The sequence below is a fragment of the Shewanella sp. 10B genome (genome assembly GCF_023475885.1).
Lineage (GTDB): Bacteria > Pseudomonadota > Gammaproteobacteria > Enterobacterales > Shewanellaceae > Shewanella > Shewanella mangrovisoli.
On the sequence record NZ_JAMDJO010000002.1, the window covers coordinates 576,714 to 634,384 of the forward strand.

Below are 57,671 nucleotides of genomic sequence, written 5' to 3' on the forward strand. Positions count from 1 at the left end.
TGGATAGACAAATGCTTGAAGAGCGCGTGTACCGGGTGATTGAACTCACGGCCGCGAATTTCTCGTCGATGCACCAAGATGTAGCACACCATAGGCCAACCGAGATTGAACAAATTAATGGTTATATTTGTGACCGCGCCAGCGCGCACGGTTTAAGTGCAGCCACCAATGCCCAAATGTGCCAAGCCATTAAACAGTTGTCGGCAATAACACCACAAGCTTAATCAATATACTCAATTGATTTTAAATGGATTTAACCCTAATCAATCGTGCTAAATCAAACTCGGTGATATTCCAGCATCTTTAAATGCACTCGAATTGGCATTTTGATGCTAAATGCACCATCAAAGCGCACCAAATCAGGGCGTAATCATCTGTTTTTGCACTCTTTTGCAGCAAAAACTCGGTCTATTTGAGTGCGTCACATTGTTAAGATAATGATAATAAAAACATTATTGTTATGGCCTGATTCCTGCTTTGTTCATCCCACTTACGCCTGAAGTTCGTTGGAGAATAAAGTTGAAACTCATCACCGCTATTATTAAACCCTTCAAAATTGATGATGTACGTGAAGCGCTGACGCAACTTGGCATCCACGGTATGACAGTGACCGAAGTGCGTGGCTTTGGTCGCCAGAAGGGACATACAGAGCTGTATCGCGGTGCCGAATATGCGGTCGACTTTCTCCCCAAAATGAAGCTCGAAATCGCCATCCATTCCGAGCAGGAAGATGCGGTCATCGAAGCCATTGTTGCCGCCGCCCACACGGGTAAAGTTGGCGACGGCAAGATATTCGTCACCCCACTCGAACAAGTGATCCGTGTACGCACCTCGGAAGAAGGGAGTGATGCGATATGAGCCAACAGACAGCCGCACTTAACGCTAAGTTCGCTCTGCCAAACACCCGTTATTCAACATTGGGTTATCAGGCATTATTGGCTCTGCTCGCCAGCGGCTTTGCGGGCTCGGCTTTGGCCGATGAGGCGCAGCTCAGCGGCGCCAATACAGCATGGATTTTAAGCTCATCAGCTCTCGTCTTATTGATGACACTTCCAGGACTGGCACTGTTTTACGGCGGTCTGGTGCGCAGTAAAAACGTACTCTCGATTTTAATGCAGTGTTTTTCTATAGCTGCTATCGCCTCTGTACTGTGGTTTGTGGTGGGTTACTCCATCGCCTTCGATACCGGCAACGGTTTTATCGGTGGGCTGGGCAAAGCTTTTCTAGCCAGCATTGGTCGCGACAGTGTCAGCGGGGATATTCCTGAACCTCTATTTATGCTATTCCAAATGACCTTCGCCATTATCACGCCAGCGCTGATCATCGGTGGCTTTGCCGAGCGGATGAAGTTCTCCGCCGTACTGATGTTTTCAAGCGCTTGGTTACTGTTAGTCTATGCACCCATCACTCACTGGGTGTGGGGCGGCGGCTGGTTGGCCGAGCTTGGATTGTATGACTTTGCTGGCGGTACAGTAGTACACATTACCGCTGGGGTGGCGGCACTGGTGGCAGCAAAAGTGTTAGGGCCGCGTAAGGGATTCTTAAACTCGGCCATTATGCCCCATAACTTGACCATGACAGTGACAGGCGCGGGCATGCTGTGGGTGGGCTGGTTTGGCTTTAATGGCGGCAGCGCCTTAGGCGCCAATGGCACTGCGGCAATGGCGATACTCGCGACCCATTTAGCCGCGTCGATGGGCGCCATTACTTGGGCGGGTATCGAGTGGTATAAATTTGGTAAGGCCAGTGCACTCGGTATCGTCACCGGTATGGTGGCAGGCCTTGGCACTATCACGCCGGCATCAGGCTATGTTGGCCCTGCTGGCGCGTTAGTGATCGGTTTTCTTGGCGGTGTGGTTTGCTTCTTTTCAACTGTCTACATTAAACAAAAACTCAAGATTGACGACTCGCTCGATGTGTTCCCAGTACACGGTGTCGGCGGTATTCTCGGTACTTTGCTGGCAGGAGTGTTTAGTTCGACTCAGCTTGGGATCTTCAGCGGTTATGGTTTTGCCAGTGTTAACCCCACTATGCTCGACCAACTCGGGGCGCAGGCCATTGGGGTTATTGCCACCTTGAGTTACACCGCTGTGGTGTCTTGGTTGTTGTTTGTGGTCATTGGTAAAATCCTCGGCGGACTTCGTGTCAGCACAGAGCAGGAAGTGAATGGCCTCGATCTTTCCGAACATGAAGAAACAGGCTATAGCCTCTAATACTCGCCTAGCAAAACTGACCCGTCAGTGGCATGTCTGCCCTGACGGTTATTAACTAGTTATGCTCCTTAAGCCACAGTTCCAGTTCATTTAATTTCATCGGCTTAGCGTATAAATAGCCCTGCAAAAAATGCACATCACGACTGATTAAATAGTCCGCCTGCTCTTGGGTCTCCACCCCTTCTGCCACAGCCACATAATTCATCTTATGGCAGAGTTCGATGATGGTATCCAGCACATGGGAGGTCACCGAATCTTGGCCTATGGTATCGATAAAGCATTTATCGATTTTCAGGTAATCCAGCGTAAAGGTTTGCAGCAGCGACAAGGTTGTCTGCCCAGTGCCGAAATCATCAATCGCCACCAGAATGCCCAGCTCACGCAGCGCCGCGATTCGCTCACACATATCCACCGTTAATAGTTGCCGCTCGGTGATTTCGATCAGCGGCTGCACGCCGATTTCAGCAAACGCATCCCTAAGGTAACGAAACTTAGCCTCGATATCGCTTTGGATAAAATGCTCGGGCGCCACGTTAAAGCCAATCCTAAAATCTGTGGTTAACTGCAATTGGCTAAAATCCGCCAAGGCGCGCTCAAAAATATAATTGGTCAAAGGAACTATTAATTGGCTTTCTTCGGCGATGGGAATAAACAAATCGGGACGAACTAAGCCCATTTGCGGATGCTGCCAGCGCACCAATGCCTCGACACCTTTGGCCTTACCGTCTTCACTGCTTACAACAGGTTGGTATACCAAGAAAAACTCTTGGTTCTCGATACCACTTTTTATGTCATCGGCTAGCGAGTGACGCCCATTACGCTTCCACAACAGTAGGCTAGATAAAACGAACAAGGTGAAAATCAGTGGCAATAACAGGCCAAAGGCAATCCAATAAAAGTGCCAAAACAGCGCCTTAGAGATCTCCAGCAGGATGACGAAATCTTGGTGGACCTCAAATTTATCCCCTGCAAACACAGTAATCACTTCATTACCGCTAAACTGTGGCGCCGCGGGCAAGGTCGCACCATGCAAACCTAAGACAACGGTTTTTACCGCGCGGGGAAATACATCGGGTTGAATAAAGCTATCAATCAGATATTGACCTTCGAATATCACAACCGCGCCGTATTGCGTTTGTTCATTCTTAAAGGTGGTGATAATGGCTGGCACGCCCGGTCGCGCTGGCGTTTCCGGCACTATATGTTGCGAACCATCTTTGAGTCTATCGACGGGCAATAGAGTATTCAGGGGTAAATTGAGGTTCCCGGTTGTCGAGGAACAGTAAAATGACTTGTCATTGAAGAGTAACACGCCCCGAAAATAAGGCCGAAAACGCATGTATTCAGTTAACTTGCCACAATCCTCTTCGGTTAGGTTCATGGCATATTCACCTATCTGATCCGACAGCTTTAAGATGGCCTCTAAACGCTCTAGGTTGAACTCGCCAATCTCAGTCGCCTTGTTATGTGCCAGATAAGCCGCGATAAAATAGCTAAAAACAAAAGCGAATACGACGGGTAACAGCAGTAAGAACAACCACTTTTTTAAAAGTAATTCGAAGAGAGAGGCAAAGTTACGCATCGACGCTTGGATAAGATTTGAACGGTTTGGCATAGTAACAAATCCCTTTCGAGTAAATTGTTAATTTTTGCATCAAGAATATTTAGCATAGATAAGGAGAGTGAGATATAAACTATAGGGCATTTCTGTGAGCTATGTTTTTGATAATTAAAAACATAAGCCTTTATGACTAATCTCATTGATAGCAAACACGGTCAATAATGAGCCTTACTCCCACATCACGAGTATTGCCGCGAGCGCGATCAAGACGAGGCCAAGCAGCTCTTTTATTTTTACTTTTTCCTTAAGCCAGAATGCCGAAATCAACATCATAAAGAAGATTTCCACTTGGCCTAGGGTTTTAACATAGGGCACGCCCTGCAAAGACATAGCACTAAACCAACCAATAGAGCCAAAGCAACTGGCGCTGCTCGTCAGCAAGGTTAACTTAGGACGTTGAATTAAAGCGCTGAGAGTGGCTTTATCCTTCAAGACTAAATAACCGACTAACACTAAGGTTTGTAGACATATCACCAAAAGCAATACCCAAGCGGCGCTATGTGGAAAACCGACATTTAATCTTAGGCTTGCTTCCCTCACCCATAAAGAGGTCAGTGCAAAGGCGCTGCCGCTAGCTATGCCGAGGAGCACAGTGCTTAAGGACAGCTGCCTAAGCCCTTGCTTGGCGCTCAGTAAAAACACGGCAACGCCACCTACAATCACCCCAATCCAACCGAGTAACGATAAATGGGTGCCAAAAAAGAAGGTGCCTAATATCGCGGCGACGATGGCCTCACTCTTGGCAAGCCCGGCACCGATGGCAAAATTTTGTTGTTGAAACAATTTAACCATCAAGCCAGTCGCGAGGATCTGCATCATGGAGGCACCGACAATAAAGCCGATAAACTCCGCCGTAAAATGCGGCCAGCCCACATTGTCCCAAAGATATAACAACCCAAGATACAAAGCCGCAATCGGGCCTGCCCAAAGAAACCGCGCTAAGGTGACGCCCGCCACCTTAACCTCTTTACTCAATTGGCTCTGAAAGGCATTACGCCACGCCTGCATAAACGCGGCTAATAAGGTAAAGAAAATCCACATCCGAGCCATCCTGTCACTGCCAGACTGCACTCTGACATGGGTTATGCGCTAATTAGAGCCAACATCATAAACACAAGGTATTGATATCGCTATGGAGAAAATTTCACCCAATAAAAAGCCCCGAGCAATTCGGGGCTTTTTAGTTGATAAGGTAAAACCAAGCTTACTTGCTGGTATCAATCGGGTCGAAGGATTTCACTAAATCATCAATAGCCTTCATCTGCTTCAGATAGTTTTCTAACTGATGCAGTGGCAGCGCACATGGGCCATCACACTTAGCGTTATCTGGATCTGGGTGAGCCTCAATAAACAGACCCGCTAAGCCTAACGCCATGCCACTACGGGCTAATTCAGTCGCTTGAGCACGACGGCCGCCCGCCGAATCGGCACGACCACCAGGACGTTGTAATGCGTGGGTAGCGTCGAAAATCACCGGATAACCGGATTGCTTCATCTCGTCCATACCCAGCATATCGACTACTAGGTTGTTGTAACCGAAGCACGAACCACGTTCACACAGGATAATCTCGTCGTTACCGGCTTCGTTAAACTTAGTGATGATATGGCGCATTTCGTGTGGTGCTAAAAACTGCGGCTTTTTCACGTTGATAATAGCGCCCGTTTTCGCCATGGCGACTACGAGGTCTGTTTGGCGCGCTAAGAAAGCAGGCAACTGAATAATATCAACCACTTCAGCGACAGGCGCACATTGGTAAGTCTCATGCACATCGGTGATTAATGGCAGATTGAAAGTCTTTTTGATTTCTTCAAAAATCTTTAAGCCTTCTTCCATGCCAGGACCACGGTAAGAGTTAACAGAAGAGCGGTTAGCCTTGTCGAACGACGCCTTGAAAACATAGGGAATACCCAGTTTTTGCGTCACTTCGGCATAGGTTTCAGCAATCGACATAGCGAGATCGCGAGACTCAAGCACGTTCATGCCACCAAACAACACGAAAGGTTTATCGTTAGCGATCTCGATTGAACCTAGGTTTATGATTTTATTACTCATCGCAACTTCTCTCTAAAATGCTGGAACCTTACCAGCGCTGAACAGGAGCTAAGGCAACTATACCGCGACGGCTTGCAGTAACTGACCGCAGAGCCACGCCATATAAGTGCCTAGCGCATAACCAAATACGGCTAACAATACCCCTACAGGGGCTAAAGCGGGGTGGAACGCCGCTGCCACAACTGGCGCCGATGCAGCCCCACCTACGTTTGCCTGACTGCCCACGGCCATATAAAACAATGGAGCCTTAATTAATTTAGCAATCAATAACATAAAGCCAGCGTGCACTATCATCCAAATAATGCCCACTAAAAAATATAGTGGTGTATCAAGGACCTTGCTTATATCCATATGTAAACCAATGGTCGCCACCAAAATATACAAGAACGCCGACGCTACCTTAGAAGCCCCCGCCGCCTCTAAATGGCGCATAGGGCTAAAGGACATGGCTAAACCTATGGTGGTCACAATCACCACTAACCAGAAGAACTTAGAGGTTAAGCTGTAATCCTCAGTCCAAGGATAGTTGGCCTCAAAATAAGGACCGAGGAAATCGGCGGCAATATGGGCCACGCCCGTGATCCCAAATCCGACAGCCACAATCAGCATCAGATCACGCAGGCTTGGAATACGCGCATTTTCAGCGTGATACTGCTCAACCTTGTTCTTTAAGGTCTCAATCGCCGAGGTGTCAGCACCTGTCTTGGCATCGATTTCCTTGGCTTTTGACGCCATAAACAACAATACCGCCATCCAAATATTGGCCACAATCACATCGACTGTCACCATCACGGAGAAGATATTGCCACCCACTTCATAAATTTCTTTCATCGCGGCTTGGTTCGCACCGCCGCCAATCCAACTGCCTGCGAGGGTCGTCATGCCGCGCCACACCGCATCAGGGCTATCGACACCAATTAATGAGGGCTCGATAAAGGACACCACGAGCAGTGCAATCGGCCCGCCAATCACAATACCGACTGTCCCAGTTAAAAACATGATCACTGCCTTAGGCCCAAGTCCTAAGATGGCTTTTAAATCCACACTTAAAATCAATAACACCAAACAGGCGGGCAATAGGTAGCGCGAGGCAACATAGTAAAGCTGTGATGTACCACCATCGATCACCCCAAAGGTATTCAACAACGATGGCAAGAAATAGCAGAGTAATAACGCTGGGATAAAACGGTAAAACTTTTGCCAAAATGGATGACTACTACTGCTGGTATAAAACACAAATCCCAGAATAGTTGCCAATATTCCCAGCGCCACCGCGTCATTGGTGACTAATGCCGTGCTTGCCATGTGTATTCTCCCTGTTTGGTACAGTTGTTATTGTATTTATGCTAAAAACTGCCGTTTGCAGTTAGTGGGCAAACTTCCCATTCGCCCCATTTATTGTTGTTTTTTAGAAAAACAAGGAGAGCCTGTTAGGCTCTCCTTTAAGATTTAGTGATAGATTTCAGCGTGTTCGCTGAGCTCTTTGAGCTGCATTTTGACGATTTCGATAACAGGATCATGCGGGCTGTTATCGACAAAGTGTTGCAGATCGGCCGCCGCGACATTGATACAACCCAGTTGCTGGGCGATAAAAGCGCGCTCCCGATTTAAGTGCACATCATCTGGGTGCCACTGTAGCAGCAAGTTGCAACATTCCATCGCCGCCTCAAATTGATGCGACACGATACACCCCGCCTTAAGCTCATGCAGCATGCGCGAAATCAGCTTCTTCACCGACGCCGCCTTTAAGTAGCTTGGCTTAAGCTCGGCCGCGTTACCCAGTTCACCGCGCACTAACACATGGAGCTGGTGTTTCGTCAGCTCTTTGCCCGTCAGCGGATCGTGATAACGCACAACACCAGCAACGTTACTGCGAAGCACGGTATTACCCGGTAAGAGTAAGGCTTCGAGCTCTAAATCGAGCTGTTTGGCCAGTAGCATCAATACCGTCGCCAGTGTGGTGCTATTACCCTGTTTAGTGATAAGGCAAGTGCCTAAGTCCGCCGCTTCGGTACTGAAGTAATTGTCGCGGACACAAAAACCCAAGTCCTGATAAAACCAATGCAGCAACGCATTTAAGCGTTGCTGTTGATCCACTAGGTAATGACTTAATACGGCTCCCGCCAATTCAAACCAAGCCCATTTCGCCGCTTCGAGGTTTGAAAATCCAAGGTGAGCACCTACATCCAATGCCGACTCGGGCAAAGAAATGCCATCTTGCAGATTGTATTTTCCCATTAACCCAATAATACCGCTTGTTTAAAATGCGCCAATTTGGCCGCGTAAACTAACCAACCTAATGCACCTAAAAAGGCAAAAACTTTGAACAATTTGTTTCTGTTCGCTTTTATCGCAATCACACCCAAGGCAATATACGCGAGCACGGCGCCAATTTTTTCGGTCAACCAAGGGTCCACAAAGGGATATTGCTTGATCATAAAGCACAGGGTTAAGCCCGACAGCAGTAAAAAAGTGTCGATAACATGGGGCGCGATTTTGAATACTTTCTTGCCCATCAGTGCTGACTGACGTAAGTGCAACACAAAACGAACGACAAAAAACAGCACACTCACGGCAATTAAGGTTAAATGCAGGTGCTTAACAGCAGGATAAAGACTGTAAAAAGTTTCCATTGTGATACTTATGGCCAGTGACAAAGGCGCTAGTTTACCCTAATCATAACGCCAGACCAATGCCTAACGCGCGAGATTCGCAGACGAAACCCCGTCCCTCAGTTTGTAGGAAACCACAATGAATTTAATGATAATTGACGATGAGTCCGCCGAATTTGCCGATGCGGTAAAGCAAAAAATCGTCGAATTTAATCAGCTGCACTGGCAAACGCTAAAGCGTCAAAACCTAGGATTAAAATTACAGGATGAGGACGGCAACTTACTCGCGGGCTTAAGCGGTAAAACCTTTGGCAATTGGCTATTGATTGACTACCTTTGGGTCGATGCCGCATTGCGCCAGCAAAACATCGGCTCACGCTTATTACTCGAGGCCGAAAGCAAGGCCAAACAACGTGGCTGCCAATTTGTCCTACTCGATACCTTAGATTTTCAAGCCAAGCCTTTCTATGAGCGCCACGGATACCGCGTGCAGTGGGTACAACAAGCCTATCCCGAAACCGGCAGTAAATTCTTTATGGTCAAAGTGCTATAGCTTGAGCCTAAGCTTAAAGCTGATTTTAAAGATATTGAGTCGGATACTTGTCAAAGCTAACCATTTCAACCAATACACAAATAAAAACGCCATTGATAAATAACCAATGGCGTTGTTAAGTACTTAGCGGGATTGGATTAAATATTAAATTCCAATCAATCCCATCCACTTACCCATGGTGCATCTGTCGTTGCTACCAAAATCCCGCACGGTTGCGACATTTTGATAACCTAGCTCGGTCAGTTTTTCTCTGAGCTTTACCGCCTGCTCAAAACCATGTTCGAGCAGAATATAACCGTTGGGCTTCAAATAATCCCGAGCGGTTTTTGCGATGTAGTAAAGATCAGCAAAGCCCTCATCGGCGGCGGTGAGCGCACTTTGCGGCTCGAAGCGCACATCCCCTTGATGTAAATGCTCATCGGCCTCATCGATGTAAGGCGGATTTGAGACAATTAAATCAAAGTCATGAGCCTTGATCGCGCTAAACCAGTCACTTTGGAGGATCTCCACCTGCTCTAACTTAAGGTTAGTCCGGTTCGCTTTGGCCAATGCCACCGCATCTTCCACCTTATCGACGGCAGTAATTTGCCAAGTAGCCCGCTCAGAAGCCAGCGCCAGCGCAATCGCACCTGTCCCAGTCCCTAAATCCAGCACCTTAGCATCACTCTCAAGCGGCAAGTTTAAGGCGGTTTCGACTAGGATTTCGGTATCTGGGCGAGGGATTAACGTGGTGTCATTCACGATAAAAGGCAGCGACCAAAACTCACGCTCACCCACAATATGTGCCACGGGTACGCCCTGCTGGCGACGTTGCACCATTTGCTGGAAACGTTTCCACTGCTCCACCGTCAAGGCTTTTTCGGGCCAAGTGTAGAGAAATGCACGGTTTTTATTGAGGCAATACAGCAGGAAAACCTCTGCATCCAAATGAGCGGATTCAGAGGTAGGCGCTAACTGAACATAGGCCCATTGCAGGGCCTCGGCGATACTCGATTGATCAGCCAAAATTACCCCTGCTCATCAGCCAGAGCGGCTAATAGGTCGGCCTGATGCTCTTGCATCAGCGGTCCTAAAATCGCATCTAAGTCGCCTTCCATCACTTCGTTTAAGCGATACAAGGTTAAGTTGATACGGTGTTCACTCACGCGGCCTTGTGGGAAGTTATAGGTACGCACACGCTCGGAGCGGTCACCACTGGCCACCAGACTACGGCGAGTCGACTCTTCGGCGCTGCGGCGCTTTTCGTCTTCAACGGCTTGGATACGCGCCGCTAACACGCTCATCGCTTGCGCGCGGTTTTTATGCTGTGAACGTTGGTCCTGACATTCCACCACAATCCCGGTTGGAATGTGGGTAATACGAATGGCAGAATCGGTTTTGTTAACGTGCTGACCACCAGCGCCCGATGAACGGAAGGTATCAACCTTCAGATCCGCAGGGTTGATTGAAATCGCTTCCGCTTCAGGCACTTCGTGCATGACTACTACAGTTACAGCAGAGGTGTGTACACGGCCTTGGGATTCAGTTTCAGGCACACGTTGAACACGGTGACCACCGGATTCAAACTTGAGTTTACCGTAGGCGCCTTCACCACTGACTTTAACGATGATTTCTTTAAAGCCACCGTGCTCACCTTCGTTCGAGCTCATGATTTCGAGCTGCCAACGGTTGGCTTCGGCATAACGACTATACATACGGAACAGATCACCCGCGAAGATTGCGGCTTCGTCGCCACCCGCACCGGCACGAATTTCGATAAAGGCGTTGGTGTCGTCGTTAGGATCTTTTGGTAATAATAGAATTTGCAGCTCGGCTTCGAGACGCTCGAGTTCGGCTTTAGCTGCCTTGATTTCTTCCTGCGCCATTTCGCGCATTTCAGTATCATCTTCTTCCAGCATTTCCTTGGCAGACTCGAGATCCGCCTGTGCTTGCTGGTAAGCTTTAAAGCCTGCAACCACTTCTTCTAACTGAGAATATTCTTTGGATAACGCGCGAAAACGCTCCTGATCGGCGATAACGGATGCATCACCAAGCAAGGCTAAGACTTCTTCATTGCGCTCGAGCAAGCCTTCCAGCTTGCGGATAACGGATTCCTTCATTTAACTCGCTAACCTTAGTTTTTATCTAATCCGAGCGCTGTTCTTAACTGACCTAAGGTATTCAAATCACCCTGACGACTCGCCACTGTGAGGGCTTGGGTTGGTGCGTGAATGAGTCTATTCGTCAGGCGATTGGCTAGTTCAATCAATACCTGCTCAGTGTCGCCCCCCTGCGCTAATTTATTCAGGGCGCGTTCCACTAACTCATCCTTTATCGCCATGCTTTGGCTGCGATACTCGCGAATACTGTCGACCGACTCTAAAGAACGCACCCAATCCATAAAGAGGTAGGATTGTTCTTCAGTAATTAATTCAGCTTGCTCGGCGGCCTCCTTACGGGAAGCCTTATTCTGTTCAATAATGCTATGCAGGTCGTCCACTGTATACAGAAACGCATCGTCCAAATCGGCGACTTCCGGCTCAATATCCCGGGGAACTGCTATATCAACCAATAACATAGGTTGATGGCGACGCTGCTTTAGCGCTTTTTCTACCATGCCTTTACCAAGGATTGGTAGCGGGCTGGCGGTAGAGGATATCACGATATCGGCTTTAGGGAGAAAATCTGGTATCTGTGCCAACGTAATTGCCGTGGCATTAAACTCTTCACACATACTTTGGGCACGTTCGAGAGTACGGTTTGCCACCACCATAGAAGCAACGCCGTTATCCTTAAGATGTTTAGCCACCAGCTCAATGGTTTCACCGGCGCCAATTAACAGCACCTTAGTGGTCGATAGCGAAGAGAAGATATGTTTTGCCATGCTCACGGCGGCAAAGGCCACCGAGACAGCCGCGGCACCGATTTCGGTTTCGGTACGCACTTTTTTCGCCACGGAGAAGGTATTTTGGAACAAGCGGTCGATGGTCAGCGCAACGGTACCCGCTTCTTTAGCTTTGACAAAAGCCTGCTTAACTTGCCCCAGAATTTGCGGCTCACCCAAAATCAGCGAGTCGAGACCGGAGGCCACGCGCATTAAATGCCTTACCGCCGCTTGACCGTGGTAATTGTAGAGGCACGGCGCTACATCTTGATGATCTAGGCCGTGATATTCTTCAAGCCATTCAATGATGTCGGCCTCATCGCCATTGTTACAATACAATTCAGTGCGATTACAGGTCGAGACGATAACGGCTTCACCCGAGCGTGTACGACTGGCCAGACTCTTCATGGCATCATGAATTTTGTCCGGAGAGAAGGCAACTTTCTCACGCAGGTCTACCGTGGCTGTTTTATGGTTAATACCGATTGCTACAAGGCTCATCTGACTCTTTTCTAGATTCTTGGCGTCTCTCTTAATAAGGGCATTCTACTGAATTGGCCCAACTAAAAACAGAATACGCTTAACAAAACCGAATAAAGGTCTAACTTCTTACCTAAATTTTCTATCAATGATAGACAAATGCAGATTATCGCGACCGAAGTTATCCCAAGTGACCGCCAATGGAAATTTTACGATTGGCATTGGTATTCTTTACAAGCCCTCGTATCATAAGGACTTTGGTATATCAGTTATAGATGAATAATTTGAAGCGCTTCACAAAATCCATTTTCTCTTGTATCGCCTTGAGCGGCCTATTGTTTTTAGGCGGCTGCGAGACCCTGCCGCCAACGACAGATCTCAGCCCTATAACGGTCGATAATGCCGCGCAAGCCAAGGCGTGGGAATTACAGGGGAAACTCGCTATCCGCACGCCGCAGGATAAGCTCAGTGCCAATCTCTATTGGCGCCACAGTGAGGAGCGAGACGAGCTCACCCTCACCACTATGCTCGGCACCACAGTGTTGACTTTGGATGCTACGCCTAACTCGGCTCATCTGCATGTCGATGGCAAAGATTTTCGCGATAGCAACGCCCAAGCACTACTCGAGCGAGTCAGCGGCTGGTCCATCCCGATTAACGACTTACCCCTTTGGATCACAGGCCAAGTCGGCGCTTTAGACCGTGTGCTTGCCGTTGATAGCAATGGTAAAACCAAACAAATTCAAAACTCGCAAACCTTGCCGCCTTGGGTAGTCACATTTTTGAGTTGGCAGTCCCAAAGCGGTGCCGAGGTACCCTATCAGTTAAAGCTTGAACGCGGTGATTTACAGCTCAAGCTGCAACTCAATCAATGGCAAGCCTTAGGTAAACCCTCAATAATGCTCGGAGAAAAACCTTAGCATGTCGAATGAGATTTCGCGCAATTGGCCCGCGCCCGCCAAATTAAATCTGTTCCTGCATATCAACGGACGCCGCGCCGACGGTTACCATGAGTTGCAAACCCTGTTTCAATTTATTGATTGCTGCGATCTGCTCGACTTTAGGGTGACGCAGACGCCAGAGCTGAAATTGCACTCGGACATGTCGGCCGTTGTCGCCGATAGCGATAACTTAATTCTGCGAGCCGCAAAATCATTACAGCAAGCGACAGGTTATCCTGGCGGCGCCGAAATCTGGCTCGAAAAACGTTTACCCATGGGCGGCGGTTTAGGTGGAGGTTCATCCGATGCGGCCACCACACTCGTGGCCTTAAATCAGTTGTGGAACACCCAATTATCTAACGATGAATTAGCGGCGATTGGTTTAAAACTCGGTGCCGATATCCCTGTTTTTATTCGCGGTTTCGCGGCATTTGCCGAAGGCGTTGGCGAACGTTTACAGGCGGTGACGCCCACTGAGTTTTGGTATTTAGTCATCGCGCCCGATGCCCATGTTTCCACCGCTGCGGTGTTCCAAGATCCTTTGCTACCCCGCAATACACCTAAGCTTGGCATCGACACCTTAATGAGCCAACCTTGGGCAAATGATTGCCAAGATCTGGTCGTTTCCAAATACCCTCAAGTTGCCAAGGCCTTAGGCTGGCTGCTAGAATATGCGCCGTCGAGAATGACCGGAACGGGCGCATGCGTGTTTGGGGAGTTTTCTTCGCAGCAGCAAGCTCTCGCAGCCTTGGCGAAATTACCGTCTGATATGCAAGGATTTGTTGCAAAAGGGATGAATATTTCGCCGCTCATAGTGCGACTCACTCATCCATAAACTACTTTCTTCTAGAGCAACTTTTTACGATAGCCCACGGGTTCCGCTCCCGTCCCCGCATCGTCGTTGCTCTAGCCACTAAAATATAAAGCAAACGCCTGAGGTTCATACAGTGCCCGACATCAAGCTCTTTGCTGGGAACGCCACCCCCAGTCTCGCTAAGAAGATAGCCGATCGTCTATTTTGTAAACTCGGAGACGCAGTGGTTGGTCGTTTCAGCGATGGTGAAATCAGTGTCCAAATTAACGAAAATGTACGTGGTGCCGATGTGTTTATCATCCAATCCACCTGCGCCCCAACTAACGATAACCTAATGGAACTTATCGTTATGGTTGACGCGCTACGCCGTGCATCTGCCGGTCGTATCACTGCCGTTATTCCTTACTTTGGTTATGCTCGTCAAGACCGTCGCGTACGTAGCGCACGTGTACCTATTACTGCGAAAGTCGTTGCTGACTTCCTGTCAAGCGTCGGTGTTGACCGCGTTTTGACCTGTGATTTACACGCAGAGCAAATTCAAGGCTTCTTCGACGTACCAGTAGACAACGTGTTCGGTAGCCCAGTGCTGCTCGAAGATATGCTGGCGAAGAAATTAGATAACCCAGTGGTTGTTTCTCCAGATATCGGTGGTGTTGTCCGCGCTCGTGCAGTGGCAAAACTATTAGATGATTCTGATCTGGCCATTATCGACAAGCGTCGTCCACAGGCAAACGTAGCGCAAGTGATGCACATTATTGGTGACGTTCAAGGCCGTGACTGCATTATCGTTGACGATATGATCGACACAGGCGGCACTCTGTGTAAAGCGGCTGAAGCCTTAAAAGAACACGGTGCAAACCGCGTATTTGCTTACGCGACTCACCCAGTATTCTCTGGCAAAGCGGCTGAAAATATCGAAAACTCAGTGATCGATGAAGTTATCGTGACCGATACTGTACCTTTAAGCCCTGAAATGCTTAAAGTGGCTAAAGTGACTCAACTGACTATGTCGGCCGTATTGGCAGAAGCCATTCGCCGCGTCAGCAACGAAGAGTCTATCTCTGCAATGTTCAGCCACTAATCGCGGCGCTTTGCATAAAAAACGCACCTTAGGGTGCGTTTTTTTGTTGGTGGTTTTTATTGCGTTACTACTTTCTAGCTTTTCGCATTAATAGCTCGTGCGCCATCATATTCAAATAAACCCCAACAGCGCTTCGCCATAAAAAACGCACCCTAAGGTGCGTTTCTGACAGACAAAAGTGCGACTAGATCTTAAAGTGGCTCACGGCACTGACTAGATATTCGGCGCGGGATTTAAGTTCATCCGAAGCCGACGCATTGGCATCGGCAGCCCGGGAAGAATCCTCAGCAATATCACGGATAACGACCACGTTCTTATTCACTTCAGCGGCAACCATGCTCTGCTCTTCAATCGCTGCAGCAATCTGTGTGCTCATATCCATAATATTATGCACATCGGTATTGATAAGCTTCAGCAACTCTCCCGCCGCCGCGGCCTGCTCGGCACTCTCGGCGCCTTGCTTTTGGCTCGCATCCATTAATTGCACTATGGCACGGGTTCGACTTTGCAGGGTTTGAATAATATTGGCAATTTCCTGAGTCGATGTCTGAGTTCGCATCGCCAGACTACGTACTTCGTCGGCAACCACGGCAAAACCACGGCCTTGTTCACCCGCACGGGCCGCTTCAATCGCCGCATTGAGTGCCAGTAAATTGGTTTGTTCCGCAATGCCACGGATCACATCGAGCACGCTACCAATGGTTTCACTATCACGCTCGAGCTCATCCACCACTGAGGCGCTGCTGTTGATCTGTTCAGACAATTGTCTGATCTTAAGGATGGTTTGCTCCACCTCAGTTTGCCCTAATTGAGCGTTATCATGGGTTTTACCCGCTTTGAGAGCCGCAAGCTCGGTCGTTTTAGCAATTTCATCGATAGTTGCACCCATTTCGGTAATCGCTGTCGCCACCATATCGGTTTCATTAAGCTGCTGAGCAACGCCTTCGGAGGCGAGCATTGCGTTCTCTGACACACTCTTACAGGACGTATTAATAGTGGCGACTGAGTCAATAACCTGCTCGATAAGCTGCTGGAAGCTCCCCACCATGCTATTGAAATGCTGCGCAATTTCACCTAGCTCATCCTGAGTCGAGGCATCGCATCTGAGGGTTAAGTCTTTGCTGACTTCGATACGTGAAATCACCTGCGTAATACGTTCCACCGGGGTGATAATGCTGCGGATAATAAGGTAGGTAATCACAGCAAGGATCAGGGCGATAATCACGAAGACCAAAATCCCGATATTCACACTGCTGCTTTCGGTATCATCAATCGCCTTTAACGCAAGATTATGCAGCTCGTCGGCACTGGCCTCGGTTAACTTATTCGCGGCGATCAATTTCGCCATAGTACCATCTTTTTCACTGAGCCCCAGTTGCTGCTCTTTATTGACTAAGCTCTTAAAATCCTTTTGGTATTGCTCAATTAGGGCCGCAATTTTATTTTGAGTATCCGTGTCTAAACTCGATACTCTTAGGCTAGCGTTGAACTTGGCAATGTTAGCGTCGAAGGTCTCGACATAGCTCATCTCGCGGCGCAGCATAAAGTCTTTCTCGTTGCGTCTTAGCTGCAACATCGCGACTTCGAGGGATAACTGGTCGTATTCCTTCAGCATGGACTCGACATTATGCACCGCCGTTCTTAAGGTGCCGTAGAGACCCGTTTTAGGCGTTAAACCAATTTCTTGCTGAAGTTGTACCACTTCATTGAAGGCGACTTGGTACTGATTAAGGTTACGGTCAAAACTTTCGAGTGGCGCAGTGGAAACCTTGTATTTTTTAAAAATACTCTCAAGATTCGGGACTAACTCATCAATCTTGGCATGTACCTCACCATGCAGTTGAACATACTGCATATCTTTACGACCAAAAAAATCCTTTTCATTTTTACGCAGTAAAAGTACATCTCGCTCCAATTCGAGAACGCTTTGTGCTGCGTGGGAGAGTTCCGACTCAACCGAATTTGAATGAAGCTGCAATCCAAACATGGCAATCAAGGCCGTAACGGATACAGCGGCACTGAGTAACAACTTTGAGCGGATTAACATAAAAAGCCCCTAATAAATAACTTCTCTTAAAAAGATAGCTGGGAGTTAGGCCTTTAACAGCAAAATATCCCTGATATACAAAGTTTATCTTCTATTTATTTTGCATCGGTCGTTCAATGCTCCTGTTTTGATACTCACCTCTGGCAGTCGCCCCACGGTCATGCTTAATGTCAGTGATAATCCATAATATGATTTTAGCTTTCTACTCAGCATACCATTTGGTATAAAATTAATAACTTCATGAAGTTAGCGCTAAAAAACACAACTAATTTTACTACAACAACGCAAAGAGTTACGCAATATCTAAAAATAAACCGAATATTTTTTTATTCGATACAAACCTTTTGCGCTTTTCAAAGCGTCCTATTAGTAACCATTCACCTTGATGACAGGAAAATACAGTGACGGCAGGGAGACTCCCACTCAACAATGCGATGTCAGAATTTGACCTCGTCACCTTGGCTAGCCAAGGAAATAGAGCCGCATTTAAGCAACTGTATTTACACCATCATCCAAGGGTATATGCCCTATCACTGCGCTTATCAGGCCAAGCCTCGCAGGCGGAAGAAATCACCCAAGAGTGCTTTATTCTGGTCTGGCAGAAATTGCCGCAGTTTAGGGGGGAGAGCCAATTTTCCACTTGGTTACACAGCATTTGTGTGAATCAGGCACTGAGCTTTATCCGTAAGCAAAAGTCGTTTTGGGCGCGTTTTATCCCGATGGAGAGCGACGATGAACATTCAAGCGCAGATGAGCATTATCAAGGGTTAGACAAATTGATCCTCAGACTGCCAGAGCGGGCGCGTATCGTGTTTGTGCTCTGCGCCATTGAAGGTTATCAACATGAAGAAATTGCACAATTACTTGGTATTGCCGTGGGAACCAGTAAGACCCAGTACCACAGAGCCAAGCAATTACTACAGGAGATGCTGTAATGTCCTTATCTAACGATCCCCGTGAGGCCAAACTCCAGCAATTGATTGATAATGCCCCCAAAGCATTAACTCCCGAACGGGATCTTTGGCAAGGCATCGAAAAACGTATGGATAAGCCATTGGCGTCGCAAACAGCTGTTCGCCAAGCGCCGCGACGACAAGGCGCGCAATGGGCGATTGCCGCAGCTGTGGTGCTGGCGGTGTTCTTCGGGTTCTACACTCAAGCGCCAGTAAAAACGTCACTCCCTGAACAGATCGCTAGCCAACCGGCGGATGATGAGCAAGCGCTGCACACACTGCTTAACCAAATTGCCCAGACACATCAAGCCCAAGTAACGAGCCTCGAACAAACCCCAACGGTTGTCGCTTGGCAAACCAGTCGCTTTAGCGCGCCGCTAGAGCAAGGCTTAGCGGAATTACGCCGCGCCGGCGAACAGATTTATCAAGCATTACAGGCTAATCCAACCGACAAACAACTTTGGCAACTCTGGCTTTGGGTGCAACAACGTGAACTCGATTTGCTACAGCAAGGCCAAAAACTTCCGATTCAAAACTCAACACAAGGAAATAGCATATGAGCCATTTTACCCTCACGAAAACCAGTCTACTCGTATCAACGCTTTATCTTGGCCTTATGGGCAGTGTGTGCGCCGCTGAAAGTGTGGATAAACAGTTACCGATAAGTAGCGATACCCTGCTGCAAATCAAAGTCCAACGGGGCGAAGTACAAATTCAAAGCTGGGATAAAAATGAAGTCAGCGTGACGGGCACTCTCGATGAGCTGAGCGAAGGCTTTGTCTTTGAACAGAAAGGTAACAACCTGAATATCGAAGATAAAATGCCACGCCACTATAACGGCAGCGACAACAACGGCTCAAAACTCACCATTAAGGTACCTAAATCCGTCAAGCTGAGCGCCGATACGATTTCAGCCAATCTGCAAATCAGCCAGACTCAAGGCGAGCTCGAACTCAATACCGTTAGCGGTAATATCACCGCCGAGGCACTGGATGGCACACCGACATTGCACACTGTGTCTGGTGATATCACCACTAAGGGATTAGCGGGCAAAGTGATGTTAGATACCGTCTCAGGTGAGATTAAAGACACCCAAAGCAAAGGCGAAATCAAATATCGTTTAGTGAGCGGCGATCTCAACAGCCAAACCTTAGCCGATAAAGTGAAAGTCGAGCAGGTTTCTGGGGAAATTAAAGCCGACTTTAACAGCGCCAAAGAAGTTAATGTCCGCACCGTGAGCGGCGACACTCAAGTCTCACTGGCGAAAAGCTTCGATAAAGCCAATCTAGAGAGCGTTAGTGGCGATATTATTGTGACATTTACCGATACGCCCGATGCTAATTTCGAGCTCAATGGCGGCCCAGGTGGCAAAATCAAAAATGGCTTGAGCCAAGATGTGCCACAAAGACAAAAATACGTGCCGAATGAATCCTTAAGCTTCCAAACAGGTTCTGGTAGCGCCAGTGTCAAGATGGATACCATTAGCGGTAATCTGATCCTGAAAAAACAATAGTTTTATCAGGAAGCACTAATTAGCAATAAAAATGCCGCTCATCAGGAGCGGCATTTTTTTAGCCAAACGGGGTTAAATCGATGCGATTTCTTCGCTCGTCAGATAACGCCATTCGCCGAGGGCAAGTTCTGCGTCTAATTCAATTTTGCCAATGCTTTCACGGTGTAAGCCAACCACATGATTACCTACGGCGGCAAACATCCGCTTCACTTGGTGATACTTGCCTTCGGTAATGGTTAAACGCACCAACTGCGGCTCGATGATTTCAAGCACTGCGGGTTTTGTCAGGCCGTCCTCGTTTCTCAGCTCCACTCCCGCGGCAAAGATGCCAATCAAACTCTCATCCACAGGCTCGGCTAACGTCACTAAGTAACGCTTGCCACAGTCTTTTTTGGGTGAAGTGATCCGATGCGACCATTGACCATCGCTCGTGATCAACACTAGGCCGGTAGTATCGGCATCTAAACGACCAGCAATATGTAAGGTTTCGGGCTTTTCAATATCCAACAGGGTCAATACCGAAGGGTAAACTTCATCTATGGTCGAGCAAATCGTATCCACGGGCTTATTGAGCATCAGGTAACGCTCACCAACGAGGGAGATAGGCTCACCTTCGAGGCATACTTGCATCCCCTCGAGCACTTTAAAGCCAGCATCTTTAATCACAGCCCCATCACAGGTAATGTCACCACGGTGCAGGGCTTTTTTCGCTAAAGAACGGGTAAGCGAGGTACTTTCACAGATAAATTTGTCTAAACGCACGGGACGACTCAACTTCAATAAATGAAAACCGCCGTATTATGAGGCCCAACGAACGAAAGGGCAAAGCCTAGCCAATCAAATTGCCTAAATCCGCCCTTAGTTACGCCAGACAAACCTAAGTGCTTACTAACTTGTCAGAGCTTGCGTACGGTATGTTTAGCGGTTTTTAGGCCAATTTCAATCATGGTAATTTTTAGTTACAACTGACGGATAAGAAATCTGACTGAAAAAGTGTAATCACCTTGTTTAGATTCCCACTAAAGCATTAACATACGTTGCGTTGCGCCTGAAGCAATCCCATTTTGCACCAAACAGCCCCAGAGATGGGCACAATAACAAACTCGAAGGAAACGACATGAGAAAAGTACTCATTGGGGGACTGTGTGCCTCACTCATCGCGGGCCTCACTGCCTGTAATGACAAGCCCGCTGAAGTTAAAGCGCCAGAAACTGCTAAAACCGCCACTGCTGCCGCTGTCACTAAAGCATTGGGCTCAGGTATCGAATTTGAAAACTTCGATAAATCAGTGCGTCCACAGGACGACTTCTATGAATATGTTAACGGCGCTTGGCTGAAGAAAGCCGAGATCCCAGCCGATCGCACTAGCATTGGTGCCTTCTACGATCTGCGTGAAAAATCCCGTGATGACGTTAAAGCCATTATCGAAGAAGTAGCCGCCACGCCAAATCTGGCAGAAGGCACTGACGAGCAAAAAGTGGCTGACCTTTACCGTTCATTTATGGACACTGCAACGCTAAACAAGCTGGGCGTGACGCCACTGAAAGGCGAGTTTGATGCCATCAACGCCTTAAAAGATAAAAACGAGCTGGTAAAATACTTCGCCCACAGCCAAATCATGGGTGCGGGTACGCCAATGGCTTTCTACATCGATATCGATGCAAAGAACTCTAGCCGTTACGCGACTCACCTGTATCAATACGGCCTAAGCCTGCCGGAAAAAGATTACTACTTTAACGAGTCAGAGCGTTTCGTTAATATTCGTAAGGCTTACCTTGCTCATATCGAAAAAATGTTCACTCTAGCCGGCCTTGCCAATCCAAAAGCCAGCGCAGAATCTATCCTCGCACTCGAAACTGCGATTGCCGCTAAACATTGGGATGTGGTTGAAACCCGCGACAGCACTAAATCCTATAACCTGTATCAAGTTAAAGATCTGCCAAGCTTAGCGCCAGATATCGACTGGACAGGCTACTTAACGACATTAGGTGCTGACAAGCAAACCGACATTATCGTTAACCAACCAAGCTATATCCAAGGCCTGAACGAAGTCCTCAAAACGACCGATCTAGCGACTTGGAAAACCTATATGCAATGGCAAGTGCTGACCCACGCGGCAAGCAACTTGAGCGAAGAGTTAGACAACGAGAACTTTGCCTTCTTCTCTAAAACCCTGAACGGACAAGAAGAACAAGAGCCACGTTGGAAGCGCGGTGTTGCGGCAGTCAACGGCGTATTAGGTGAAGTGGTGGGTAAAGTGTACGTGAAGCGTCACTTCGCACCAGAAGCCAAAGAGCGCATGCAAGCATTGGTTGAAAACCTGCGCGGCGCCTACGGCGACAGCATCAAAGATCTGACTTGGATGAGCGATACAACTAAGCAAGCTGCTGCCGAAAAATTAGCGAAATTCAACCCGAAAATTGGTTATCCAAACAAGTGGGAAGATTACAGCAAGCTGACCATTAAAGCCGATGATTTGATTGGTAACGCGGTTCGCGCAAGCGAAGTTGAGCACGCTAAGTCACTGGCTAAGTTAGGCGCGCCAATCGATAAAGACGAGTGGCACATGACCCCACAAACGGTTAACGCTTACTACAACCCAACCATGAACGAAATCGTGTTCCCTGCTGCCATTCTGCAACCACCTTTCTTCAACATGGAAGCGGATGATGCCGTCAACTACGGCGGTATCGGTGCGGTTATCGGTCACGAAATGGGCCATGGTTTCGACGACCAAGGCGCTAAGTTCGACGGCGAAGGCAATATGCGTGACTGGTGGACAGAGAAAGACTTAGAAGAATTCTCTGCCCGTGGTAAGGCGCTGATCGCACAATACGATGGTTACTATGTGTTTGACGATCTGCACGTGAACGGCAGCCTGACCTTAGGCGAAAACATCGGTGACTTATCGGGCGTGACTATCGCTTACCGTGCGTACAAAAAGTCACTCAATGGTAAAGAAGCACCGGTTATCGACGGTCTGACTGGCGACCAACGTTTCTTCATCGGCTTCACGCAAATTTGGCGTGCAAAAGCCAAAGAAGAAGCCCTGCGTAACCGCGTAGCGACAGACCCACACTCACCAGCGGAATTCCGTGCACTGGGTGCGCTATCTAACATGCCTGAGTTCTACACCACCTATGATGTGAAACCAGGTGATGCAATGTATATCGCGCCAGAGAAACGCGTGAAAATTTGGTAATCCCAAATTAATTCAAGATAGTAATCAACAAACCCAATGGCGCCGCTCACAATAGCGGCGCCATTTTTTTAGGCAGGAAAAATGTGAACCTAAGCCAAACATGAACAAGTCTTCATCATTGATTCAGCTTTAATTAAGCCACTCCAGCCTATGGTATTCCCGTGATGTGTATCACTCCCATAAGGAAGTAGGCCGTTATGAATAAGTTATTTCGTACCTTTTTTATCTTTCTACTCTTATTATCGACCCGCACAGGCGTAGCCAATCCTTTAGATATCAATGACAGCAGAGCCGAACGCGGTAATTACAGTGCAAGACAGGCTCAAAGCCATGATCTGCATGGTCTTTATGCGCTCAACACTCAAACTTTCGACACTCCGCGTCAAGCGTCGGCCAGTTTAGACAACTTATATACCAACGCCCACGCGGCCCAGAATGAACTCGCAAGCCTGTTGCAAACAGTGACGGCCAGTTCACAGGCGCAGGTGATTTTGCCTGACGTGAAAAGCTATCAACGCGCCGCCGAGAAGGTCGCCACCAAATTTAATGGGGATGCTAGCCAAATCACCGACCTTGCCCGCGCTAGCATCGTCAGTAACAGTATCTCCGAGCTGATGCAAAGCTATTACGCCTTAAGCGAGCAAGCTCAGGTCGTGAAACAGAAAAACCGTTTCGCCGAGCCTAAAGCCTCAGGTTATCGCGACCTTAACTTACTGGTACGTTTGCCCGAAAGCGGCATGATTGCCGAGGTCCAATTACACCTTAAAGATATTGCCGACATTAAAAGTGGCCCAGAGCACAAGGTTTACGAACAGGTTCAACAGATTGAGGCGAATGCAATAAAACAACAACGTGCATTAAGTGAGTTTGAAACCGCACAGATCGCTAAGCTGCGCCAAGAGTCCCATAAGCTGTATCACAAGGCTTGGCTTAACTATAAACGCGTCGATGAAGGACTGCTGCTGACTAACTCAGTTGCTTAATCACCCGTTTGTTTATTTTTTAATTGTTTAATCGCTTAACCGTTTATCGCTGTACCACTTCCACTGTTGCGCTGGCTATTTGTGAAAACAGATGCCAGCGCTTTTTTATGGCGTAACACCAGACTTAGCCTAAAGCGTCATCTCACTAACAATCGATCTATGCCCACTATCGCTCACAGCCCTTCCCTCGCATCCAACCTTGTTTCCCTATATAATCCCGCGCCATAAGGCGACCCTTAAGGAAATTCCATGCACGACATTATTGAGCAACTCCAAGAACGCAGCGAAACAGTGCCTGTGCCACTCGAGTTACCCACATTCGAGCAGTTAGTGGAGGTTGAGGAACAGATTTTGATCCCACTGCCACGGGAATTAAAGGAATACCTACTCCATGCCAGTGATGTGATTTATGGCGCGATTGAGCCTGTGACTGCAGCCGACCCCTATTCGCACACCTATTTACCCGAAGTCACCTGCTATGCTTGGTCAATCGGCTTGCCGAGGGACTTGATTGCCATCTGCCAATTGGGCGATGACTTTTACTGTATCGATCAGGATGGCCAAGTTCACTTCTGGCAAAACGGTGACTTTACAGATACTTATTGGGAATCCTTCTGGGAATGGGTCGAAGATATTTGGCTTAAAAACAAATACTGATTTTACCGAGATTTTATTTTTATCAACTTGAGAACCGCATTATGTCTAAAAATATTGGCTTGAACGCCATCGAAATGAGCTACTTACGCCAATCACTCAGCCTCAGTGCGGCTCAAGTAGGACAGCTGACCAACCACAGCGAAGCCGATGTATTAGCCTGGGAAAATGCTGAAACACAGGCCCCTGAACTAGCACAGAAAAAACTGTTAGATCTCGACGATATTATCGAGATGCAAGTACTCAATACCACTGACGGCATCGAAGCCCTATTTAAGAAAGAGCCTAAGCGTCACTTGGCCTTCGTGGTGTATCCAACTCAGGCCGTTTACACCCAATATAATCCGGAATTTTTAAGCTCGCTGCCGTTAACTGAACTGTACAACACAGCGGCCTGGCGCATTAAGAAAGAATGTAAACTGGTGCTCGAAGTGGATGTTAGCCTAGTCAATCTCGATGTCGAAGCCTACAAGGCATTCCGTGAGCAAAATGGGTTAAGTGAGAGCCGTGAAAGCCGTGCGAAATGGGCGGCGACTCAGCTATAAACGCTAAACGACTTAAGCAAAAAGGGCAGAAGTAAATCTTCTGCCCTTTTGTTTTTTATCGCTTAGTGCTGATTAAGCCTGTGCCGCTGCTGCGACGGCTTCCATTTTGGCGAGTGCCGATTTACGCGAAGGGCGCGCCGCAATTCTATCGCGATACGCCGCTAATTTAGGCGGGATCTGCTGCTCAAATAAGGTGCCCCAAAGCAGTGTATGGGCCAGCAGAATATCAGCAACCGATAAGGTGTCGCCGAGTAAAAAGTCGCTATCGGGCAGCATAGCTTCAGCCAAGGCCGCCGCCTTATCAAACTCCCACACAGCGCAAGGCATGATGGAGGGATGACGCTGCGCTTCCGGCAGCGCAAATTTATGCTTGCCGAGGGTCCATAGAGGCTGCTCGAGTTCGGTAATAATAAAGCTCACCCATTGATGATACAGACCCGATGCCGCACTGCCCGCTTCAGGTAACAAGTTGCCAAACTTCTCCGCCAGATACAGGCAAATAGCCGCAGACTCAGACAACACAAGATTATCGTCGGTTAACACTGGTACTTTACCGCAGGGATTGAGCGCTAAGAAAGCGGCGCTACGGTGCTCGCCCTTATTCATATCCACAAACGAAAAGGCCCACTCGGCGCCTAACTCTTCTAGCACCCAAGCGACTCGTAACGCACGGCTGCGGGGCATGCCATATAAGGTGATCATATTAACGTCCTTTTAGTGATGACTGATTAACGAGAACGAAGATACACGGTGTCGCGGCAGAGTAAAATACAAAAACGGCGCCGAAGCGCCGTTTCCAATGACTCGCCAATAACTGATTAGAAGTTCATGGTCAGTTTGGTATAGATATAACGTCCCATTGGGTTGTGTACAGAAATCACATAACCATAGAGGTCGGTATCGCCGTCACCAATCGCAAACGGTGGCTCTTCATCGAACAGGTTGTTCACGCCTAATGTCAGCTTAAACATCTCGTTGAAACGGTAACTACCTGACATATCAACTAATAACTGTGCATCAACCATACGAGACTTGTTGGTTTCGAAGTCTAACACGCCGTCAAAGTCGATATCTGGAGTATCTTCGAACTCACCGATGTAGCTCAGGTTTACGTTGGCGGCGAAGTTATCCATGGTCCAGTTCGTGGTGAGCAACCAGCGATGTTGTGGGAACTTGTACTCGCCAGTGTAATCGAGACCGTCTTTTTCGAAGTTATGTAAGTAGCTGTACTCTAGGCCAAACTTCAAATCACCAAAGCTATCTAGCTCAAGACCATAGTGGGTTGACAGGTCAACACCCTGCACATCCTGCGAGCTTAAGTTGATAAAGCTTGAGTGAATAATGCTGATAGGACCTAAGGTTTGACCCGCTTGCGGTGCTAAACGCTCACACACAGTGCTGTTTTGATCGTTACAGTTTGCGGTGTAGATATCACCCAATGGCTGCTTATCGATCTTGTTATCTTGAGTGATGCTGTAAACATCAAAACCGATATCAAACTTCTGTCTTGGCGCCCAAATAAGCCCAAGGTTCCATGTTTCTGACTCTTCGGCATCCAACTCAGAGTTACCTTGGAATTCAGTGTTGTAGTCGAGCGCTTCGCAATCCACACCATCGGCGGCGCAGCGATAAGTATCGATAAAGAAACTACTTTCGCGTGATGGGCCTAAACCGATTTGAGCTAAAGAAGGTGCGCGGAAACCCGTTGACCAAGAACCACGGCTCGTCAGCTCATCGGTGATGCCCCATTGGAACGCCACTTTAGGGTTAGTGGTTGAACCAAAATCGCTGTAGTGGTCGTAGCGACCCGCGAGTTGCAGCTCAAAGTTATCCGTGACAGGAATAGAGAACTCCACATAACCCGCGTATTGGTCACGAGAGGCCGCCGCAGAAACCGCTTCGGTACCAAAAATCAGTCCACGTTGGAACTGTTCATCCGGCACGTCGCTCACGCTTTCTTCACGGTATTCCACACCCGCTGCCATCATAATATCGCGATCCGCCAGCGTGAACGCCTGACCGGAAATATTCGCCGCATAAGATGTCATGCTCGATAAACCTTGGCGAACTAGGCTAGTCGTAATCGCATCAATCACATCCTGCGAATTCATGGTGCCGCCAAAGGGATTGTAGCGACCTGCATCGATCTCAGCTTGCAGGTAATCGGTTCTGACCCAACCTTGAGTACGATCGCCCGTTTGAGTCGATTCACTGCGGCCGCGTTGTACCGAGGCTTCCCAATCCCACTCTTTAATCGTGCCACGTAAACCCGCCACTAAACGCAGGGTGTCGGACTCAATATCCCAACGGCGTGCGCCTGCATCCACAGTACGGAAACGACCGATTTCAATATCTTTGCCCCAAGGATTATTTGGGTGAGTACCAGGCACAGTTAAGGCCGCATCTTCATCCAAAGGGGTTGGCGCCCCACCCGCAATAGAAGAGTTATGTTGCGCAGCTAACTCGAGGAAAGCGGTTAAATCGTCATTGAAATGGTAATCGAATTGACCAATAGCCCCGATACGCTCAGCTTCAGGGATCACTAAGTTGTATGGACCATAGTCAAATAAACAGCTGCCACTGGCCGTTGCACGATCGGGCGGACAGGATGGATCGATAGTCTTCACACCATCGACATAGAAATAACCAGGGAAACCCCGTGAAGAACGGAAATCTTCACCACCGTAAGGGCTTTGATCGGCTGTGCCAAAACGGCCCAAATCGGTTGCCGCTAAGGTGTCGTTTTTAAAATAGTCGAGAATAACCGACGCACTGCCCTTTTCGGATTTCACGCCCCAAACGACGCTCGCCGTGGTTTCATCGTAACCCGTACCAGGGGTGTCGCCGTAACCTAAGTTAACCTCAATCCCTTCAATGTCTTTTTTCAAGACAATGTTGACTACGCCCGCAATCGCATCGGAACCGTAAATCGCCGATGCACCATCTTTCAGAATATCAATGCGTTCAATCGCTGAAACCGGAATGTTGTTTATGTCGACGAAGGAGTTAGTGATACCTTCGGCAAAGGCACTTGCCGCAACACGACGACCGTTAATCAATACCAGAGTGGCGTCAGGGCCTAAGCCACGCAAACTGATCGAAGCACCACCATTGGCGGTCGAGTCTTGGCTGTTACCACGGGTCGAGAAAGCGCCGGCACCGTTGGCAGGCATACGTTCGAGTAACTGCTGCAGGTTATCAAAACCCATGTTGGCAATATCTTCTTTGCCAATGGATTGAATCGGCGACGGTCCCTCGATGTCGGTGCGCTTAATACGAGAGCCCGTTACTTCAATGCGTTCAACTTTATCGGCACCATTGTCGGCTGCATAGCTAATACTCGGGGCAAATGCCATGGCAATTGCGATAGCACAAACGCTGGGTAGAATCTGAGGTCTTTTCATTTACATCCCCTAATCTTCATTTGTTAAATTTATTTTACTTTTATTAAACTAATTTTTAACACAACCAAGGTAATCGGTTGTAAAACAAAGTCAATGGGGCACTGAAAAAAGTTAAACCTTTGTTAATAATAAAAACCATGTATTTTCCAGCAGAGATCTCTCAAGATAGTTAACAACTGGATGCAAACATTAGGGAAGAAAATGCAAGAACAAACGATTCATGAAGCTGAATTTGAAGCTAACTTAGGCATGTATTGGTTACTCTCTGGAGCCGCTTACTTCACCCTAAGCATTGTAGGTATCCCCTTGTTACTACTATGGTTCCCTATCGGCCTATGGGGGACTCGTCGCTATATTCGCAATATGAGTGCACGCTTAACCAGCAAAAAGCTGATTGTGCGCAGAGGCATTTTAACTCGCACAGAAAATACGGTTCCCTTAGATAAAATTACCGATATAGCCCTCATTCAGGGGCCGATTATGCGCCTGATGGGATTACATAAACTCACTGTAGAAACCGCAGGACAATCGGGCACTGGCGCCTTAATTAGTCTGGTGGGCATAGTCGATGCGCCGGGTTTTAGGGCGCAGATTTTGGAGCAAAAAGAACGCTTAAGTGATCTACACTCACCCGCCGAGGCGAGTGCCCCCACAGAAGATAACGCCCTGCTGAGCCAACTTGTGGAAATGACGGCAAGCTTAAAACGCATCGAAGCCCTACTCGCCGCCAAATACAATTCTTAACAGTTAACACCACGACTTAATTGCTTAGATAGCTCAGTATCAACCAGACCATTTCCAACGGATAAGGAAACACCCAGCGTATTATGGCGACTTCTCAAGTAAAACCCTTCCCCATGAATTGGACAGCACAACTGGCTCTCGGCATAAAGGCCATGGGACCCGGTGTATTAATGGCCGCAGCCGCGATTGGGGCCTCACATTTAGTGTCATCCACCCGCGCCGGTGCTGAATTTGGCTGGCAACTCGCCTGGGTGATTCTGGGAGTGAACTTGCTGAAATACCCCTTCTTTGCCGCAGGGGCACGTTACACCGCTGCAACGGGCGAAAGTTTACTGCATGGATATCTTAAGCAAGGCCGAGGTTATCTATGGCTATTCACTGGTCTCAATGTGATCGCTTCTATCGCCAGTACCGCGGGGGTTTGCATGTTAACCGCCGCCATGCTGACTCAGCTTATCCCCTTACCTATCGATGTATTGGCACTGTTGGTGCTGATAAGCTCACTGTTGTTATTGATTTTAGGGCACTATTCATTGTTGGACAGGCTGACCAAGATCATCATGTTCGCCCTGACGCTCACCACATTAATCGCCGTCGCCTTGGCATTTGATCATATGAAACCGCTAGAAAGTCAGTTTGTTTCTCCCTCGCCTTGGCAGTGGGCCCATGTGGGATTCTTGGTCGCCATGATGGGCTGGATGCCAGCGCCGATTGAGGTCAGCGCGTGGAATTCGCTGTGGTTATTGGAAAAACAAAAGACTTCACCCGTTACCCCCGCCCAAGCCATCTTAGACTTCAACTTAGGCTATATCGTCACCGCCCTGCTGGCAGTGGTCTTTCTGGCCTTAGGCGCGCTGGTAATGCATGGTAGCGGAGAGCACTTTTCCGACTCTGGCGCCAAGTTTGCGAACCAATTAATCAACTTATATAGCCAAGTCATGGGTGGTGAGAGCCGCTATTTGATTGGCATAGTGGCGTTTTTATGTATTTTCAGCACCACTGTCACAGTCATAGATGGCTATAGCCGAACCTTGAACATGGGCTGGCAACTGCTGTCACACACGGCAGTCAGCGAAGCCCAATCGGACAAACGCCTGACAGGCATCATGCTCAGCGTAAGTGCATTAGGGTTAATGCTCATTTTGTTTTTCAAGGGCGCACTGTTACCACTGCTGGAATTTGTGATGATTTTAGCCTTTATGACCACAGTGGTTTTTGCATGGCTCAACTATCGCTTAATGACTAGCAGCCAACTACCAGAGGCTCATCGTTATGGCACAAAAATGAAATGCCTCTCTTGGATAGGATTAAGCTATTTGCTTATTTTTGCAGTGCTTTTTATTTACTGGTATCTAGCGGTTAAAGCGTAGTTCATCTCATTTAAGCATGAGTCCTCAGTGAGGGCTCATGCTCTACCGTGCCACTTGCTCATCCACGCTAGACTTTCCTGCTTTTCTGTTACTTTGAGTATATAATGTCAGCTCTTAAACCAGACAGCGCAGCCGCGCCTAGAGATGACCATGATTAACAATGATATTTTGCGCCGTTTGCGCTTCGTGTTTGATTTCAACAATGCCAAAATGATTAAGATCTTTGCCAAAGTTGGAAGAGAAGTGCCGACCGAAGAGATGATTAGTCTGCTGCGCAAAGAAGAGGAAGAAGGCTATAAGGCCTGTAACGACACGACCCTATGTCAGTTTTTAGATGGTCTTATCATCGAAAAACGTGGTTTACGCGAAGGGGCCGAACTGCCAAAGCCAGTATCAAAATTAAACAACAACCTAATCTTCAAAAAGTTACGTGTTGCCCTCGAAATGCGTGAAGAAGATATTATGTCCACCTTAGCGCTCGCCGAAGTGCAAATGTCTAAGTCTGAGTTAAGCGCACTGTTTCGCAACCCGGATCATAAAAACTTCAAGGCCTGTGGCGACCAGATCCTGCGTAACTTTATCCGTGGCTTATCGCTAAAATATCGCGGTGTTTAATCCCCAAACAGCTTAATCCCAGAAACGCAGCCTAGGCTGCGTTTTTTGTTTTAATAGCACCTTAAACAGCCATTTACTCGGCAAAAGCATTTACAACCAATTAACAGAACCCTGTTTTAAACAGTAAGAATTGTCTCTGCTGCAAAAAAAGCCACAAATAGCGCACGATACAGGCAACAAAGATCACATTTCATGATAACCTTACGTGACTTACAGCACGTCTCAAGCACGTACCGAACCATTAAACAATAACTCAAAGGTTACCCATGGACGATAATAAACGCCCCCTCTATCTTCCGTTTGCAGGACCTGCCATTCTTGAAGCCCCCTTAATTAACAAGGGCAGTGCATTTTCGGAAGAAGAGCGTATTTTCTTTAACCTCGAAGGCTTAGTACCCTACGCCATTGAAACTATTGAAGAACAGGCGTCACGCGCCTACGATCAGTTCAGAAGTTTCAATAACGATCTCGATAAGCACATCTATCTGCGCAACATTCAAGACACCAACGAAACCCTGTTTTATCGTTTAGTGCAAAACCACATCAGCGAAATGATGCCAATTATCTACACCCCGACGGTAGGTTTGGCCTGTGAGCGCTTCTCGAAAAACTATCGCCGTAACCGTGGTCTATTCATCTCCTACCCGAATAAGGACAGAATCGACGACATCCTCAATAACTCGACTCGCCAAAAAGTAAAAATCATCGTTGTGACCGACGGTGAGCGCATCTTAGGCTTAGGCGACCAAGGTATTGGCGGCATGGGGATCCCGATTGGTAAATTGTCACTGTACACCAGCTGTGGTGGGATCAGCCCCGCATACACTCTGCCAATTACCTTAGACGTAGGTACCGATAATCCACAGTTGCTGGAAGATCCTATGTACATGGGTTGGCGCCATCCACGTATTGGCGGCGAAGAGTATGCCGAGTTTATCGAAGCCTTTATGCAAGCCGTGCATGTACGTTGGCCAGATACACTGATCCAATTCGAAGACTTTGCCCAAAAGAATGCGATGCCTATCCTTGAGCGTTATAAGGATCGCTACTGCTGCTTTAACGATGACATTCAAGGTACCGCAGCCGTGACTGTGGGCTCGTTACTCGCCGCCTGTAAAGCCGCGGGCACTGAGCTGAACAAACAACGCATTGCCTTTTTAGGTGCAGGTAGCGCTGGCTGCGGTATTGCCGAAGCCATCGTTGCGCAAATGGTGTCAGAAGGGATCAGCGACGAGCAAGCCCGCAGCCAAGTCTGTATGGTTGACCGTTGGGGCCTGCTGCTCGACAACATGCCTAACCTGTTGCCATTCCAGCAGAAATTGGCTCAAAAATGTGCCGAAATCAGCAACTGGAATAACTTCAGCGATAATATTTCACTGCTCGATGTCGTCAATAACGCTAAGCCAACGGTACTGATTGGGGTATCGGGCGCACCGGGTCTATTTACCGAAGAAATTGTTCGTGCAATGCATAGCCACTGCGAACGCCCAATTATCTTCCCACTGTCGAACCCCACCAGCCGTGTTGAAGCGACGCCAAAAGACATTCTGCACTGGACGTCTGGCCAAGCTTTAGTGGCAACGGGTAGCCCGTTTGAACCTGTGGTTGTCGATGGCGAGACCTATGAAATCGCACAATGTAACAACAGCTTTATCTTCCCAGGTATTGGTTTAGGTGTACTCGCCTCGGGTGCTCGCCATGTCTCCGATGCGATGTTAATGGCGTCGAGCCGTGCGCTCGCCGAATGCTCACCGTTAGCCATTAATGGCTCAGGGCCGCTCCTGCCAAAACTGGAAGATATTCACTCAGTGAGTAAGCATATTGCGTTCGCCGTCGGTAAAGTGGCGATTGAGCAAGGCTTATCCTTACCTGCGAGTGATGAGCTGCTGATGCAATCTATCGAAGATAATTTCTGGAAGCCAGAGTACCGCCGTTATAAGCGTACTTCGTTCTAATTTCAGACATTATTCCAATAAAAGCCCGTCAATCGACGGGCTTTTTATTGAGTCAAACTCACAGCTTAAGGCGCCATCACCTGTTTAAAGCTGTTGAGCATAGAACGGTCGGTACGCGCTTTCTTTAATTTTCGTACACATTCTTTCAGTGATTCATCGGCTAAGCGACCGAAAATACCGTTGTATTCCTTCTCGTTGATGGCTTCATCGGTATCGGCCTGCTCAGAAATCTCCTGGGCGACACGGCTAAGTTGCAGCCACGCATTGGCAATATAGAAACCGTGGAACTCAGCCTGTGGCATCAAGTTACGGGCGCTGGCAGGCAATGCCTCCCAAGCCGCGGCAAATTTGCCTTCGCGATCGAGTAACAACTCGGCGCATAGACCTTTATAAGCCTCTAATAGGCTTTCTGGCATTTTTGCCATAGGCAATACTTTATTGGCAACATTGTGGGAAATCCGCTCGGCGGTTTCACGATACTCAACTGATACTTCAGCCATAATTTCTCTCTTAAATTAAGCGGCTTAAAATTGGCCGCTAATATATAAACCATAAACCCCATTGTGGGCCAAAGGTGTCACTGTGATCCCTTTATAGGGCTCAGTAAAATACCAACCCGCCAGTGCGCCAATGGCAGCGCCTGCGAGGACATCTTCTAAATAGTGCTTATCGCTCTCGACTCGGGTATAGCCCACATAAGTCGCAGCAAGGTATGCGGGCAGGCCATATTGCCAGCCATAACGCTGCTGAATAAATGTCGCCGCCATAAAGCTGTCCGACGTGTGTCCTGACGGAAAAGAATCATCACCGCTGCCATCGGGTCTATCCTTACTGACACCCAGTTTGAGCCCTTCGACGATGACCCTGCTCGAGACTGCTGCTTTAAGTAATTGCCACGAGCCTTCATTCCCCTCTTCATAGAATAGGGTCGCGCCCAAAGCCGTCGCAGGCAGGAGTAAATGCACTACATCGCCCGAGGTTTCGATATCATCCGAGTTTGCCCAACTCGCTCCCGTGAACAGCAACAGTGCGGCACAGAGTAATTTTTTCAAAGGGTTTCCTTATTGGGTGAGATCCAAGGCGACGTTTATACCTTGATAGAGGAATGAATGCAAAAATTGCAAACTTTACATGTAAACAAGACGTAAAAAGTTTATGCTAAGATAATGATTAGCTATCTGTTTCAGTGCGAACAGGAAACCTTTCCCTTGCCACACACTCAGCGTAATTTATCTCTGTTTCTGATGCTGCTGTTAGTGCCGCTAAGCCTTGCCGTTGCAGAAGAAAAACCACAGATCGATCAAATATTCAAATTATTTGAAAGTGGTGAGGTTATGGCTCGCGAGTCGGTAGAGCAAAATATCGCGCTACTGGATAAACTGATTGCCAGTGATGATGTAGAACACATCGAAAAGTTAAAATTGCTCAAATGCTGGAATCAACCAGCCGAGACAGAAGCTGAAATCCTTCTCGCCCGAGACAAAGCACAAGAAGCACTCAATAGCATTCCCACCACAGCCTCAGTCCATTTTGCCACCGATCTAACCCTATGCCACTCCTGGTTTCTACAATTGAGTGGAGATATTAATGGCGCTATGTCGGGTTATACCCAAAGTATTCAAAGTGCCTATGAACACGAAGATATAAAGCTCATTGCCGATGCTCGCAGTCTGCGGGGAGCCTTATATTCCTACATTGGGGATTTTTCTGAGGCATTGGATGATTTGGTGACCGCGCAAGGACTGTACGAATCATTGAACTTAACGGGCTGGGCAAACATCAATCTAACCGACATAGCCACCAGCTTTAGGCGCTATGGTGATCCCGAGAGTGCAATCAAGTATTACAACAAACTCAAAGAATTATATCTAAAGAAAGGGAATGAGGAGCAAGTCGCTAATGTCACCTCCGATATAGGGATTGCCTTAGATGAAATGGGCGAACATGAGCAGGCCATTGAAAACTTTCGTTTTAGCTATCAGTACTTTAAAAAACATCGATTCAACAATGCCGCCGCGGTCAACGCCACTAATATCGCCTACAGCTTGATCCAACTAAATCGTTTAGATGAGGCAGAAAAATATCTAAAAGAAGCCGAGTTAGAGATCACGGCGAACGACCCCGCAGCTTACAGCTTTATGAAGTTGTTTATGGGAAAAATTCGTTATCAACAAGGTCGCTATCAAGAGGCGTTAAGCGAACTCGCCGACGCTGAAAATGCATTTCGCGCCATGCAGAATGATCGCGGCTTAGTTCAGCTGTTGCAACTCAAGAGCGAAGTCTATGCGGCGATGAATGATTTGCCGTCGGCCTACCAAACTTTACAGCAGTTTGTCGCCTTGACTAGAAAGGTAGAAGACAATTCGTTTGCGCACCAAACCACTGAGTTAAAAGTAAAATTTGATACCAGTTGGATTGAGTCAGAAAACAAGCGCTTACTCGATAACCAAAAATTAAAGGAGCAAGAGTTAGCACTGCTTGAAAAGAATAAGTCGCTGCAACTAATCATCCTACTACTCACGGGGTGCATTTTGGCCATAGTGTCACTCTTTGCCTACAAACAAGTGCACCGCAATCGTCACCTACAGACCATAGCCCTAACCGACTATCTGACCCAATTGCCCAATCGTCGGCACATCTATGCCAAGGCGGAACAATATTTTCAACAGGCGTTAAAGCTACAAACTCCGTTCTCGGTAATCATCTTCGATGCGGATCATTTTAAAAAGATTAACGATAATTTCGGCCATGAAATTGGCGACCAAGCACTATTAACCATCGCGCAAGCCAGCCAGGCATTAACTGCTGACCGCAACTTGATTGGCCGTATCGGTGGCGAAGAGTTTTTAATTTTATTACCCAATACCAACGCCGAACGCGTGTGGGAACTCGCCCATGAGTTGCAAACCTTAATCACCCGTTATGGCGCCATTAATTTACCCGTAGAGTTAAAGCTGACCGTGAGCGCCGGGGTTGCCACCTTAAGCCCTGAATCCAAGCCACAGGATGAGAGCTTTGCCCGTTTGCTTAAGCGAGCCGATAACGCGCTCTACGACGCTAAAAATGCTGGTAGAAACTGCGTCAAAGCCGCAAAGGCTGCGAGCTAACTTTTAGGTATTGCGATGCCAAAAGATTTGATGTTCGAGGGGCGGCGGCAAAGCGCCAAACCATTTTTGATAGAGCCGCGCAAAATATCCTGACTCTTTAAGCTTTTCTAACTCAGCTTGCCAACGTTGCACCGTATCGGAAGACGTTCCTTTTGAGAATGCCAGATAAAGATGGATTTCGGAAAGCACATAAACGGGTTTGATATCCGACTCCTTCGCACCGATATCCTGCAGTATATGCTTGACCGCCAAATCGGCCTGACACCAGAACCGCACCCGAGAAAACAACAACTGTTTAGCCGATTGCTGCGGAAAACTCGCCACTAAGAGAGCATCGATACCCTGCTGTTGCAGCAATTGCGCCCCAACCGACTCACGATACACGCCTACGATCCCAACGTTATTAACTTCGGATAACTGATTGATACTAATGGGATCATCAGCTCTGGCATAAAGAGTAATTTTGCTGGTGGCAATGGGGCCGATAAAATCGAAATGGCTTTCCCGCTCATCGCTAATGGAGGTGGCAAACAACAACACGTTCGGCGCCGAATGAGCAATAGAGTAAGCTCGCGCCCAAGGTAAAACTTCAATTTTTTCCTGCTGCCCGATACGCGTCTGCAATTGATTAACCAGTTCAACACCAAAGCCGGTTGGCACGCCATCTTGCTCGAAGCTCATGGGAGGCCAAGCCTCTGTCACTAACCGCACCGTCTTGGTTGTCGCTTCTGTTGCCACTTCTGTTGCAGCTAAGCTCAGGCCTGCATAGCCTAAGCTAACGCACAACAATAGGCGATAACCGTGTTTGCAAAGGGTCAGCAACATAGACAAGACCGAAGGGGAAAGTTACTACTCATCATAGATCTAATTTACACACCGAAGAAAGCAACAATTGTAGTTTGGCTAAAATCCCCTAAACACTAAACTCGTCCGCTGCGGCTTAAAACTGCTATCATAGCGCCATCCTATTAAGCCCAATGCCGTTTCCATGTCGACCACAGTAACCTCTCCCGCCAATATTCCCGACGCAGCCACCCTTGGCCGCCTTGCTCTGCAAATCAAGACTTGGGGAAAGGCGCTCGGTTTTGCCCAAATAGGGATTTGCGACACCGACTTAACCGCAGAAGAAGCTAAATTGCAGACTTGGTTAGATAAGGGGTATCACGGGGAAATGGGTTACATGGCCACACACGGTATGATGCGTGCCCGCCCCCACGAGTTGCACCCAGGCACAGTTCGAGTGATTTCGGCTCGGATGGATTATTTGCCGCCGGAGGCGGGGTTTGCCACTAACTTAGCCTCGCCGAATATGGGCTATATCTCGCGTTACGCAGGCGGCAGGGATTACCACAAACTCATCCGTGCCCGCTTAAAAAAGCTGGGCGATCAAATCAGTAGCGAGCTTGTCGCCTTGGGGTTCGATGCCGCCGACTTCAGGCCCTTTGTCGATTCGGCCCCAGTGCTGGAACGTCCACTCGCCGAAAAAGCCGGCATAGGTTGGACAGGTAAGCACTCACTTATCCTTAATCACGATGCTGGCAGTTGGTTTTTCCTTGGGGAATTGCTGATCAACCTGCCCTTACCCGTAGACATTCCAATCCAAGAAGACTGCAACACCTGTGTGGCCTGTATCACCTCTTGCCCAACAGGTGCTATCGTCGAACCTTATACTGTAGATGCTCGGCGCTGTATTTCTTATCTGACAATCGAATTGCAGGGCGCTATTCCAGAAGAATTTCGCCCTTTGATGGGCAATCGCATTTACGGTTGTGATGATTGTCAGTTGGTGTGCCCAGTCAATCGCGAGGCACCGCTGACTAAGGAGAGTGATTTCCACATTCGGCCTAAGCTTAAACAGCCTGAACTGCTTACCTTGTTTGCCTGGAGCGAAACAGAGTTTCTCAAACAGACCGAAGGCAGCGCCATTCGCCGTATTGGTCATCAGCGCTGGCTACGCAATATCGCCGTCGCCCTAGGCAATGCGCCGAGTTCACCGCAAATCATCGCCGCCCTCGAGCAACGTAAAGCCCAGGCGGATGTCGATGATATGGTGAAAGAACATATCGATTGGGCCCTAGCACAGCAACACTCAGGAAGCTCACCAGCCAATAACCGTAAAACTGAGCGACTGGTTCGGGTGATTCAAAAAGGCCTACCACGGGATGCCTAGCATCTTAGCTTAAGCTTTAATTCATACTGGCAACAATCACTTGTGTGGCATCAAAACAGGCAAAACAAGGCTCGCCTACTTTGAGCGTTTGAATATCGGCCAATGGCATCACCGAATAGATAATATCTTTACCGCCAATTTCTATGGCTAATTCAGCCTTATCGGCCAGTTCTGTCACACTCAGTAAGTGCCCACTGACGCAATTTTGCCCCGCGCTCAGGCAGGCATCACGACTGGCCGTCACTGCGGGCGCCTTAAACAACAATAGAATCGATTGATTAAGCGCTAACTGCAGACGCTCAAAACTGGCATGGGTCACTGAGATTTGGATCTGCTGCCCCCCCGCCAATGTCACCTTCAGGCTGTCATTCAAGCCGAGCGGTTCAATGCTATGAATGCGAGCGGTTAACTGGTTGCGGGCGCTGGTTTTAAGGGAGAAATGCGCCATCACATCTAACAAACTGTGCATATCGACCGAATCATCCAGCAACGCCGACAGCGCCATTTCCTGCACCTGCGAGGTGATGGAATACACCTTAAGTAAACGCTCACCAAACTCGGTCAGTTTGGCGCCACCACCACCCTTACCACCCTTTTCGCTGCTGACGACAGGCTCGGGCATAGTGGTATTCATCTCGTTTATCGCATCCCACGCGGCCTTATAGCTAATCCCCGCCAACTTAGCGCCCTGGCTGATAGACCCAGTATTGGCCACTTGGCATAGCAAAGCTATCCGCCGAGGATTAGCAAAGGGTTTGTCCCCCAATGACAGTGTCAGTAGTGCGTGTAAGTCCATGTTCCTGCGCGCCTTAACTTAAGTGAATCTTATTGTCCCCGATCAATCTTGAGATACCAATACGCACAGTCGGAAATATCCACCAAGGCATTGCTGTTTTGGCAGATAAATCGAGCAGAGATCACTAATTTACACATCGGGGCTTGAATGATCGATATATAGATTGGTATATAACGATCACTTTTTATCACGGAGGAACACCATGAGCTCGCTCAAACACTTTTTACGCTTTACCACAGCCTCAGCCGTTGGCTTAGCCCTCAGTTGCAGCGTCAGCTTTGCCGCAGAAAAAGAGCAAGTGACTGTTTTTGCTGCCGCATCCCTCACGAATGCGCTTAATGAGATTGGCCAGCAATATGAGAAAGAACATCAAACGAAAGTGATTTTCTCCTATGCCTCCTCCTCAACACTCGCAAAACAAATTGCCAATGGCGCGCCTGCCGATCTGTTTATCTCCGCCAACCAAAAATGGATGGATTACCTCGTCGATGCCAAGGCGGTGAATTCCGATAGCCGTATCACCCTGTTAAAAAATACCTTAGTGCTGATTGCCGAAAAGAATAGCCCAGTAGACCAAGTCACCCTAAACAGCGATTGGGATATTAAGGCCGCGGTCAATGGCAGCCGTTTAGCGGTGGGCGATCCTGACCATGTCCCAGCCGGACAATACGCCAAGCAAGCACTTGAAAATCTGAATCTTTGGAAAACCGCCGAGCCACTCCTAGCGAGAGCAAACAATGTCCGCGCCGCTTTAGCATTGGTGGAACAGGGCGAAGCCCCACTCGGTATCGTGTATTCAACCGATGCCAAAGTAGCGCAAAAGATTAAAATTGTGGCGACCTTCCCCGCGGCAAGCTATAGCCCGATTGAATATCCCAGCGCTTTAACGAAACAGGAATCCACCGCCAGCGCGAAAGACTTTAATCAATACCTTCAAAGCTCAAGTGCAACAGCAGTATTTGAAAAATATGGCTTTGGAGTGAACTAGTGCTGAGTGATGTTCTCTTGAGTGGCTCGCTGTTTGACGGGCCACTCCTCAGCGAATACGAAACGGCCGCGCTGCTGCTAAGTCTCAAAGTCTCAGCGGTTGCCGTGCTGGCCAGCTTACCCTTAGGCATTTTATGCGCTTGGTTGCTGGCACGCGTGGAGTTTCCCGGTAAGGCTATCTTCGACAGTCTCCTGCATCTCCCACTGGTGTTACCACCTGTGGTGGTAGGTTACCTGCTGCTCATCAGCATGGGGCGCCAGGGCGTAATCGGGCAGTGGATCTATAACTGGTTTGGCATAAGTTTTAGCTTTAGCTGGCGCGGCGCGGCACTCGCCGCCGCAGTGGTCTCCTTTCCTCTGATGGTCAGAGCCATACGTCAATCCTTCGAAACCGTCGATATTCGCCTCGAACAGGCGGCGCGCACCTTGGGAAGTAGTCGCTGGCGGGTATTCCTAACCATCACCCTGCCGCTCACCTCGCCTGGAATAGTGTCGGGAATGATCATCGCCTTTGCCCGCAGCCTTGGGGAATTTGGCTCGACCATCACCTTCGTCTCCAATATTCCCGGCGAAACTCGCACCATTCCGCTGGCCATGTATTCCTTTATCGAAACACCTGGGGCGGAATATCAGGCGATGCGCCTGTGTATCATCTCGATAGTGATAGCGCTGGCCTCCTTACTCGCCTCCCAATGGCTCACTAAAAAGGCTCTCAAAAGAACGGCAAGTGTATGTTAAACATCAATATTGAAAAACAACTCGGCCAACTGCAACTTAAGGTGAACACCCAGTTACCGTTACAGGGCGTCACCGCCGTATTTGGCCGCTCGGGAGCGGGCAAAACCTCCTTAGTGAATTTACTCGGCGGATTAACCACTCCAGATAACGGCGAAATTAGCCTTGGCGATACGCTGTTGTTTAAACATAAAACCGTAAATCTGCCCCCTGAAAAACGCCAGATTGGCTATGTATTTCAAGAAGCGAGATTATTTCCCCATTACAGTGTGAAGGGTAATCTCACCTATGGGATGCGCCATAAAGCACCTGAATTGTTCGACAAAGTGGTCTCACTACTGGGCATAGAAAAGCTCTTGAGTCGCTATCCCAACACGCTCTCTGGCGGTGAAAAACAACGGGTCGCCATTGGCCGCGCCCTGCTCACCTCGCCGCAAATGTTGTTAATGGATGAGCCATTAGCCTCCCTCGATTTACCTCGAAAACGCGAATTGCTGCCTTACCTACAAACCCTAGCGCAGGAATTGAAGCTACCGATTGTCTATGTCAGTCACAGCTTGGATGAAATACTGCAACTCGCCGACCATATGCTGGTGTTGCATCAAGGAAAAATGATCGCCCAAGGACCACTAACACAGGTATGGAATAGTGAACAAATGCGCCCCTGGGTGCCATTGCAGGAATTAAGTTCACTGCTGAGCGCCAGAATCGCCGACAGACATCCTGATTATCCAATGACTAAACTGTTGATGGATGATGGCAATCAGCTCTGGGTCAGCGGCCAATTGCCCCCCACCCATAAGCAGTTAAAGGTGCGCATTCAAGCGAACCATGTTTCGGTTTGCACTGAGGAACCTAAAGGTTCGAGTATTCGTAACTTACTAAGAGGAAAAATAAAAGAGCTCTACCCCAGCGATAATGGCGAGCAAATTCAACTTAAAATTGCCCTAGGTAAAGACGAACTGTGGGCCAACATCACTCCATGGGCTTGTGACGAGTTACAACTCGCTCCAGGAAAAGCTATCTATGCCCAAATCAAAGGCGTAACTATGACGCAGATGGATATTGCCGAATCTCACTGACGCAAATAATCAAAACTATAGGCTTGTTGAATATCGGTCAATGAACAAACCACTCTATTTGAAAAACAGAGAGATAAGGTAAATCTTCATATACCGGTTCAAATAAATGAGCATTTTCCATGCATTTAAAGTATGAAAGCTGTCATATCAAATCTGTGAATATCGACTAAACTGGTGCTCGAGCAGGAAATGGTTTCCTCGCTTGCGCTATGCAATGCCTTAAAGAAGAAGGAGCAATTCCATGTCAGGATGGTATGAATTAAGCAAAAGCAGTAACGATCAATTTAAGTTTGTTCTTAAGGCTGGTAACGGGGAAGTCATCCTCACCAGCGAACTCTATACGGGTAAGAGTGGTGCCATGAATGGTATCGAATCCGTTCAAACCAACTCCCCTATCGAAACCCGATATGCTAAAGAAGTGGCGAAAAACGATAAGCCGTACTTCAACCTAAAAGCCGCGAACCATCAAATTATTGGCACCAGCCAAATGTATTCGAGTACCGCAGCAAGGGATAACGGGATCAAGTCGGTAATGGAGAATGGGAAAACCGCGACGATTAAAGATCTAACCTAGATCGGTATGTGCAGAGTGGTGATATTTAGGGAAATAAACGTACCAACAAAAAGCGGGACTTAAAGCAGTAAGTATCTAACAATCCTGGATTTTAGATACAAAAAAACCGACTCTAGGTCGGTTTAGTCCCTTTGGAAGGGATGGTACCAGAGGACGGACTCGAACCGTCACGCTTTTAAGGGCGGCGGATTTTGAATCCGCTGTGTCTACCGATTTCACCACTCTGGCATTATCAAAATTAGAGCTAACAAAAACAACTAGCTGGCTCTAAGTGCTGGGAATTATACCTTTGCCTTTGACAATGGCAAGCCCTTTTCAAAGGCTGGGTGGCAAATTAGTTTTAACCGCTCAAAAATCCAACTCTGATAAACCAAGGCCGGTTATTCGGCCCCATGGGCGAGTAAAAATTGGGTGTATTCCTTATCGCTCTTTTGAATATGATTGACGAGCCAGGCTTTTAAAAATGCCATGAGTTCATCGGCCACATCTTCACCTCTACCTACCCGCTTTTGAAAATCAAGCACTTGACCAACCAACTGGGCATGCTTTTCCTTATGGGCCACGGTTTGAGGATAGCCAAAACGGGCAAACAATTCTTCTTCATAGGAGAAGTGATTCGCGGTGTAATCCACCAGCCCTTGGACGATGCGCTTAATCGCCTCGAGTCCGTATGCCTCACTTAACGTCCGGTGTAATTCATTGATTAATGATACTAAGCGTTGGTGCTGACGGTTAATCTCTGGCATGCCGATATCAAGTTCGGGCCCCCATTTCACAAATAACTTACTTTGAGCTTGGCTGGAATTAAACAACTTAGCATCCACATGGAATCGATGCAGCAGGGAGCCAATTTCCTGCGACATGTTATACACCTTAAGGCTGGATAAGTTGGTGTGGTTGGTATGGCGCGCATTTTTTAGGGCTAAATCGGCCATCACACTGATATTTTTGTTAATTTCCTCGGCAACCGCATGTTGCTCTTCGGATGCAGTAGCGATTTGGTGGGACATATCGGTAATACTTTCAACCTGAGTCACTATATCCCCGAGGGCTTGATGAGCTTGTTCCACCATCAGGGCGGTTTCGTCGGCAATGGTGACATTCTTAAGCATCACTTCTACGCTCTGCTGCGCGCCCTTTTGCAAGGTTGTGATCTGCTGTTGAATTTCGGCGGTAGCCTCTGAGGTGCGTTTAGCTAAGTTACGCACTTCGTCGGCAACCACCGCAAAGCCGCGGCCATGTTCACCGGCGCGCGCACTCTCAATCGCCGCATTGAGCGCCAATAGATTTGTTTGCTCCGCCACTTGGGAGATGGTTTCAATAATACTGCTGATGCTATTAGTATCGGCGGCAAGGTGTTCGATAACGCCTTTAGTTTGGTGAATTTGCGATTTCATATCGTTGATTTTATTTACGATAGTACCAATTAGCTCATCACCATGTTTCGCCGAACCTTGGGCAATATCGGCCGCTCGTGCCGTACTGGCGGCATTTTGTGACACTTCTTGTACTGTGGAGACCATCTGCGTCATGGCCGTTGCTGCCAGTTCGGTTTGACGTTCCTGCTCGAGTACGCCCTGTTTTGCCTGCTCGCTGATCGCTTTGATATCGGTCGCGACTTTCTTCATCCACTCGCTGGTATCGACGAGGGAGAGAATCGTGCGACTAACATCCTCGCCCATGCGGTTGATACTGTGGACGACCTTGATAAACACACCCGCATCTTTCTCATCGAGCTGATAACTTAAATCCCCATCACCCAAATGATGAGCTGCGCGTTCTAAATGCCTTAAGTTACGGATTAATTTGTTAATGTTTAAAAAGAGAATCACGGCAAGAGCAATTAAACAGAGCGTCGCCACCCAATGCGCACTAGTGACTAAACAATAGAGGGGATATAAGAGTAAGACCATAGGCGCAAAGATAATACCGTAGCCCATGGTGCCATTCTTAGCTGTAACATTGGCCATTTTTGGCTCCTTCCAAAATGCAGTCGACTCAATCAACAACTCGTTAGGTAAAGTTCAGATCTCAATATCATTTCGTGACTGACACTCTTAAGACTAGTTCTTAACGAGACAAGAAACAAAGCCAAGACAATAGAGATAAGTGCTATTTCATTCAAGCCTAAATTTGAACCACATCACATAGTTAACTTGTAGTTACAACTTTGTTTTAAGATGTCGGATTTTTATTGATCAGGATCAGTATTTAGAAACATTAAGGACGCTAGTGTAGAGGGGACTTCACAGGAAAGAGGATTTCAATCATGGCATTTTGGTTAGATTTAATGTTCGGTAACCCAATTGGTTTACTCTCAATGATCGTTATCTTTAGCACTATAGGGATAATTTCTTATATCACTTGGATGTTCATTGTGAAGTCCGCGCAACAATCGTAGTTTTTGCTTCCAAATTGTTATTCTGTTCATTGTAAAAATTGCACGTTGTTATGGGGGTTAATCTAACCCCCATTTTTTGTGCCTATGATTTCTGCTTTAGCACACAACCTGCATTAAGCGGCGTGTTTACGGCTTTGCACTACCCCATTTAAAAACTGCGGGCGCGCTTTAATCAAATGCTGCATTTCTTCCTGGCTCGGCTCTCCTGCGGGTAAACGCAATACACCACGATTCAGATACATGCGTGCCTTCATCGAAATTTTATAATCCGCCGTAGGACCTTGGATCGCATAATGGCGCTCATTGCCTAAACATTCGAGGATGCAGGCATTCAGCAAGCTTTTTACTGCGGGTTCATTTTGCGGCAATGTCAAAATGGTGGCCCCCTGTAAAAAGAACTCCCGTAATAAAGCGCGCTCGGCACGATCCATCAAATTGACCTTAGCCTCAATCGTTTCGATCATTCGTTTATCACTCAAGTGACGAATCGATTCATCTAAGCCAAGGTTCAATAGCTGCGTTAAGAAATAAGCAATGGAGATAATCAGCCCTAGGCCAACAAAATGGGCATGCTCGGGAACAAACTTATCCAACGCCAGCATGGCAAGCACATTGGATGGGATCGCCAATAACACAGCGCAGCTTACCATTAGCCACAGCATGACTCGAAACATCATCTTTTTAGGGCTAAACAATTTCACTGAATCCAGTTTGAATTTAATCATAGTCTTATCCCAGCGACAAAAAATTGAACTTAGACGGCATCAAGCAAGTTTGATGCCAGTGTATCTGTCAAAATTGCGGGATATTTCATGGGGATAAAATGCACAATCTGGATGCTTGAGTCTATGCTTATAAGCATCCAACTCGCTATTAGCTATAGATAATTTAAGATGCCGACTTTCTTTAGCCAATTTATTAAAAGCCCGATAGGCAGGCATCTCACCTTGTCTATTATCCTCTTTAGTTCCCTCATCACCTTAGTGACAACGGCCTATCAGCTGATTAACGACTATCGCGGCGATGTGACTCGTATTGACCGCGTATTCTCCAATATTGAAAAAGCCAACCTCGATGTACTCGCCGCCAGTATTTGGGTTATCGATGAAAGACTGATTAATACCCAGTTAAATGGTTTAATCCAACTACCTGATATTAATTACATTTCGATAAAAGATGATAGCGGCCAATCGTGGAACGCCGGCAATGAGAAGCCAACCCATACTCTCAATAAAGTATTTCCTCTGGTCTATAAGTCGCCAACTGACAGCATTAATGTCGGCACTTTAGAGGTTCAAGTGGATATGGATGCCATTTACCAACGCCTCTACGATAAAGCCATTCTGATCTTGCTCTCTAATGCGATAAAAACCTTCTTAGTCGCTGGATTTATTCTGTTTTTAGTCTGGTACAACATTACTAAACACTTAGACAAACTCAGTAATTACTGCAAACGCATCGATCTCGATACCGATGTCGAGCCATTAGCCTTCGATCGCAAACAAAAAGTCGATGAATTCACCCAAGTTGCCGATGCCATCAACAATATGCAGTCGCAACTGCGCGGCTCATTCGCAGCCTTAAAACGCTCTAAAACCGAATTGCAAACTGCCTTAGAGGATAGAGAACGCTTACTGACGCTCGAACGCAGTTATAAGGAAGAACTCGCAAGGCAAGTCAAAGAAAGAACACAGGAATTAGAGCAATCATTAACGGCGCTGAAACGGGCGCAGCAAGTGTTAGTCGAGCAGGAAAAAATGGCGGCATTGGGCGGTTTAGTCTCGGGAGTGGCCCATGAGATCAATACACCTATCGGCATTTGTTTGACGGCGGCCAGTACCCAACTGAGTCATATCGAAGAGCTTATCGAGCTTATACATAGCGAGCATGCCACTCTAGATGAAATCAACGCCATTTTAGATGAGTACCAAGAAAGCTGTGAGTTGATAGTTCGTAATATCAGTAAGGCCAGTAGCCTGATCCAAAAATTTAAAACGATCGCCATCGACCGTAGCCACGAAGAACATCAATGTATCAATCTGCAACGTCAGCTTAAGGAGATTTTAGAATCGACCTTAATTATGTATCCCAAGGTCAAAGCCCAAACTCAGCTACAGGTTAATTCTGCGCTCAACATCCAGACCAATGTCAGCCTACTCAATCAAATCGTCAGTAATATTCTCTCTAATGCCTTCACCCATGCCTTTCAGGATAGAGAAGATAATCTGATCCAAATTACGGCCAAGCTAGAGCAAGACTATGTGAATATCAGCATTGAAAACAATGGGATTGCCATTCCACCCGAGGTGGCAGAGCATATGTTTGAGCCCTTCTTTACCACCAGCAGGAGTAAAGGTGGCACAGGCTTAGGCTTATCCGCCGCCTTCAATGCCGCCACGCTGCTAAAGGGCACCATGAACTATCAAGCAGACTCACAACTGGGCGGCGCACAATTTAATATCCGCATTCCCCTCACCCAATGCGATTCGCCCAAACTCACCACACACCATGACTTTACGATTTGATGGAGTGTTTGATACGAGTTTGATGGCAAGTTGAGCCTGTGGAAGGCGAATAAAGCAAACTCTGGTGCCACTAAACAAAAATCCACAGCATTGGCTGTGGATTTAGTTTTTAACCTTGGGACTTTATCTTATTGATTCGCCGCTTATTCATCTACGGCAGGTTCATTTGCAATTTGGGCGAGCCTAGCGAGTACGCGGCTTGCTGCTACAAAGCCAAAGGTGCCTGTCACCATAGTGACGGCGCCAAAACCTGAGGCACAATCCATACGCATCGAGCCATCTGCGCTAGCCTTGCTGTTACACACGGAACCATCGGCCTGGGGATAAACTAATTGCTCGCTGGAAAACACCGCATCGACGGCAAAACGGCGCTGCACATTCTTAGAGAAGTTATATTCACGGCGCAGAATATTACGCACTTTGGCCAGTAAAGGATCTTGGTAGGTCTTAGCTAGATCGGTAAGCTGAATTTGCGTAGGATCGGTTTGACCACCCGCGCCGCCAACCGTCACTATCTTAATTTTTTGACGTTTACACCAAGCAATCAGCGCCGCCTTTTGTTTAACGGCATCAATACAATCAACCACATAATCAATATTGCCCCCAGCCTTTGCCCCGAGCAAATACTCACCGAGGTTATCGACTGTAATAAAGTCTTCCACTTCATTCACTTGGCAATCAGGATTGATAGCACGGATCCGCTGCGCCATTACCGCCACTTTAGACTCGCCAATCGTCGATGTCAGTGCATGAATTTGACGGTTAGTATTAGTCACGCAGATATCATCCAAATCAATCAGAGTAATTTGGCCAATACCACTGCGCGCCAACGCCTCAGCCGCCCATGTGCCAACGCCGCCAATGCCAATCACCACCACATGGGAGGCGGCAAATTTAGCCAGCGCCTTTTGCCCGTACAAGCGGCCAATGCCACCAAAGCGATTCTGATAGGCTTCAGTCATCAATACTTACCTTATATCTAACTAACAATGGCCGCCCTTAGAGGATGTGAAAGACAATCTACAGCAGCGTAACGCAATAAAAATGCGCCGTGGATTTTATACGATTTGGGCGAAAAACCGAAATCTATCTCAGCCAAGGCATGCCTAGTTGCACTCAGATACAAAAGTACCGCAAATGTGGTAATTAACACTTTCCTGAATCACCCATCCATACATTAGGTAAAATCAGATTAAAAATGCGTTTTCACCTTGTAAAACATGATGTTGAAAACAGTATCTTTTCAGCGCAAAGCGATCTTGATCACATTTTAAATTCATTCACCTGCCACACTGCGCTGCATCAAAGCGCCTCCAACCGCAGCGAAAAGAGATGACTCTTGCTGCATAAAATAATGATATAAGCACAGGAAAATGAAGATGAAAAAGAATCTGCTCACTACAGCGATTACCGCGAGTCTCGCATTTTGCTCATTCAACTCCCTAGCCGATGGCCCAGAATTTTATGGTCATGTCGACCTGAGTATCACAGACTCAGAAAAAGGCTATGCCGCTCAAAATCAGAAAGAGGGCACAGTACTCGAAAACAACTTTTCATGGGTGGGTGTCAAAGGCTCTGAAAGCGTAAGCCCTTACTTTGATATTATCTACCAAATGGAATTTGGCGTAGAAAACTTTGATAACTCGAATAAAACCTTCAATGCACGTAATACCTTCCTCGGTATGAGAAGCGTTGCCGGCACAGTGTTAGCCGGTCGTAACGATACGGTATTTAAAGCGTCCGAAGGCGGTTTTGATTTGTTCGGCAACACCAACGCCGACATCGACCTGTTATTAGCAGGCCAAACGCGCTCAGCCGATGGCATTTCCTATTATTCGCCTAAGATCGCCGATCTGATCACCCTCAACGCCACCTATCTGATGAGTGACAACTACGATCAACGCGATAGCCAAGGTAACGAAGTTTACAGCCAAGATCAAATGTATGCCTTAAGCGCCACCTTAGGCGACAAAACCTTCAAGACCCACAATTACTATATGGCCGCCGCCTATAACGATGGTATCGAAAATATCGAAGCCTACCGTGGTGTGGCTCAAGCAAAATTTGGGGATTTTCTCTTTGGTGCCATTTATCAGCACAGTGAGCATATTGATGATAGATTCTCCAACCTCTCGGGTGAGACCTATTTTGTCAATGCAGCTTATCTGATGGGTGATGTGAAATTTAAGTTGGTTTACGGCAAAGATGACTCAGGTTTAGGTAAATATGTCAGCCGTTTTGTCGGCAGCCAAGACAGTGGCAACCTTGAGCAAGTCAGCGATGTTGACCTGCAACAGCTCAGTGTAGGCGCAGATTACCGACTCAGTACTAAGACTATGGTCTATGGTCACTACACTCGCTTCGACGGCGACCTTATGCTAGCAGGTACAAAACAAGACTTAGATGACAATGTGTTTACTGTAGGTTTACGTATTGATTTCTAATAGTATTATCCTAATTCAAAAGTGATGATATTTGATAAAAAAGCGGCTTTGGCCGCTTTTTTATTGTACCTCATACTAAATAGCACTCTCTCTCCCCATTTATGACAAACTTGCGACAACATTAGTATATGCTACAGTTAGCGTCGCCGACTCACTTAAGCCTTGGCGCTTTACCTACCTCTTTAGTAGTAAGTGAAAAATACCGTTTTACCACTTTTACGCCGATTTGCGGTTGAGATATAGGGAAATATCCTAAAAAACCCCGAATACGGACAAGGAGAGCCAAAAACATGATCTGCAACACAGCCAGTAAGTCGTAAAACTGTAAAAATCGGCGGCAACTTTGTTACCGATTCCAGTAACAAATGTGTTAAACCACACAAAAACCATGAAAAATGGAAAAGAACTTAGGTTCGAGGGAGCACAAAACATGAAAAAGACATTCATCTCTGCATCAGTTGCATCAGTACTGGCACTGGCTTCATTCGGCGCGCTAGCCGAAGGCCCAAGCTTCTACGGTCGTTTAGAGCTTGCAGTAACCAATACTGAGACAGGTGCAACTCTACAATCTGGTACTAACGGCTTAGACGCAAACTATGCCGATGAGAACAACGCTGGTACCTATTTAGAAAACAACTTCTCTCTATTAGGTGTTAAAGGTTCTGAAAAGATCGCTGATGGCTATGATGTTGTTTATCAAATGGAATTCCAAGTTGAAAACACTTCTGGCACTGGTGATGTTTTCAAAGCTCGTAACACTTACTTAGGTTTAAAAACTAACGCAGGTACTGTGTTAGTGGGTCGTAACGACACTGTATTCAAACAAGCTGAAGGCGCGGTTGACGTATTTGGTAACACCAACGCGGATATCGACCGTTTAGTAAGTGCTCAAACTCGTAGCGCTGATGGTGTTTGGTACTACTCTCCAAAAATCGCTGACTTAGTGACATTAAACGCAACTTACCTGTTCGACGATAATGACACTACTGCTAAAACTAACGAAAGCTTATACGCTCTGAGCGCGACTCTGGGTGATAGCAAGTTTAAAGAGCAAAACTACTATGTAGCAGTTGCTTACAACAAAGGTATTGCTGGTGTTGACGCATACCGTGGTGTAGCTCAAGTTAAATTTGGTGATTTCAAAGTTGGTGGTTTATTCCAAAACTCTGAAAGCGTAACTGACAGCTCTGTTGACGGTAACACTTACTTCGTGAACGTAGTTTACACCTTAAACGGTGTTAACCTGAAAGCTGAATACGGTTCAGACGAAGCTGGTTTCGGTAACTACTACAAAAACGTAAACAAAGGTGGCGCAACTGGTACTGATATCAGCGTGCAAAACTTCAACGTTGGTGCAGACTACCGTTTATCTAAATCAACTATGGTATATGGCCAATACGCAATGTACCGTGGTGATCATGTCGTAGCGGGTAATAAAGTTGACTTACAAGACGACAACGTATTCTCTGTAGGCGTACGTTACGACTTCTAATATCCTTTCGGATATTAACTAATAAAAACCTACCGCTTGCGGTAGGTTTTTTTATGCCTTGTATTTAAGATAAGTGATTCTTTAGCGCATAACTCTAGTCATAAAAAAAGCCACTCAAGTGACACTTAAGTGGCTTTGATTAACCTGTTTCGATTACAGCTTACACAAGCTCAAATTAACAGTTAAATGCTTGGTAAAACCTCTGCGCCTTCGCCTAATTCCACGCTATCAACACGCTGTAACCCGCGCGGTAACTTAGCGCCACGGCGGCCACGTTCACCACGATAATGCTCTAAATCGCTCGGTTTTAAGGTGAGTTTACGCTTACCTGCCCATAGGGTCACTGGTGTGTCGGCTGGCACTAACTGTAAATGGGTCATCAGTTCTTCACGGTTCTTAGCACGTTCGCTTGGAATGCCGATAATCTTGTTCCCTTTGCCCTTAGACAATTGCGGCAATGCCTCCAATGAAAACAGCAACATACGGCCTTCATTGGTGATGGCTAGAATCGACATCTCGCGATTACGGTCAATCGGTCTCGGCGGTAAGGACTTAGCATTCGTCGGCAAGCTTAACAGGGCTTTACCCGCCTTGTTGCGCGAAACCATATCATTGTAAGTACAGATAAACCCGTAACCCGCATCGGTGGCGAGCAGGAAACATTGCTCGTCTTCACCCAAAATCACATGCTGCATGGTTTCACCCGGCGCCATATTAAAGCGCGTAGTGATTGGCTCACCTTGGCTGCGTGCCGATGGCAGGCTATGACTATCGGTGGCAAAGGCACGGCCCGATGAATCGATAAATACCGCCGCCTGATTGCTGCGCCCCATCGCACTGCATAGATATTGATCGCCAGCTTTATAGGACAAAGACTCGGCATCGATATCATGGCCCTTAGCACAACGCACCCAGCCTTTTTCAGATAACACCACTGTCACTGGCTCGCTCGGCGTCAGCTCTTGCTCGGTTAAGGCACGGGACTCATGGCGCTCAACAATCGGTGAGCGGCGATCGTCGCCATAGGTTTCGCCATCTTGAATTAATTCTTTCTTGATCAAGGTTTTTAAGCGACGATCTGAGCCTAATAACTGCTCTAATTTCTCACGCTCGGCTTCAAGCTCATTCTGCTCGGCCTTGATTTTAAACTCTTCTAACTTGGCTAAATGACGTAATTTTAACTCGAGGATGGCTTCTGCTTGCCTATCCGTCAGGTTAAAGCGCGCCATTAACTCGGTCTTTGGCTCATCATGGAAGCGAATGATTTCAATCACTTCATCGATATTGAGGAAGGCAATCATCAAAGCTTCGAGGATATGTAACCGTGCCAGCACTTTATCGAGGCGATACTCGAGGCGACGTCTTACGGTATCGACACGGAACTCTAACCATTCGGTTAATAAGTCTTTTAGCCCCTTCACCCGTGGGCGACCATCGAGTCCCAGTACGTTAAGGTTTACCCTAAAGCTTTTCTCAAGATCTGTGGTCGCAAACAAGTGCGCCATAAGTTGGTCGCAATCGACGCGGTTTGAGCGCGGCACTACCACCAGTCGCACCGGGTTTTCATGGTCGGACTCATCACGTAAGTCCGCCACCATAGGCAATTTTTTCGCCTGCATCTGGGCGGCGATTTGCTCTAAAATTTTACCACTACTGGCTTGGTGCGGCAGCGCGGTGATCACTATCTCACCAGCATCGACGCTATACACGGCGCGGGCTTTTATGGAGCCACGGCCCGTCTCATAGACTTTGGCAATGTCAGCCGCTGACGTGATGATCTCGGCCTCGGTCGGATAATCAGGCCCAGGCACATAGCCCATCAACTGCGCAAGGTCGAGTTTGGGATCGTCCAAAAGCGCAACGCAGGCATTCACTAACTCTCTGGCATTATGGGGCGGTATATCTGTCGCCATGCCCACCGCAATACCAGTAATCCCGTTCAGCAAAATATGGGGTAAACGTGCAGGCAGCACTTTGGGCTCTTTTAACGTGCCATCGAAGTTCGCCCCCCAGTCAACCGTACCTTGTCCCAGCTCAGATAATAACAGCTCAGAAAACTTCGACAGGCGCGCCTCGGTATAACGCATTGCTGCAAATGACTTAGGATCGTCTGGTGCCCCCCAGTTTCCTTGACCATCTACCAGTGGATAACGATAGGAAAATGGCTGCGCCATCAGCACCATCGCCTCATAACAGGCAATATCGCCATGGGGATGGTACTTACCTAATACGTCACCCACTGTACGAGCTGATTTTTTATGCTTTGATTGAGCCGATAAACCGAGCTCACTCATTGCATAAATAATCCGCCGTTGTACAGGCTTAAGCCCGTCACCAATATGGGGCAAGGCTCGGTCCATGATGACGTACATGGAATAATTCAGATAAGCTTCTTCGGTAAAGCGCCGCAGGGGCATCTGCTCTACGCCATCTAAGCTTAACTTGATCGCGTCACTCATTTTCTTCTAGTTCCTGTGGTTCTTCAGTCGTATCGCCATCCTTATAAAACAGTCGATACACGTTACCTTTTAAATCATCCGAAATGTACATAGCACCATCGTCTGCCGACAACAAGGCATAGGGACGGGCAACGGGAAACTCACCGTCGAGGAAACTGACTACGGTTTCACGACTCACCACCTGCTGATTCTCAAGCTTCAACATGACGATTTGATAACCCACTTTGCTCGAACGGTTCCACGAACCATTTTCGGCGACAAAGAGTTGATTATGATACATTTCAGGGAATTGCTTGCCGCGATAAAACGCCAGTCCCGTGGGCGCCACATGTGCCGGCAGTTCATATACTGGGACGGTAATTTTTAAATTCTTCGGTTTTTCGTAGGCTGGCTCAACCACGGACGAGGCGTGCAAATAGGGGAATCCATAATGGCTACCGACCACATCGATGCGGTTGATTTCATCGGGTGGTAAGTTATCCCCCATCCAATCACGGCCTTGGTCGGCAAACCATAACTTGCCATCTTGGGGAGACCAGTCAAATCCGGTCGCATCCCGTACGCCCAGCGCTATTTGCTCACTGGCGCCCGTATCCACATTGATCGCTATAATGCTGCTGTAGGGCGCACTCGCCTCACATACGTTACACGGTGCGCCGATAGAGACATACAACCTGCCATCGGGGCCAAAATTCATCGCACGGGTGCTTTTCTTATCGGATTCAGGCAAATCGCTATAGATTTCTTTAGGGCGACTGGGTCGACGTAAGCGCTGCTCGATATCAATAAAACGTACGATGCGGTTTTCTGTCGCAACAAAAAGATCGCCATTATGGAAGGCGATCGCATCAGGAGATTCCAGCCCTTTGGCAATCACATAACGTTTATCGACGCGGCCATCTTGATTGCTGTCAACGAGCGCATGCACAGTGCCACTCTTATTGGAGCCCACAAAGAGCGTACCATTCGAGCCCATGGCTATCTGCTTTGCATCCCCGAGATCGGAGGCATAAAGGGATAAACCAAATCCCTTCGACACGGTAATCATGATCGACTGAGACCCCGCTATCGCCGCCTGGCTCGTTAATAATGCCAAACTCGCTAGTAGGGCCCCGAAGGAAGAGAACACCCTTAAATATTTATAATTATTAGTTTTTATATACAACATGGTAATTTTCTTTATGCCTAAGTTTTATTGTTATCGGCAATAGTGCACAACATTAAAGTACCGCCATGTCACCCTTATCCTCGAGCCAGTTTTTACGATCGGGCGAACGTTTCTTAGCCAGCAACATATCCATCAGTGAGTCAGTTTCTTCTACATCATCAATGGTTAACTGAACTAAACGGCGAGTGTTTGGATCCATAGTCGTTTCACGCAATTGCAGCGGGTTCATCTCACCCAGACCTTTAAAGCGTGTAACTTGGACCTTACCCTTTTTATTCTCGGCAGTAATACGGTCGAGAATACCTTCTTTTTCAGCCTCATCTAAGGCGTAGTAAACATCCTTACCTATATCGATACGGAACAGCGGTGGCATAGCGATATAGACATGGCCCTGTTCGACCAGCACACGGTAATGTTTCAGAAACAGGGCGCAGAGTAAAGTTGCAATATGTAGCCCGTCGGAGTCCGCGTCGGCAAGGATACAAATCTTGCCGTATCTTAGCTCTGAGATATCGTTGCTATCGGGATCGCAACCAATCGCCACAGAGATGTCATGCACTTCCTGCGAGGCCAACACCTGTGAAGCATCCACCTCCCACGTGTTTAGGATTTTACCACGCAGCGGCATAATGGCCTGAAACTCACGGTCGCGCGCCTGCTTGGCACTGCCGCCCGCAGAGTCCCCTTCCACTAAGAAGAGTTCGCCGCGCATCGGATCTTGGCCGCTACAGTCGGTCAATTTACCCGGTAATGCCGGGCCAGAGGTGACTTTTTTACGGGCCACTTTTTTCGCGGCTTTTAAGCGGCGCTGGGCGTTGTTAATACACATGTCCGCCAGCGACTCGGCCAATTCGGTATTCGAGTTGAGCCACAGTGAAAACGCATCACGCACAATGCCAGAAACAAAAGCCGAGCTTTGACGGCTCGAGAGTTTCTCTTTGGTTTGACCGGCAAACTGCGGATCTTGCATCTTCACCGAGAGAATGAAGGCGGCGCGATCCCAAATATCCTCAGGCGACAGCTTGATGCCGCGGGGGATCAGATTGCGAAACTCACAAAACTCGCGCATCGACTCCAGCAAACCTTGGCGGAAACCGTTCACGTGGGTTCCACCCAATGGCGTTGGGATCAAGTTAACATAGCTTTCATTAATCGCATCGCCACCTTCAGGCAGCCAAGTAATGGCCCAATCAGCGGCTTCAATTTGGCCTTTAAAGCTGCCGATAAAGGGCTCTTCTGGCAGCATTAAATTATCGCCAACCGCCGCCTTGAGATAATCGGTTAAACCACTCTCGTAGTACCACTCATGAACTTCATTGGTGTGCTTATTGGTAAATTTGATCCTAAGACCCGGACACAACACGGCCTTGGCGCGCAGCAAATAGATGAGTTTAGAGTTGGAAAAATTCGCCGAATCGAAATAACTGGCATCGGGCCAGAAATGCACTCGGGTACCAGTATTGCGACGACCGCAAGTACCAGTAACTTTTAACTCTTCAACTTTAAAGCCATTTTCAAAAGCAATATCATACACTTGGCCATCGCGGCGTACCGTCACTTCGACGCGGCGAGACAGGGCGTTAACCACCGAAATCCCCACACCGTGCAAACCACCGGAGAATTGGTAATTTTTATTCGAAAATTTACCGCCAGCATGCAGTTTAGTGAGGATCAGCTCGACCCCGGGAATGCCTTCTTCAGGGTGAATATCGACCGGCATCCCCCGACCATCGTCGGTGACTTCAAGGGAATTATCGGTATGGAGCACAACTTCGATTTTGGTGGCGTGGCCCGCTAAGGCCTCGTCCACACTGTTATCTATGACCTCTTGGCCTAAGTGGTTAGGTCGGGTGGTATCGGTATACATACCTGGACGGCGTTTAACTGGGTCGAGTCCGTTAAGAACTTCAATGGCGTCAGAGGTGTATTGATTCGTCATAGTGTACGCTATAAGTTGTTATATCCGGCCATGTTGCGGCTCTGGACGACTATTTGTCAAGGTAAGTGTAAAAATTGGCTTACAGTTTGCAGATATCGCTCATAACCCACAAAACTGTGATCGCCACCGGATTCAATCCGTAACTGGCAATGGTGATACTTATGCAGTGCTTCTCGATAATCCAGCACTTCATCACCCGTTTGCAATAGTACCAAAAAACGATCGGGATTGCGGATAACAGCCGTATTAAATTCAGCCACTTCCAGCTTATGCTCCGGCAATACCTGATAATGCTCTTCGGTATAAGGGTTAAATTGCGGCCCCATAAATTCATCAAACAGCTCAAAGGGCTTAACGGCCGGATTCACCAGCACAGCGCGGCCACCGTACAGCTCTGCCAAGTAACTCGCAAAATATCCCCCCAAGGATGAACCGATATAATTGAGTGGCTCGCCCGCTTGCTTGGCAGCCTCAACATATTGCTGCAGCAAGGCCATGGCGGCCTTAGGTGTATTGGGTAATTGCGGTTGATGGAAGGCTAAGGAAGGGTGATGCTCGGCCATATACTGCGCCGTC

Annotated in this window: 52 protein-coding genes and 1 tRNA gene (2 of these 53 cut by a window edge); 28 read left to right on the forward strand and 25 right to left on the reverse strand. The window is 47.7% G+C overall.

The window, feature by feature from the left end; all coding sequences use genetic code 11:
- The 3 genes from M0415_RS09975 to M0415_RS09985 form a co-directional block, all read left to right on the forward strand.
- Window positions 1-224, forward strand: the 3' portion of a protein-coding gene (locus M0415_RS09975) for a ketopantoate reductase family protein (RefSeq protein ID WP_249553956.1). Its footprint begins 760 nt before the window's first position; the window shows 224 of its 984 coding nt (coding positions 761-984); its start codon lies beyond the left edge, outside the window; the stop codon is at window positions 222-224.
- A gap of 295 nt (window positions 225-519) precedes the next feature.
- The gene (locus M0415_RS09980; protein ID WP_023268492.1) at window positions 520-858 is read left to right on the forward strand and encodes a P-II family nitrogen regulator; all 339 of its coding nucleotides are present in this window, start codon (window positions 520-522) and stop codon (window positions 856-858) included.
- A complete protein-coding gene (locus tag M0415_RS09985) occupies window positions 855-2,213 on the forward strand; it encodes an ammonium transporter (protein WP_249553954.1) in 1,359 nt (452 codons plus the stop codon). Before M0415_RS09980 ends, M0415_RS09985 begins: the two co-directional genes overlap by 4 nt.
- 55 nt (window positions 2,214-2,268) lie before the next feature.
- Here M0415_RS09985 and M0415_RS09990 read toward each other — a convergent pair whose 3' ends face one another.
- From M0415_RS09990 to M0415_RS10015, 6 genes are all read right to left on the reverse strand, one after another.
- The gene (locus M0415_RS09990; RefSeq protein WP_220054719.1) at window positions 2,269-3,828 is read right to left on the reverse strand and encodes an EAL domain-containing protein; all 1,560 of its coding nucleotides are present in this window, start codon (window positions 3,826-3,828) and stop codon (window positions 2,269-2,271) included.
- A gap of 174 nt (window positions 3,829-4,002) precedes the next feature.
- A complete protein-coding gene (locus M0415_RS09995) occupies window positions 4,003-4,875 on the reverse strand; it encodes an EamA family transporter (protein WP_249553952.1) in 873 nt (290 codons plus the stop codon).
- 163 nt (window positions 4,876-5,038) lie between these two features.
- The gene (gene kdsA, locus M0415_RS10000) at window positions 5,039-5,887 is read right to left on the reverse strand and encodes a 3-deoxy-8-phosphooctulonate synthase (protein ID WP_011625269.1); all 849 of its coding nucleotides are present in this window, start codon (window positions 5,885-5,887) and stop codon (window positions 5,039-5,041) included.
- A gap of 57 nt (window positions 5,888-5,944) precedes the next feature.
- Window positions 5,945-7,192, reverse strand: coding sequence for a DUF819 family protein (locus M0415_RS10005; protein ID WP_249553950.1), 1,248 nt, complete (start codon window positions 7,190-7,192; stop codon window positions 5,945-5,947).
- Window positions 7,193-7,336: 144 nt separating this feature from the next.
- Window positions 7,337-8,125 carry a transglutaminase family protein gene (locus M0415_RS10010; RefSeq protein ID WP_011623907.1) on the reverse strand — a complete coding sequence of 263 codons (789 nt, stop codon included), beginning with the start codon at window positions 8,123-8,125 and terminating at the stop codon, window positions 7,337-7,339.
- Window positions 8,125-8,520 carry a SirB2 family protein gene (locus tag M0415_RS10015; RefSeq protein ID WP_011623908.1) on the reverse strand — a complete coding sequence of 132 codons (396 nt, stop codon included), beginning with the start codon at window positions 8,518-8,520 and terminating at the stop codon, window positions 8,125-8,127. Before M0415_RS10015 ends, M0415_RS10010 begins: the two co-directional genes overlap by 1 nt.
- 118 nt (window positions 8,521-8,638) lie before the next feature.
- Here M0415_RS10015 and M0415_RS10020 point away from each other — a divergent pair, with 118 nt between their 5' ends.
- Window positions 8,639-9,052, forward strand: a complete 414-nt coding sequence (locus M0415_RS10020; RefSeq protein ID WP_011715927.1) for a GNAT family N-acetyltransferase — start codon at window positions 8,639-8,641, stop codon at window positions 9,050-9,052.
- A 144-nt stretch (window positions 9,053-9,196) separates the two neighbouring features.
- Here M0415_RS10020 and prmC read toward each other — a convergent pair whose 3' ends face one another.
- From prmC to hemA, 3 genes are read right to left on the reverse strand one after another with little or no spacing between them, the layout of a single operon-like run.
- Window positions 9,197-10,057 (reverse strand): peptide chain release factor N(5)-glutamine methyltransferase, encoded by an 861-nt coding sequence (gene prmC / locus M0415_RS10025; protein WP_249553948.1) that lies wholly within the window; start codon window positions 10,055-10,057, stop codon window positions 9,197-9,199.
- A 2-nt stretch (window positions 10,058-10,059) separates the two neighbouring features.
- The gene (gene prfA / locus M0415_RS10030) at window positions 10,060-11,151 is read right to left on the reverse strand and encodes a peptide chain release factor 1 (protein WP_249553946.1); all 1,092 of its coding nucleotides are present in this window, start codon (window positions 11,149-11,151) and stop codon (window positions 10,060-10,062) included.
- A gap of 14 nt (window positions 11,152-11,165) precedes the next feature.
- A complete protein-coding gene (gene hemA / locus M0415_RS10035; RefSeq protein ID WP_011715924.1) occupies window positions 11,166-12,416 on the reverse strand; it encodes a glutamyl-tRNA reductase in 1,251 nt (416 codons plus the stop codon).
- A 254-nt stretch (window positions 12,417-12,670) separates the two neighbouring features.
- On the opposite strand from hemA, the gene lolB reads away from it, so the two are divergent.
- From lolB to M0415_RS10050, 3 genes are all read left to right on the forward strand, one after another.
- Window positions 12,671-13,315, forward strand: a complete 645-nt coding sequence (lolB, locus tag M0415_RS10040) for a lipoprotein insertase outer membrane protein LolB (RefSeq protein ID WP_086902026.1) — start codon at window positions 12,671-12,673, stop codon at window positions 13,313-13,315.
- 1 nt (window position 13,316) lies between these two features.
- Window positions 13,317-14,171: a 4-(cytidine 5'-diphospho)-2-C-methyl-D-erythritol kinase gene (gene ispE, locus M0415_RS10045; RefSeq protein WP_249553944.1), complete on the forward strand. Its 855-nt coding sequence runs from the start codon at window positions 13,317-13,319 to the stop codon at window positions 14,169-14,171.
- Window positions 14,172-14,283: 112 nt separating this feature from the next.
- Window positions 14,284-15,231, forward strand: a complete 948-nt coding sequence (locus M0415_RS10050; protein ID WP_011623915.1) for a ribose-phosphate pyrophosphokinase — start codon at window positions 14,284-14,286, stop codon at window positions 15,229-15,231.
- Window positions 15,232-15,415: 184 nt separating this feature from the next.
- Here the strand turns inward: M0415_RS10050 and M0415_RS10055 are convergent, their stop codons facing one another.
- Entirely contained in the window at window positions 15,416-17,278 is a 1,863-nt protein-coding gene (locus M0415_RS10055; RefSeq protein ID WP_249553942.1) for a methyl-accepting chemotaxis protein, read from the reverse strand.
- Between the two features lie 401 nt (window positions 17,279-17,679).
- Here M0415_RS10055 and M0415_RS10060 point away from each other — a divergent pair, with 401 nt between their 5' ends.
- The 3 genes from M0415_RS10060 to M0415_RS10070 are packed head-to-tail and all read left to right on the forward strand — an operon-like array spanning window position 17,680 to window position 19,744.
- Window positions 17,680-18,213: an RNA polymerase sigma factor gene (locus tag M0415_RS10060; protein ID WP_249553940.1), complete on the forward strand. Its 534-nt coding sequence runs from the start codon at window positions 17,680-17,682 to the stop codon at window positions 18,211-18,213.
- Complete coding sequence (locus M0415_RS10065; RefSeq protein ID WP_249553938.1) at window positions 18,213-18,791, forward strand: anti-sigma factor; 579 nt, start codon at window positions 18,213-18,215, stop codon at window positions 18,789-18,791. The genes M0415_RS10060 and M0415_RS10065 overlap by 1 nt, the downstream gene beginning before the upstream one ends.
- Window positions 18,788-19,744: a DUF4097 family beta strand repeat-containing protein gene (locus M0415_RS10070; RefSeq protein ID WP_249553933.1), complete on the forward strand. Its 957-nt coding sequence runs from the start codon at window positions 18,788-18,790 to the stop codon at window positions 19,742-19,744. The genes M0415_RS10065 and M0415_RS10070 overlap by 4 nt, the downstream gene beginning before the upstream one ends.
- Window positions 19,745-19,816: 72 nt before the next feature.
- Here the strand turns inward: M0415_RS10070 and rsuA are convergent, their stop codons facing one another.
- Window positions 19,817-20,524, reverse strand: a complete 708-nt coding sequence (gene rsuA / locus M0415_RS10075; RefSeq protein ID WP_249553932.1) for a 16S rRNA pseudouridine(516) synthase RsuA — start codon at window positions 20,522-20,524, stop codon at window positions 19,817-19,819.
- A gap of 337 nt (window positions 20,525-20,861) precedes the next feature.
- Between rsuA and M0415_RS10080 the strand changes: the two genes are divergently transcribed.
- The 4 genes from M0415_RS10080 to M0415_RS10095 all read left to right on the forward strand — a co-directional run bounded on the left by M0415_RS10080 (window position 20,862) and on the right by M0415_RS10095 (window position 25,128).
- A complete protein-coding gene (locus M0415_RS10080; protein ID WP_249553930.1) occupies window positions 20,862-22,946 on the forward strand; it encodes a M13 family metallopeptidase in 2,085 nt (694 codons plus the stop codon).
- A 197-nt stretch (window positions 22,947-23,143) separates the two neighbouring features.
- Entirely contained in the window at window positions 23,144-23,929 is a 786-nt protein-coding gene (locus tag M0415_RS10085) for a RelA/SpoT domain-containing protein (RefSeq protein WP_249553921.1), read from the forward strand.
- A 249-nt stretch (window positions 23,930-24,178) separates the two neighbouring features.
- Window positions 24,179-24,586 carry an SMI1/KNR4 family protein gene (locus M0415_RS10090; protein WP_011623923.1) on the forward strand — a complete coding sequence of 136 codons (408 nt, stop codon included), beginning with the start codon at window positions 24,179-24,181 and terminating at the stop codon, window positions 24,584-24,586.
- 41 nt (window positions 24,587-24,627) lie between these two features.
- Complete coding sequence (locus M0415_RS10095) at window positions 24,628-25,128, forward strand: DUF4447 family protein (RefSeq protein WP_011623924.1); 501 nt, start codon at window positions 24,628-24,630, stop codon at window positions 25,126-25,128.
- A gap of 72 nt (window positions 25,129-25,200) precedes the next feature.
- Here M0415_RS10095 and M0415_RS10100 read toward each other — a convergent pair whose 3' ends face one another.
- Window positions 25,201-25,830 (reverse strand): glutathione S-transferase family protein, encoded by a 630-nt coding sequence (locus M0415_RS10100; protein WP_249553919.1) that lies wholly within the window; start codon window positions 25,828-25,830, stop codon window positions 25,201-25,203.
- Between the two features lie 116 nt (window positions 25,831-25,946).
- Window positions 25,947-28,532, reverse strand: coding sequence for a TonB-dependent receptor (locus M0415_RS10105; RefSeq protein ID WP_249553917.1), 2,586 nt, complete (start codon window positions 28,530-28,532; stop codon window positions 25,947-25,949).
- 201 nt (window positions 28,533-28,733) lie between these two features.
- On the opposite strand from M0415_RS10105, the gene M0415_RS10110 reads away from it, so the two are divergent.
- From M0415_RS10110 to M0415_RS10125, 4 genes are all read left to right on the forward strand, one after another.
- Complete coding sequence (locus M0415_RS10110; RefSeq protein WP_249553915.1) at window positions 28,734-29,276, forward strand: PH domain-containing protein; 543 nt, start codon at window positions 28,734-28,736, stop codon at window positions 29,274-29,276.
- Window positions 29,277-29,359: 83 nt separating this feature from the next.
- Window positions 29,360-30,646: an Nramp family divalent metal transporter gene (locus tag M0415_RS10115; protein ID WP_249553913.1), complete on the forward strand. Its 1,287-nt coding sequence runs from the start codon at window positions 29,360-29,362 to the stop codon at window positions 30,644-30,646.
- Between the two features lie 150 nt (window positions 30,647-30,796).
- Window positions 30,797-31,261: a YehS family protein gene (locus M0415_RS10120; protein WP_249553911.1), complete on the forward strand. Its 465-nt coding sequence runs from the start codon at window positions 30,797-30,799 to the stop codon at window positions 31,259-31,261.
- A gap of 266 nt (window positions 31,262-31,527) precedes the next feature.
- Window positions 31,528-33,216, forward strand: a complete 1,689-nt coding sequence (locus tag M0415_RS10125) for an NAD-dependent malic enzyme (RefSeq protein ID WP_088211059.1) — start codon at window positions 31,528-31,530, stop codon at window positions 33,214-33,216.
- A gap of 65 nt (window positions 33,217-33,281) precedes the next feature.
- On the opposite strand, the gene M0415_RS10130 is transcribed toward M0415_RS10125, so the two are convergent.
- Together M0415_RS10130 and M0415_RS10135 are read right to left on the reverse strand one after the other, a co-directional pair.
- On the reverse strand, window positions 33,282-33,716 hold the full coding sequence (locus M0415_RS10130; RefSeq protein ID WP_023268526.1) for a DUF3069 domain-containing protein: 435 nt from the start codon (window positions 33,714-33,716) through the stop codon (window positions 33,282-33,284).
- A 24-nt stretch (window positions 33,717-33,740) separates the two neighbouring features.
- A complete protein-coding gene (locus M0415_RS10135) occupies window positions 33,741-34,268 on the reverse strand; it encodes a phosphatase PAP2 family protein (RefSeq protein WP_011623932.1) in 528 nt (175 codons plus the stop codon).
- A gap of 114 nt (window positions 34,269-34,382) precedes the next feature.
- Here M0415_RS10135 and M0415_RS10140 point away from each other — a divergent pair, with 114 nt between their 5' ends.
- Window positions 34,383-36,323, forward strand: a complete 1,941-nt coding sequence (locus M0415_RS10140; RefSeq protein ID WP_249553909.1) for a GGDEF domain-containing protein — start codon at window positions 34,383-34,385, stop codon at window positions 36,321-36,323.
- 3 nt (window positions 36,324-36,326) lie between these two features.
- Here M0415_RS10140 and M0415_RS10145 read toward each other — a convergent pair whose 3' ends face one another.
- Window positions 36,327-37,148, reverse strand: a complete 822-nt coding sequence (locus M0415_RS10145) for a substrate-binding periplasmic protein (protein WP_249553907.1) — start codon at window positions 37,146-37,148, stop codon at window positions 36,327-36,329.
- Window positions 37,149-37,311: 163 nt separating this feature from the next.
- On the opposite strand from M0415_RS10145, the gene queG reads away from it, so the two are divergent.
- On the forward strand, window positions 37,312-38,493 hold the full coding sequence (gene queG, locus M0415_RS10150) for a tRNA epoxyqueuosine(34) reductase QueG (protein ID WP_249553905.1): 1,182 nt from the start codon (window positions 37,312-37,314) through the stop codon (window positions 38,491-38,493).
- A gap of 16 nt (window positions 38,494-38,509) precedes the next feature.
- Here the strand turns inward: queG and M0415_RS10155 are convergent, their stop codons facing one another.
- Complete coding sequence (locus M0415_RS10155) at window positions 38,510-39,289, reverse strand: TOBE domain-containing protein (protein ID WP_249553903.1); 780 nt, start codon at window positions 39,287-39,289, stop codon at window positions 38,510-38,512.
- 202 nt (window positions 39,290-39,491) lie between these two features.
- Here M0415_RS10155 and modA point away from each other — a divergent pair, with 202 nt between their 5' ends.
- From modA to M0415_RS10175, 4 genes are all read left to right on the forward strand, one after another.
- Window positions 39,492-40,277, forward strand: coding sequence for a molybdate ABC transporter substrate-binding protein (gene modA / locus M0415_RS10160; RefSeq protein ID WP_249553901.1), 786 nt, complete (start codon window positions 39,492-39,494; stop codon window positions 40,275-40,277).
- A complete protein-coding gene (gene modB, locus M0415_RS10165) occupies window positions 40,277-41,014 on the forward strand; it encodes a molybdate ABC transporter permease subunit (protein WP_249553899.1) in 738 nt (245 codons plus the stop codon). Before modA ends, modB begins: the two co-directional genes overlap by 1 nt.
- Window positions 41,008-42,093, forward strand: coding sequence for a molybdenum ABC transporter ATP-binding protein ModC (gene modC, locus M0415_RS10170; RefSeq protein ID WP_249553897.1), 1,086 nt, complete (start codon window positions 41,008-41,010; stop codon window positions 42,091-42,093). Before modB ends, modC begins: the two co-directional genes overlap by 7 nt.
- Window positions 42,094-42,334: 241 nt before the next feature.
- Window positions 42,335-42,667, forward strand: coding sequence for a YegP family protein (locus tag M0415_RS10175; RefSeq protein ID WP_249553895.1), 333 nt, complete (start codon window positions 42,335-42,337; stop codon window positions 42,665-42,667).
- Between the two features lie 141 nt (window positions 42,668-42,808).
- Here the strand turns inward: M0415_RS10175 and M0415_RS10180 are convergent.
- Window positions 42,809-42,895 (reverse strand) — tRNA-Leu (locus tag M0415_RS10180).
- A 152-nt stretch (window positions 42,896-43,047) separates the two neighbouring features.
- Window positions 43,048-44,637 (reverse strand): bacteriohemerythrin, encoded by a 1,590-nt coding sequence (locus M0415_RS10185; RefSeq protein ID WP_249553893.1) that lies wholly within the window; start codon window positions 44,635-44,637, stop codon window positions 43,048-43,050.
- 299 nt (window positions 44,638-44,936) lie between these two features.
- On the opposite strand from M0415_RS10185, the gene M0415_RS10190 reads away from it, so the two are divergent.
- Window positions 44,937-45,068 carry a DUF3149 domain-containing protein gene (locus tag M0415_RS10190; RefSeq protein ID WP_011715898.1) on the forward strand — a complete coding sequence of 44 codons (132 nt, stop codon included), beginning with the start codon at window positions 44,937-44,939 and terminating at the stop codon, window positions 45,066-45,068.
- A 113-nt stretch (window positions 45,069-45,181) separates the two neighbouring features.
- On the opposite strand, the gene M0415_RS10195 is transcribed toward M0415_RS10190, so the two are convergent.
- Window positions 45,182-45,793 (reverse strand): superinfection exclusion B family protein, encoded by a 612-nt coding sequence (locus tag M0415_RS10195; RefSeq protein ID WP_088211070.1) that lies wholly within the window; start codon window positions 45,791-45,793, stop codon window positions 45,182-45,184.
- Between the two features lie 168 nt (window positions 45,794-45,961).
- Between M0415_RS10195 and M0415_RS10200 the strand changes: the two genes are divergently transcribed.
- On the forward strand, window positions 45,962-47,593 hold the full coding sequence (locus M0415_RS10200; RefSeq protein ID WP_249553891.1) for an ATP-binding protein: 1,632 nt from the start codon (window positions 45,962-45,964) through the stop codon (window positions 47,591-47,593).
- A gap of 143 nt (window positions 47,594-47,736) precedes the next feature.
- Here the strand turns inward: M0415_RS10200 and tcdA are convergent, their stop codons facing one another.
- Window positions 47,737-48,555: a tRNA cyclic N6-threonylcarbamoyladenosine(37) synthase TcdA gene (tcdA, locus tag M0415_RS10205; RefSeq protein WP_249553889.1), complete on the reverse strand. Its 819-nt coding sequence runs from the start codon at window positions 48,553-48,555 to the stop codon at window positions 47,737-47,739.
- Window positions 48,556-48,972: 417 nt separating this feature from the next.
- Here tcdA and M0415_RS10210 point away from each other — a divergent pair, with 417 nt between their 5' ends.
- Window positions 48,973-50,037 carry a porin gene (locus M0415_RS10210; protein ID WP_249553887.1) on the forward strand — a complete coding sequence of 355 codons (1,065 nt, stop codon included), beginning with the start codon at window positions 48,973-48,975 and terminating at the stop codon, window positions 50,035-50,037.
- Between the two features lie 430 nt (window positions 50,038-50,467).
- Complete coding sequence (locus tag M0415_RS10215) at window positions 50,468-51,529, forward strand: porin (protein ID WP_088211074.1); 1,062 nt, start codon at window positions 50,468-50,470, stop codon at window positions 51,527-51,529.
- A gap of 182 nt (window positions 51,530-51,711) precedes the next feature.
- Here M0415_RS10215 and parC read toward each other — a convergent pair whose 3' ends face one another.
- The 4 genes in view from parC to M0415_RS10235 are tightly spaced (at most 56 nt apart) and all read right to left on the reverse strand, a layout consistent with a single transcriptional unit that may run on beyond the window.
- Complete coding sequence (gene parC / locus M0415_RS10220) at window positions 51,712-53,988, reverse strand: DNA topoisomerase IV subunit A (RefSeq protein WP_249553885.1); 2,277 nt, start codon at window positions 53,986-53,988, stop codon at window positions 51,712-51,714.
- Window positions 53,981-55,156, reverse strand: coding sequence for a PQQ-dependent sugar dehydrogenase (locus tag M0415_RS10225; protein WP_249553883.1), 1,176 nt, complete (start codon window positions 55,154-55,156; stop codon window positions 53,981-53,983). Before M0415_RS10225 ends, parC begins: the two co-directional genes overlap by 8 nt.
- A 52-nt stretch (window positions 55,157-55,208) precedes the next feature.
- Window positions 55,209-57,095 (reverse strand): DNA topoisomerase IV subunit B, encoded by a 1,887-nt coding sequence (gene parE, locus M0415_RS10230; RefSeq protein ID WP_088211077.1) that lies wholly within the window; start codon window positions 57,093-57,095, stop codon window positions 55,209-55,211.
- A 56-nt stretch (window positions 57,096-57,151) separates the two neighbouring features.
- Window positions 57,152-57,671 carry the 3' portion of a YqiA/YcfP family alpha/beta fold hydrolase gene (locus M0415_RS10235; RefSeq protein ID WP_249553881.1) on the reverse strand. The gene runs 56 nt beyond the window's last position, so only the last 520 of its 576 coding nucleotides appear in the window; its start codon lies beyond the right edge, outside the window; it ends in the stop codon at window positions 57,152-57,154.

Excerpts from the sequence above, each read along its gene's own strand:
- M0415_RS09985 (WP_249553954.1), top strand. The coding sequence starts at position 855 with ATGAGCCAACAGACAGCCGCACTTAACGCTAAGTTCGCTCTGCCAAAC.
- M0415_RS09990 (WP_220054719.1), bottom strand. The coding sequence starts at position 3,828 with ATGCCAAACCGTTCAAATCTTATCCAAGCGTCGATGCGTAACTTTGCC.
- M0415_RS09995 (WP_249553952.1), bottom strand. The coding sequence starts at position 4,875 with ATGTGGATTTTCTTTACCTTATTAGCCGCGTTTATGCAGGCGTGGCGT.
- kdsA (WP_011625269.1), bottom strand. The coding sequence starts at position 5,887 with ATGAGTAATAAAATCATAAACCTAGGTTCAATCGAGATCGCTAACGAT.
- M0415_RS10005 (WP_249553950.1), bottom strand. The coding sequence starts at position 7,192 with ATGGCAAGCACGGCATTAGTCACCAATGACGCGGTGGCGCTGGGAATA.
- M0415_RS10010 (WP_011623907.1), bottom strand. The coding sequence starts at position 8,125 with ATGGGAAAATACAATCTGCAAGATGGCATTTCTTTGCCCGAGTCGGCA.
- M0415_RS10015 (WP_011623908.1), bottom strand. The coding sequence starts at position 8,520 with ATGGAAACTTTTTACAGTCTTTATCCTGCTGTTAAGCACCTGCATTTA.
- M0415_RS10020 (WP_011715927.1), top strand. The coding sequence starts at position 8,639 with ATGAATTTAATGATAATTGACGATGAGTCCGCCGAATTTGCCGATGCG.
- prfA (WP_249553946.1), bottom strand. The coding sequence starts at position 11,151 with ATGAAGGAATCCGTTATCCGCAAGCTGGAAGGCTTGCTCGAGCGCAAT.
- hemA (WP_011715924.1), bottom strand. The coding sequence starts at position 12,416 with ATGAGCCTTGTAGCAATCGGTATTAACCATAAAACAGCCACGGTAGAC.
- lolB (WP_086902026.1), top strand. The coding sequence starts at position 12,671 with ATGAATAATTTGAAGCGCTTCACAAAATCCATTTTCTCTTGTATCGCC.
- ispE (WP_249553944.1), top strand. The coding sequence starts at position 13,317 with ATGTCGAATGAGATTTCGCGCAATTGGCCCGCGCCCGCCAAATTAAAT.
- M0415_RS10055 (WP_249553942.1), bottom strand. The coding sequence starts at position 17,278 with ATGTTAATCCGCTCAAAGTTGTTACTCAGTGCCGCTGTATCCGTTACG.
- M0415_RS10065 (WP_249553938.1), top strand. The coding sequence starts at position 18,213 with ATGTCCTTATCTAACGATCCCCGTGAGGCCAAACTCCAGCAATTGATT.
- M0415_RS10070 (WP_249553933.1), top strand. The coding sequence starts at position 18,788 with ATGAGCCATTTTACCCTCACGAAAACCAGTCTACTCGTATCAACGCTT.
- M0415_RS10080 (WP_249553930.1), top strand. The coding sequence starts at position 20,862 with ATGAGAAAAGTACTCATTGGGGGACTGTGTGCCTCACTCATCGCGGGC.
- M0415_RS10085 (WP_249553921.1), top strand. The coding sequence starts at position 23,144 with ATGAATAAGTTATTTCGTACCTTTTTTATCTTTCTACTCTTATTATCG.
- M0415_RS10090 (WP_011623923.1), top strand. The coding sequence starts at position 24,179 with ATGCACGACATTATTGAGCAACTCCAAGAACGCAGCGAAACAGTGCCT.
- M0415_RS10095 (WP_011623924.1), top strand. The coding sequence starts at position 24,628 with ATGTCTAAAAATATTGGCTTGAACGCCATCGAAATGAGCTACTTACGC.
- M0415_RS10100 (WP_249553919.1), bottom strand. The coding sequence starts at position 25,830 with ATGATCACCTTATATGGCATGCCCCGCAGCCGTGCGTTACGAGTCGCT.
- M0415_RS10105 (WP_249553917.1), bottom strand. The coding sequence starts at position 28,532 with ATGAAAAGACCTCAGATTCTACCCAGCGTTTGTGCTATCGCAATTGCC.
- M0415_RS10110 (WP_249553915.1), top strand. The coding sequence starts at position 28,734 with ATGCAAGAACAAACGATTCATGAAGCTGAATTTGAAGCTAACTTAGGC.
- M0415_RS10115 (WP_249553913.1), top strand. The coding sequence starts at position 29,360 with ATGGCGACTTCTCAAGTAAAACCCTTCCCCATGAATTGGACAGCACAA.
- M0415_RS10120 (WP_249553911.1), top strand. The coding sequence starts at position 30,797 with ATGATTAACAATGATATTTTGCGCCGTTTGCGCTTCGTGTTTGATTTC.
- M0415_RS10125 (WP_088211059.1), top strand. The coding sequence starts at position 31,528 with ATGGACGATAATAAACGCCCCCTCTATCTTCCGTTTGCAGGACCTGCC.
- M0415_RS10130 (WP_023268526.1), bottom strand. The coding sequence starts at position 33,716 with ATGGCTGAAGTATCAGTTGAGTATCGTGAAACCGCCGAGCGGATTTCC.
- M0415_RS10140 (WP_249553909.1), top strand. The coding sequence starts at position 34,383 with ATGATTAGCTATCTGTTTCAGTGCGAACAGGAAACCTTTCCCTTGCCA.
- M0415_RS10145 (WP_249553907.1), bottom strand. The coding sequence starts at position 37,148 with ATGTTGCTGACCCTTTGCAAACACGGTTATCGCCTATTGTTGTGCGTT.
- queG (WP_249553905.1), top strand. The coding sequence starts at position 37,312 with ATGTCGACCACAGTAACCTCTCCCGCCAATATTCCCGACGCAGCCACC.
- M0415_RS10155 (WP_249553903.1), bottom strand. The coding sequence starts at position 39,289 with ATGGACTTACACGCACTACTGACACTGTCATTGGGGGACAAACCCTTT.
- modA (WP_249553901.1), top strand. The coding sequence starts at position 39,492 with ATGAGCTCGCTCAAACACTTTTTACGCTTTACCACAGCCTCAGCCGTT.
- modC (WP_249553897.1), top strand. The coding sequence starts at position 41,008 with ATGTTAAACATCAATATTGAAAAACAACTCGGCCAACTGCAACTTAAG.
- M0415_RS10175 (WP_249553895.1), top strand. The coding sequence starts at position 42,335 with ATGTCAGGATGGTATGAATTAAGCAAAAGCAGTAACGATCAATTTAAG.
- M0415_RS10185 (WP_249553893.1), bottom strand. The coding sequence starts at position 44,637 with ATGGCCAATGTTACAGCTAAGAATGGCACCATGGGCTACGGTATTATC.
- M0415_RS10190 (WP_011715898.1), top strand. The coding sequence starts at position 44,937 with ATGGCATTTTGGTTAGATTTAATGTTCGGTAACCCAATTGGTTTACTC.
- M0415_RS10195 (WP_088211070.1), bottom strand. The coding sequence starts at position 45,793 with ATGATTAAATTCAAACTGGATTCAGTGAAATTGTTTAGCCCTAAAAAG.
- M0415_RS10200 (WP_249553891.1), top strand. The coding sequence starts at position 45,962 with ATGCCGACTTTCTTTAGCCAATTTATTAAAAGCCCGATAGGCAGGCAT.
- tcdA (WP_249553889.1), bottom strand. The coding sequence starts at position 48,555 with ATGACTGAAGCCTATCAGAATCGCTTTGGTGGCATTGGCCGCTTGTAC.
- M0415_RS10210 (WP_249553887.1), top strand. The coding sequence starts at position 48,973 with ATGAAAAAGAATCTGCTCACTACAGCGATTACCGCGAGTCTCGCATTT.
- M0415_RS10215 (WP_088211074.1), top strand. The coding sequence starts at position 50,468 with ATGAAAAAGACATTCATCTCTGCATCAGTTGCATCAGTACTGGCACTG.
- parC (WP_249553885.1), bottom strand. The coding sequence starts at position 53,988 with ATGAGTGACGCGATCAAGTTAAGCTTAGATGGCGTAGAGCAGATGCCC.
- M0415_RS10225 (WP_249553883.1), bottom strand. The coding sequence starts at position 55,156 with ATGTTGTATATAAAAACTAATAATTATAAATATTTAAGGGTGTTCTCT.
- parE (WP_088211077.1), bottom strand. The coding sequence starts at position 57,095 with ATGACGAATCAATACACCTCTGACGCCATTGAAGTTCTTAACGGACTC.